This window comes from Tenacibaculum sp. M341, assembly GCF_004337695.1.
Classification (GTDB): Bacteria; Bacteroidota; Bacteroidia; order Flavobacteriales; family Flavobacteriaceae; genus Polaribacter.
The window spans coordinates 1-50,495 of the sequence record NZ_SJXJ01000027.1 but is presented as its reverse complement, the minus strand read 5'-3'; the positions used below and the strand labels follow the sequence as shown (position 1 = coordinate 50,495).

Below are 50,495 nucleotides of genomic sequence, written 5' to 3'. Positions count from 1 at the left end.
AACGCCTGTTTTTAGCTTATAAAGTATAGCATTAACTATCTCGTAAAGTGGTGCTTTAGGCTTAAATCCTCTTTTTGTTTCTGGTAAATATGGAACTATTTCTAATTCTATCATATCTTTGTTTAGTACTTGGTACATAGGGTTGTGTTTTTATGTTTCGCAACACAAATATCTACAACCCTTAATTTTTTCTCAAAAAAAGTCAAGATGACTTCAGTATCAAATTCAATACTTATTCGACATTTTTATAAAACTAGGTTAATAATTTATTAAAAAAAGATAAAAAATTTGTTTGTAATTGTAAAATAGTTATATATTTGCAGTAATTAAAATTGATAGGGAGTGTTTTTCATTCATTTGATTTTAATAGGAGGTTAATTAAGGACTCCGGCTCTCGCCGGAGTTTTTCGTGTTTTTGGACCTTTCTTATTTAAACTTTACTCCTACCTTTTCAGCAATTCCAACAATTACTTCAGTAGCTTTTATAATAGATTCCACAGGAACATATTCATATCTACCATGAAAATTATGTCCTCCAGCAAAAATATTCGGACAAGGCAATCCTTTAAATGATAATTGAGAACCATCTGTACCACCTCTAATAGGCTTTATTAAAGGTTTTATACCCATACCTTTCATTACTTCTTCAGCAATATCTACAATATGCATTACAGGCTCAACTTTTTCTTTCATATTAAAGTACTGATCTTTTATCTCTACTTCAATAGCTTCTTTACCTATTTCCTCATTTATATTTTTAGCAGTCTGCAACATTAATTCTTTTCTTTTTTGGAAAAGATCCATGTCATGATCTCTAATAATATATTTTAAAACAGTTTGTTCAACTTTTCCTTCCATAGTATGTAAATGAAAGAAACCTTCATAACCGGTAGTATGTTCAGGAACTTCTTTAGATGGTAATGCTTTAATAAACTCACTTGCAATTGTCATAGAATTCACCATTTTACCTTTAGCGTATCCAGGATGTACAATTTTACCGTTAATAGTAACTTCTGCTCCAGCTGCATTAAAGTTTTCATACTCTAACTCTCCAATTTGACTTCCATCCATAGTATAAGCCCATTCTGCACCAAATTTATCTACATCAAATAAATGTGCTCCTTTTCCAACCTCTTCATCAGGCGTAAAACAAATACGGATTTTACCATGCTTAATTTCTGGATGCTGAATTAAATACTCCATAGCAGAAACTATTTCAGTAACTCCGGCTTTGTCATCAGCTCCTAATAAAGTAGTTCCGTCTGTTGTAATAATTGTTTGCCCTTTGTACCGTAATAAATCTTCAAAATAAGAAGGAGATAAAACAATATTCTCTTCTGCATTTAATACTATATCTTCTCCATTGTAATTCTTATGAATTTGAGGTTTCACATTTGCTCCTGTAAAATCAGGACTCGTATCAATATGAGAAACAAAACCAATTGTTGGTACTTCATAATCTAAATTACTCGGTAAAGTAGCCATCAAATAACAATTTTCGTCTAGCTCTACCTCTTCCATTCCAATATCCTTTAACTCTTGCTCTAAAACTCTAGCTAAATCCCACTGTTTTTCTGTACTTGGAAACGCAGGATTATTTGGATCTGATTCAGTATCAATAGTTACATACTTTATAAATCGATCTATTATATGTTGTTTATTCATTGTTGTTATTTTAAAGTTCAAAAATAGCTATTTCAGCTGTATATTATTGACAAGTTTCACTGCTTTACAGATTCTATCTTCTACTAAAGAATCTCCATAAACTTCTGCCTTTACATGTAAAAAACCTGTTTCAGCTTTACTAAATATGTTTAAAACATGATATTGATACTTACCTTTTTTTCCTTTTGCTAAATTGTAATACGATTGATTGTTTAAAAAAGTAGTTCTACTAGACTTTACCTCCTCTAATGCTAAAGTTGTATTGTCATTCTTTACTTTTTGAATAAACTTATCATCTATTTCTGATGTATTAACAATAAAAGAAGCATCAATAACTGTTGTTTTTGTTAAGCTAATAGTGGTATCTGCTGTATAAATTGAAGAAACAGCGTCATCATAATATAAATTTGTTTTCCATTTTTTGGGAATATCAAAACTGAATAGCTTTTTGTAATCATCTACTTTTTCTAAGTTAGAATATGTAGCTGTTTTACAATTAAAGTCTTTAGCTATTTGATTAGAATTACAGCTATACATAGCTGCAACTAGTAAAATTAGTGTAAAATATCTCATTTTTTTTGTTGTTCGAAGTAAGCTATTAATAGATCAACTACATAGCTGTAAGATTTAATTCCTTTAGATTGATTATTTGCTTTTAAATAAGAATTATACCCTTTTTTGATGTAAGGTTCAATTGGATTTTCATATTTCTTCCAAAACAAATAATTATTCTTAAGCTCTTTTAAAATTCCTTTATTTGTTTTTTCTCTTAGCACACTGTAAAGTTCTTTATCCCTTTTCCTAATTTCTCGCATACAATATCTGTAAGCCATTCGATAACCAGAATATTGAAAATAAATATCATCACTATGAGTGGTAGCTAAAAAACCTACAAAATTAGCATCATTCTCTGCAGACCACCCAATTTGATGTGCTATTTCGTGGCATGCTGTAGCAGGAAAACCTGCTTTCGGTAACATTGAATTTACTTGCGCCTCTCCTGTTATTGGATTCAAATAACCTGCTGTACCATTATAAGATTGCAACAAACTAACTAAGGAATTTTTAATTGCTCTACTCTTATAGGCTAACTGCGGATATTCTTTTGCTAAACTTTCATAAGCATCAGAAGTTTTTCTAAAAATCTCTTTGTTTGAATATGGTACATCAATAACCAAAGTGTCATTTGATACTAGTTTAGTATGAATCTCATTAAATGCAAATGTAATTTTTTCTGTTACTTCAACTAACTGTTCTGTAGTGTATTCTTGTTGTTGCAAACCTAAATTCTCTGCTAATGGTTTTCTGAAATAATTAAATCCCCAAAACCAATAAAAACAACCATATATAACTGACAAAAAAGCAACAAATTGGACTGACTTAGGTATGATTTCTTTAAACCTTGTTTTGAAAAGTTTGGAAATTTCATAACAAAATAAACCTATCAAAATTAGCCCTAAAAAATCACCAAAAGAAAAAGGAATCCAACCTAAAAGAATTCTAAAAAAGCGCGATATAAATGGATACAATCCATTAGAGTAATACTCTTCAATAAAATCAGTTTTTTCACTTATAAACTTCACAAAAACAATCTGTAAAGGCAATAAAACTGCAATAATAACGTGTTTTTTATATGGCTTCATTTTTTCAAAAATAAAAACCTAATTTGTTATTAACAACTTAATAACAGTTTTGTTTACATTTTTTGTGAAAAAAGAAAAGTGAAAAGAATTAGAGATAATATCAACGTAAAAAATTACTTTTGTCACCATGGAAAAACCGCAAGGATTAAGAAGTGTTCGATCAGATAAATCTAGAGTTGTTAATTTAGAGAAAGGTAAGTTACCTCCTCAGGCAATTGATTTAGAAGAAGCTGTATTGGGTGCTATGATGATTGATAAAAAAGGAATTGATGAAGTAATTGATATCCTTCACCCAGATGCGTTTTATGATAAGCGACATCAAGAAATTTATGCAGCTATTTATGCTTTGTTTCAAAATTCTGAACCAATTGATTTATTATCAGTTTCAAATCAATTAAGAAAAGATGGTAAATTAGAAATAGCTGGTGGAGATTTCTACATTATAAATTTAACTCAAAAAGTAGCTTCTTCGGCACACATTGAGTTTCACTCTCGAATTATTCTACAAAAATATATTCAACGTAGATTAATTTCTATTTCTTCTGACATTATTGAAAATGCTTATGATGAAACAACAGATGTTTTTGATTTATTAGATGATGCCGAAGGAAAATTATTTGAAGTAACACAAGGAAACTTAAAGAAAGGAGCTGAAGTTGCTGAAAGTTTAGTACAACAAGCAATTAATAAAATTCAGGAAATTTCTAATAAAGAAGGGATGAGTGGTTTAGCCACTGGTTTTACAAAATTAGACGCATTGACTTCTGGTTGGCAGCCTTCCGATTTAATTATTATTGCAGCTCGTCCTGGTATGGGAAAAACGGCATTCGTAATCTCTATGGCTAAAAACATGGCCATTGAATTTGGCGAAGCTGTAGCTTTATTCTCGTTAGAGATGTCATCGGTACAGTTAATTACACGTATGATTTCTTCTGAAACCGGATTAACCTCTGAAAAACTTCGTAAGGGTAATTTAGAACCTCACGAATGGGAACAATTAAACGTAAAAGTAAAACGTTTATCTGATGCTCCTATTTTTATTGATGATACACCTGCATTATCTATTTTTGACCTTCGTGCAAAAGCACGTCGTTTAGTATCTCAACACAATGTGAAGATATTAATTATTGATTATTTACAGTTAATGACAGCTGGTGGTGCTGGAAATGGTAACCGTGAACAAGAAATATCTACTATTTCTCGTAACTTAAAAGCACTAGCAAAAGAATTGAATATTCCTGTAATTGCCTTATCTCAGTTATCACGTGCTGTTGAAACCCGTGGAGGAAGTAAAAGACCTTTACTATCTGACTTACGTGAATCTGGAGCAATTGAGCAGGATGCCGATATTGTATCGTTTATTTTCCGTCCTGAATATTATGGTATGACTGAATGGGATGATGATGATCATTCTCCGTGTGAGGGACAAGGTGAATTTATTGTAGCAAAACACCGTAATGGTGGTTTAGACAATATTCGTTTAAAGTTTACTGGGCACTTAGCTAAATTCTCCGATTTAGAAGAAGGTTTTAGTAGTGAATTCCAATCGAGTATGAATACTTTTGAATCTGGAGCATTACCATCTGCCGAAGATGCTTTTGGACCTGCTGAAACTAGTAGTAACAATAATTTTGATGATGACGTTCCGTTTTAAAATGTGAAACAAATTATAAAAAACTAATAAATACACAATTGCTAGTCAGTAATTGTGTATTTTAGTTTTTGAATATGAAGAAAATACTCTTAACCCTTAGTCTTATTTTAATATCAAACTCTATTTGGGCATCTTTTATATATGTTCCTATGAGTCATGATAATCAAAAAAATCATTTAAAAGCTTATGGTATTGTATACTATGCGCTTCAAAATGGTTTAAAAGCAAAATGGTTGTTAAATTACGATGGTGGCGCTTTTTTAATAGAAAATAATAGCGCCATTGAAAATGAGAGTAAAATTCGAGGAGTTTCTTATCAAATAATATCTGATGCGAAAGCTCAAATTATTTTAGAGGAAATTTCTTCTCCTAGTAAAAACCAAGAAGCAATTACACTTGAAAAAGCTCCCAAAATAGCAGTGTATTCTCCTAAAGATAAAATGCCTTGGGATGATGCGGTTACTATGGTACTTACCTATGCAGAAATTCCTTTTGATGTTGTGTATGATGAAGAAGTTTTAGGAGATAAATTACTATTATACGAATGGTTACACTTACACCATGAAGATTTTACAGGGCAATACGGTCGTTTTTACGGTGCTTTTAGATCTGCTCCTTGGTATGTGCAACAAAAGAAAAGAGCCGAAGCGTTGGCTGCTAAATTAGGTTACAGCAAGGTTTCTGAAGCCAAAAGAGCTGTATCTAAAAAAATTAGAGATTACGTAATTGGTGGTGGATTTATGTTTGCTATGTGTTCTGCTACAGATAGTTTTGATATTGCTTTGGCTGCTGATGGTGTTGATATTTGTGAACCAATGTTTGATGGTGATGCTTCTGAACCTAATTATCAATCGAAAATAGATTTTAATAAAACATTTGCTTTCAAAGATTTTGAGCTAATTAGAAATCCTACTACTTATGAGTTTTCTTCTATAGACATGACTAGAAAACGTAGAATAAAAAAAGAAACTGATTATTTTGTTTTAAAGGAGTTTTCTGCAAAATGGGATCAAGTTCCAACTATGTTATGTCAAAATCATACACAAATTGTAAAAGCTTTCATGGGGCAAACCACTTCGTTTGATAGAAGAAACGTAAAATCTACCGCATTAATTTTAGGTGAGAATACTACTAATGGAGAAGCTCGTTATATTCATGGTACGAAAGGAAAAGGGTTGTTTACATTTTATGGTGGTCATGATCCTGAAGATTATCAACATAGAGTTGGAGATCCTAAAACTGAATTAGACCTACACCCTACTTCTCCTGGATATCGTTTAATTTTAAACAACGTTTTATTTCCTGCTGCCAAAAAGAAAAAGCAAAAAACATAATAAGTTACTAAAAAATCGTATATCAACTTATTTCACCTTTCAAAAAGGGGTATAATCCTGTTTTACAGCTGTTAATGTTCTAGTAACATACAGTTAAGACTTCCGTAAAAAACCAATTGTAATTTTATAAATGTAACAATAAGACATTCGTTTTAATTATTAAAATTCAAATACTTAAAACGGTTTATTGTTCCTACTTAATTAAGTACTTCATTGTATTCAGTAGCCTGATCATCTATTGAATTCTTATCAAAGGCGATTACCGAAAAGCCTAAAAAGAGTAGGTATAGAAACTTTAAAATTACATTATGGCTACAACAACTTTAGAAGCACCTTCTAACGGAATTTTAGAAGCTCAAGGAGCACAATTAGAGGCACCAACTAACGGAATTTACAACACTCTTGTTCAATCTTTAAACTTAAGCGATCAGAGTTTCCAAATGATTCAAGGAGTTTTACCTGTGCAATCTAACGCAGAAGGTTTATACAACTACTTTGACGGAATTCCTCCACAGTCTGTAGGTGTTTTATATGAAGGAAATCCTTTAAACAACTTAAGTGGTAACTATGCTACAATGTTAAGTAAAACAGAAGATACTAACACTTTCTTATACAAGATTGCTTTTGGTAACTTTATGAACGTAAATAATTGGATTGGTGGTAGTGTTGGTGTAAATCCTAGATATACTCCTGAGTTTGCTGAACTTCAAAGAAGAGTAAACAATGGATCTACTGCTACTATACATTTTGATTCTCAAACTTGTAACTCTAATATTGAGCAATCTTGGGCAAAAAGTAATGGATCTTCTGGAGTTGGTTTTTGGGGTAAAAAATACAATAGTGTATCTGAACAATTAAACCAAGTAGCTTCTGCTAACAGAATTACTGTAGATATGCACTTTAACAAGTTTGCTTTCTTAGATGTAAGAGCTGGTGGATGGTTTTATTCAGGATATTTTACAGATATGTATAAAAATCCAGATCAATTTCAAGAAGCATCTGACTGGAATAACTTATTTGGTCCAGAAGGAAGCTTACAAAGAGTAACTAACCAATCTTTAATCGTTTCTGGTTATACAATTACTGTAAGATCTTGGGCTACTTATAGCGAATCTGAATTTAAAAAGATTCAAAAAAGTACAGAAACTAATGTATGGCCTTTCTACACTTCAGGTTCTTCTTCTTCTGCTACTTCTAGTTACAAGCATAATGAAGATAAATCTATCTCTGTAACAATTACTTCTCAACCAGGTGATTTACAAATTTTAGGAATGGGTGTAATTCCTACTGATAGAGCTGTAGTTGGTGGAAGTGCCAACCATTTAGCAAAAGCTCCTTCAAGATTAATCTAATCTTTCTTGAATAACAACATAAGAACACATGTAAACACATGTGTTCTTTATTTTTTAATGTTAACAAACTACATAATGACCTCATTTAATGAATTGGATAATCTAGTATTAGATAGTTTAGCCAACGTATTTAATTTTCAATTGAAAAATTTCACTTTTTACAACTCCCTCCCTACTTTAAATTTAAACAATAATGACTTAACTGAAATTTTAGATACCATACCCAATGGAAATCAATTTTTCAATACATCCAGTCAAAAAATACTATTTACTGAAATCTATCAAAAAATATTAGAAACTCAGAAAAAAACACCTGTTGCTGTATTTTTAGGTTTAGATAATTTTTATAATGAACAAAACAATAATACTTCATATACATATAAACCTTCAATTGAAGAAGTTCATAATAAAATTGAGAGTTCAGGAAATATTAAAATTTTAATTAGCTCTAAAAATGTTCATCTTCAAAACAACTCTTACGAATTATTAGATGACTTCATAAAAAAAGTAGCAACATCAAACTTTAAAATTAGTATTACTTTTAACAAATCAACTAGCTTAAACATTACTTATGGCAACTGGTTTTATTCAGGTGCATTTATTTACACTTTCCAATCTCCAAATAATTGGACCCCCTCTATTCTTTCTTGGGATGATATTTATAATGAAAATACTGGCATTTTACATTATTTAAATTCTAAGATAGTAGTTGTTTCAGGGATAAAAATTCATGTTTTAATTACTGGCAACTTTACAATTGAAACCGTAAATCTTTTAAATGACATTTCATATCCTCTCTTTTTCTCCTTTCATAAAAATGCTAAAGATTTAAACATTAGCTATTTTTTAGAATCGAATAAAAATATTTCTATTTTAATCTCTTCTAAAACTGATGATATTCGTTTATTAGGAACTCAATTTTCAGCTGTAAAAGATTGTATGAAATAGGGTGTTTTTCCTTAACATAATTTAATTTATTAATAATTTTTTGTCGAATTTTACTTCAAAAACCACCTATTTCATCAACAAAAAGACTCACAAAAACTAATAAATCATTTAATTTTTGAAAATGTCACTTTTTATTAAAACTTAATTTACAACAAGTTAGATGTTTTAGGACTCTTAATTCAAGAATTCGGACAATAAAATATTGTGTAAATAATAGAATAGTTTTTACTTTGGGGTCTATAAAGGGTTCGTAAAAACGATGAACATATATAAGGACGGGGAAATTCCATCGAAAAAGAAAAGTATAACTTAAATACGTAACGAACCCTTTTTTAATTTATTTATTGGCAATTGTTACATAAACTATTACTTTTGTTGCTACAAAAAATAACACAATGCCAACAACGAAACAACTTCAAGATTTTACACAACAGGTTCGTAGAGATATTTTAAGGATGGTACATGCCGTGAATTCTGGTCACCCAGGTGGTTCTTTAGGATGTGCTGAATTTATTTCTTGTTTATACCAAGAGGTAATGGAATATTCTACTGATTTTACTATGGATGGAATAAATGAAGATATGTTCTTCTTATCTAACGGACATATTTCTCCTGTTTTCTATAGTGTGTTATCTCGTAGTGGATTTTTCCCTGTATCAGAATTAGCTACTTTTAGAAAATTAGACTCTCGTTTACAAGGACATCCTACTACTCACGAACACTTACCTGGTATTAGAATTGCTTCTGGATCTTTAGGTCAAGGAATGAGTGTAGCAATTGGAGCTGCAGAAGCTAAGAAGTTAAATAATGATGATAAGATTGTATACTCTTTACATGGTGATGGAGAGTTACAAGAAGGACAAATTTGGGAATCTGTAATGTATGCATCTGCTAAAAAAGTAGACAACTTAATTTCTACTGTAGATGTAAATGAAAAACAAATTGATGGTACTACAGATGAAGTACTTGCAATGGGAAGTTTAAGAGCAAAATTTGAAGCTTTTGGATGGGACGTTTTAGAAGTAAAAGAAGGAAATGATATTGAAGCTATCTTAAAAGGAATTGAAGAAGCTAAATCTCGTACAGGAAAAGGAAAACCAGTTTGTATTCTTTTATATACAGAAATGGGGAATGGTGTAGATTTTATGATGCATACTCATGCTTGGCATGGTAAAGCGCCTAACGACGATCAGTTAGCTACTGCTTTAGAACAAAACCCAGTTACTTTAGGAGATTATTAATCAAGCCTTTATAAAACAGTAAACGCCACAATTTAAATTGTGGCGTTTCTTTTTTTATAATCTTAACAAATTGCCATAAACAAATACGTATTTTTACGCTTATAACTTTTAGAAAATTTAAACAATAATGAAAATAGGAATTGTGTGTTATCCTACGTTTGGAGGAAGTGGTGTGGTTGCTACAGAACTAGGAATGGCACTTGCTAATAAAGGACATGAAGTACATTTTATCACCTACAATCAGCCTGTTCGTTTAGATTTTATTTCACATGATTTACATTTTCATGAAGTAGCGCTTGAAGAGTATCCATTATTTCAATATCAGCCATATGAGCTTGCGCTATCTTCAAAAATGGTAGAAGTTGTAGAAAGATATCATTTAGAAGTTTTACATGTTCATTACGCTATACCACATGCCTATGCTGCATACATGGCTAAAAAAATGCTAAAAGATAAAGGTATCAAAGTAAAAGTAGTAACTACTTTGCACGGAACAGATATTACTTTAGTAGGAAGTCACCCATCTTATAAAACAGCTGTGGAGTTTAGCATCAATAAATCTGATGAAGTAACTACGGTTTCTAAAAGTTTAAAAGAGGATACATTACGTCTTTTTAATATTGAAAAAGATATTAAAGTCGTTTATAATTTTATTGACGGAACGAAATATGAAATAGCAAACCAAGAAGAATGCAAAAGAATTGCTGTTGCCGAACCTCATGAAAGAATTTTAACTCACATTAGTAATTTTAGACCTGTAAAACGAATTCTTGATGTGATTAAAGTTTTCTACAAAGTTCAAAAAGAAATTCCTTCTAAATTACTTATGGTTGGTGATGGCCCTGAAAGGTCTAAAGCTGAAGCTTTGGCAAGAGAATTAAAAATTAGTGATAAAATTCTTTTTCTTGGTAATAGTAACGAAGTAGCAAAACTTTTATGTTATTCCGATGTGTTTTTACTACCTTCTGAAGCGGAAAGTTTTGGTTTAGCTGCCTTAGAAGCTATGGCTGCCAATACTGTTGTTATTTCTTCTAATAGAGGTGGGTTACCTGAAGTTAATATTCATAATGAAACTGGTTTTTTAAGCGATTTAGGTGATGTTGATGATATGGCTAAAAACGCTATTGAGGTTTTAAAAGATGACAATAAATTATTAAAACTTAAGCAAAATGCTAAAAAACATACAAGCTTATTTTCTTTAGAAGAAATATTACCTCAGTATGAAAGCATTTATAAATCTTGTTTTTAATTAATACGCTCCTATATTAAACATTTTCTAAATAATTGCTCATTCTAATCCCTTAAACAAAATTACACTTGAAAATGAAGAAACATTACTATATTGTAGCTGTTATAGTACTATTAATTATTGTTTTTAATGTTTTTTTTGCTGAATACTTTTTGTATCAGAAAGTAAATAAAAACCCTACAGAGAAAAACTTCAGTACTTATTATGAATCATACCCTAATGGTTGGTTTAAAGAAGATGTTTTGTTTTTAGAAATTACAGAAAACAAACAAATAATTCCTATCAGAACTTTTCTAAATGATTTTCCAAATAGTGATAAATATGACAAAGTATTGGCTATAAACGAAAGCTTGTGGAATAAAGGAATTGCAAAATACAATGAGGCTATTACCTCTAAAACAGACTTAGATACAAAAGACACTAAGTTTTTTAATCATCTTCTCCAATACATGAAAAAGAAAAATCAGCATACAATTATGTTAGATTTTAACGGAGATATATCTGTTAAGAATTATGATAAGTATTCTGAAATAGTTAGATCAACACTTGACACTATTGTTTATAAAACTGATGGAAGAACAGTAACAAACAATGTAGAAGAAATTGAAGATAATTACGAAAAAAACAATTTGAGATCGTACGAAGAAAAATTTAGATATAGTTTTGAATATCGATTGAACAAATTATTTTCTAGAAACTTTATAGATGTAATTCATTTTGATGAATCATCTGAAAAAACTCCATTAAAATTATCTATTAACTATAACATTGCTAATGAAGAAGAAGTTTATACTGAAGGTGATGTTAGTTTTCCTGTTATGTGGACCTATAATAGTAAAGAAGAAGATCAAGATGATGATTTTGAAGTATATTTAATTGGTATTTCTATTGATTTTTCAATTGATATGAAGCTACCTGAAAGTAACGAAACTTTTTCTTTTAAGCAGCAAACTAGTGTTATGCAAGGAATTAATGATGTTACCACTATTAAAAATTGTTATGGAAGACTAACCAGAGGTAACTTTTACAATTTTAATGATGCTATCTTTAAAAAATTTGGAGTACCAGAAAAAGATTAAATATAACAAAGAGTTTTATTTAATTAACTTGGAGTGTATAACTTGCAACTATATCATTATTTACCTGTAAGTGAATATCATGAGTTCCTTTTCTATTAAAAGTTGCCTGAAATTTTAACTTCCCATTATTATTTTCGATGTTTTTAATCGGAATTTTATAAAGTGTATCATTTTTAAAATAGATTAATGAATACTTTTGTTTTTCAGTTACATTAAGTGTTTTGTATTCAAAATTAACTATCTCTTTCTTTTTTATTTCGGTATACAATGAAGATGGAAAAACAGGAAAAACACGATATTTAAAACTTTCTGGATACAATAGAGGTCCATTTACAAAAGAAATATCCGTTTGTTTTCCTGATAGTAACCATTCTTTGTTTAAAGGATAATGTGTTTTATTAAAAAAAACAGGATCCGTTAGAAAGTATCCATCGTTGTATGATTTAACAAAAAACTTATCACCATCCATGTATCCTGAAGACCATGTTGCATCACATAAATACCATTTATCATTCAATTTAATAGCATTCCACGAATGGTTTGCCAATTCTAAACTATTTACATTAGCAACTACAGATCTACCATAACCATCTATAATTTCACTCTCAATTCCTACTATAAAACAAAATTCCTTTATTAAATAAGCATAACCAGTACACATTGTTTTTTTTCGTTTTAACAACCTTTTATATACGGTTTTTCTATAACTCTTATTCCAAATTAAAAACTCCTTTTCACTTAATTTTCTCCTTTTTTTATTAATGGTATTAAAGGCGTTAAAATCGTAATGAATATTGTTGCAAACCCACTTATAAATAGCTCTAAATTTCTCAATATCTGTCGTTAATTTTGATGTTAATTTATGTGCTAAAAGAGGCAAATTGGTCAATTTCTGCCCCTTATTTAAACTTGCAATATTATCTGCTTTTGTAAAATCAACATGTTTAAAATCTTCTATTTGTGCATGTAAAGCAATGCTTACAAATAACCAAAGTAGGAATGCAACTTTTTTAATCATCTATGTTACTTTGTCTTTTTAGATGAATATACCTTCTTTACATCAACAGATCCCATTAAAATATGGGTATCGTTCTTCAGTTTTATATCTAATGAAATATTCGAAGCTGTTATATCATCTTTAATAACAATCTTTTTAGATTCGCATCCTATAAAACTAACTACCAACACATCTCCTTTTTTTAATAGTTTCGGAAATGTAAACTTACCATCAAAATCAGTTTCTACACCAATTGAAGTACCTTGTAATAAAACATTAGCACCAGGTAATGGATCATTTGAATCAGAAACCACTCCTTTTACTTTAATTTGTTGCTGCTGCTTAATTTGTTTTTCTGGTGATTTTACTTCTATAACAGGAGTTGGCTTACTTACTTGCGCTTGCAAGGTACTGGCACCAAATAAAGACAAACATGCAAACCCCATTTTAGCTACATAATTTCTTCTTTTAGGTTTTGTATTACCTCCATAAGTTGTTAATTGAATATTAGCAAGTCTACCACAAGTTTTTTCAGTATCATTTTGTTTAAAATAAGTAATAATCTCTTTTGTATTCATTCCTGTAAAATCAACAACTTCTTTCTCACATGAACCACAAAAACCTCCTTTATCTGTTTTTTCAAATTGATTGAAATTCTCTTTGCATGGTTCTTTAATCTCTAAATTAAATTGTTCTCTCATAGTATAATATTTATTTGATTGATATGAATCAAACTTATGATTTGATATACTATTTAAAAACAAACAATGAGTAAAAGAGCCTTTTTAACAAGGAAAAGATGGCTTTTAATTAGTAAAACAGAACTTTCTTTAATACTAAAAAGAAAATCACCTCTAAAAAAATCACATATTTAATAATTTTCACACACTAAAATTGTTAATTTATTAAATTTTAACTAAATTAGAAATCGAATTTATTATGCATGCATAATAAATATCATTTAATTAATTAACCTAAACCCTTCAAAATGAAAACTAAAAAATCGTTTTTTAGTAACAATCTTCTGTTGTTCACATTTTTTTTAACCACTAGTATTTTTAGTTACGCCCAACAAGTAATTAATACCACTATTCAACATGATGGAAGAACAAGAAGATATCGTCTTTACATTCCTCAAAGTTACGATGCAAGTAAACCAAGTCCATTAATTTTAAACTACCATGGTTTTACAAATAACATTGATGTTCAGTATAATCAAAGTGCTTTTCAGCAATTAGCAGAAGACAATCAATTTATTTTTGCAACACCACAAGGTCTTGGATTTTTAGCTGGCTGGGCAATTAATAATAGTTTTGGTGGTAATCAAGATGATGTTGGATTTACCAATGCTATGATTGATCAAATTGAAAGTCAATACAACATAAACCCGAAACGTATTTACGCCACAGGTTTCTCTAATGGTGGTTTTTTTAGTTATAGACTTGCATGTGAATTAAGTAACAGAATTGCTGCTGTTGCCTCTGTTGCTGGTAGTATGACTAGAGTTTGGATTGACAATAACCAATGTCAACCTCAACACCCTACAGCTGTATTACAAATTACAGGTAGTAATGATAATGTTATTTCTATTAATGGAAATGGATCCAATGAACCTATTAGAGATGTTATGGAATATTGGTCAGCTTTTAATAATGGAGATTCTTCTCCTGATGTTATTGATTTAGGCAGTGGTTCTACCCGTTCTATTTGGGATAATGGAAATAATGGAGTTACTGCAGAGTTTATTAGAGTACAAAGCAAAGGTCATAGCTGGAATGGTGGAAATGTAAACACATCTCAAGAAATCTGGAATTTCTTTTCTAGATTTGATATTGACGGTGCTATTGGTTCAACTCCTCCTCCACCTCCTCCAGGTGGATGCACAACTACAATTACATCTTTTCCTTATGCTGAAAGCTTTGAAGGGAATATTGGAAATTGGAAACAAGATAATTCTGACGATTTAAATTGGATTGTTAACTCAAATGGCACACCTTCTTCTGGAACTGGACCTAGTGCTGCAAACGATGGTAACTCATACATTTACATAGAGGTTTCTGGTAATGGTGATGGATACCCTAATAAAAGAGCAATATTAAATTCTCCTTGTATCGATTTAAGTAGTTTAGCTACTCCAACACTTTCATTCAACTATCATATGTTAGGTAACGCTGTTGGAAATTTATCTGTGGAAGCCAGAACTAACAATACTGGTAGCTGGACATCTATTTTTAATATCAGCGGTTCACAAGGCAATAATTGGAATCAAGCCAATGTTTCGTTAGCTTCTTATAGTGGTGAGGCAAGTGTGCAATTAAGAATAAATGCTGTTTCTGGTACTAGTTGGCAAGGTGATATTGCTATTGACAATCTTTCTATTAATAGCGGTACAGGTACTCCTCCAGATTCAGATTGTGATTCTTTAAACTTTAATAACTTTACTGTAAATGGTTTCTCTAATCAAGATAACGATGGTGATTTTTCTGTAAGTGCTGATGGATCTTCTATTGTTTTAACAAATAATACTTGGAAGTATGTTGACTTTGATTATGTTGTGACTCCTGATACTGTGATTGAATTTGAATTCAGTAGTACTTCTGAAGGTGAAATTCATAGTATTGGTTTTGAAGATAATAATACATTAACTTCTTCTCGCTATTTTAAAGTATTCGGAACTCAAAATTATGGAGTTACAAATTTTGATGATTATTCAGGTAGCGGAACTAAAACTTATGCAATTCCTGTTGGTGATTCTTACACCGGTTCAATGGACCGATTAGTGTTTATTAATGATAACGATGCTGGAAGTGGAAACAATTCTACATTTTCTAATGTTAGAATTTATGAAGGTTCATGTGGTAACTCTAACATTATTGCTAGCAGATCTGCCAAAAGAATTGATGTTTTTGGGAATGAAGATGAAAATGAAACTACCATCTCAATGCAACCAAATCCTACTGTAGATTTATTCTCTATTACTGTAAACTCAAAAAGTAATGAAAAAACTACTGCTTCAATTTTCAATCTTTTAGGTCAGAAAAAGTATGAAACTAGCTTAAATTCTGGAACAAATAATTTCTCTGCAACGAATTTATCTCTTTCTCCTGGAATTTATATCATTCAAATTCATTCAAATGGAAATAAAGGCATTATTAAAAAATTAGTAATTAAACAATAATATATCTTTCACATATAAAAAAAAGCTCTCTTTGTTTCTACAAAGAGAGCTTTTAAATTATAGATATAAAGAGAATTACTCTTTAATAAACTTTTTAACTCCTACTCTATTATTCTCAGATGTGATCTTCATTAAATACATTCCTTTTGGTAAATGAGAAACGTTAATAGAAGTCTCTTTTGTTTGTAATATTTCCTTACCTAATAGATCAACTATTTCTATTTCTTTAACTACAGTAAAATTGTTAGATTTAACTGTTAAGAAATCTTGGACTGGATTTGGAGAAACTATTAGATTATTACTTAACTCTTCGTCATTAATACTTGCTGTTGCAGAACAGTCTTCACTATAGTTTGCTGTACTATCTTTTCTCCATGACGAATTATTATCTGCAAAATCTTTATCATCAACTTGAATACAAGATAAACTAGTATTTCCGCTAGCATTCAATTCATTTAAAATAGTATTATTATCATTTTTAACGTTTAAACTTTCCAATAAGTTATCTCCACAATTAACATACAATAATTCCTTATTATTACTTAAATCTAACTCAGTAAGTTCATTACCTAACAAAAATAGATCCTTTAAATCGACATTTTGAGACACATCAATACTAGTAATATCATTTAATCCACAATAAAACCTAGTTAATTTAGTATTTCCTGTTATATCTATTTCTGATAACTTATTATTTGTTAAATCTATAAGATCAATTAATGTATTTGATAATAAATTTACATTTTCTATTAAGTTTTCACTAGCAAATAACTCAATTAAGTTAATATTATCAACTAGATCTAATGAAGTAAGTTTGTTGTTATAAACTTCTAGTTTTTTTAGATTTTGACAATTAGATAGGTTTATACTAGAGATTTCATTACTATGAACATATACTTCTTCTAATGAAGAATTAGTAGAGAAATCTAAAGTAGTTAAGCCAGAATTACCAAAAATAAATTGCTTTAATTTAGTTAAACCAGAAACATCTATAGAAGTTAAAAGAGTACTACCTAAACCTCTCAATCTTTCTAATTCAATGTTATTTGTTACATCTAAGTTTTGAATTTTAGTATTATCAAAATCTAAATCTCTCAATAATATATTATTAGACAAGTCTAAATTTTCTAATTCATTATCTCCACAACTTATCCATGTTAAATCTGGATTATTGCTAACATCTAAAGCTGTTAACTTATTATTTCTACAAACTAAGTTGTATAAACGAGGTAAATTAGATAAATCTATCGACGAAATATTATTATTTAAAATATGTAATCTTCCTAAATTGGTATTATTAGACAAGTCAATACTCGTTATATTATTATCTTCACAAAATAAATCATCTATATTATAAAATTCTTCAATACCTGTTAAATCGGAAATATCACTACCTGCTACCGATATTGCTCCTTGATAATTTCTTGCTTCATATAACTGAATTTCATCATCTGAATTTACATTTATATCAATTTCTGCGATTAACTTTTCTTTAAAATTACTATCAGGTATTATAAGAATATTATCTAAACTACAATTATCACTATACGCTGCTTTAGTATCTTTTTGCCAATAATAACTTTCAGGAGGTGTAAAATTATCATCAAGCTGAATGCAGAATAGATTTGGATTATTAGCCAAAAAAGCTGTCACAAAATTTACGTTATTACCATTTTTTAAATTTAATTGACTCAAATTATTGTCTTCAACACTTATATGAGTTAATTTTTTGTTGTTACTGATATCTACTGATGTAATTTCATTATAACCTACTTGAAAAGTCACTAAATCTTCAAGGCTTGAAACATCAACAGCTGTTAAGTTATTATCTCTAAGATCTATAGAACTTAACTTCGTATTATTGCTTACATCAATAGAGGTTAAATTATTATTACGTAATAAAATTTGAGTAAGATTTATATTTGAACTAATATCAATATTTGTTAATTGGTTATTATCTAAGTACAATTCAGGTAACAATGTACAATTTGAAATATCTATTCTAGTTAAATTATTATATCCAGCTCTTAAGGTTGTTATATCACTATTAGCTATCAAGTCTAAACTTTCTATCTGATTACTTGAACAATTCAAATAGTTTAATTTTGTACAGCTACTTACATTTAAGCTTGTTAAATTACCGTTTTGTAAAAACAGTTCTTCTAATAAAGTATTATTTGATAAATCTATACTGTTTAATGAAGTATTACCAGCACTTATGTCTTCTAATTGTGGACAATTGGTAATGTTTATTGTTGTTAAATTAGAATTATTCCCACAAAATAGTTTTACTAATTTTGTGTTTTTTTCCAAATTTAGTGATGTGATATTATTCTCTTCGCAAGATAGCTCTCTTATATTTACAAAATACTCTATTCCTGTTAAATCAGAGATATTTTTATTATTTAAACGAAGTGCATTCAATGCACTCTCAGCTTCAGAAACTTGAATTTCCCCATCACCACTAGTATCAAATGTAGGAGAATAATTTAATAAAGCATTTTTAAAATTAGCATCAGGAATATTTACTATTTCCTCAACTGGTTCAACTACCTTCACATCGTCAATTAAAACCGTAAAGCCTTCACTATCGAAAGTAGCTGTAGAAATACTAAGATCATAATCACCTGTTTGATCAGGTGTAAATGTAGTACTTACTTCAATCCAATTATTGTTAGAAGCAAATCGATTACTAGATATTGTAGTAGCACTACCTGATCTTATTATTCTTAAACTTACTGGATGGGTACCTCCGAAATTTGAATCTACATACTTAAACCGATACGATACATTGTACTCTACGTTCATTTCCATAGGTACTTTTGCAAGTATTTTAGGTCTAATATCATCAGCTCCAATTGTTAATGTTGCTGATGAACTTCCTTCTACTACATCTGTTGTGTTTTGAGAAACATTATTCTCTGTAATCCAATCGTCAAGAGTTGTTGCGTCTGTCCAATTTTCTACTCCTCCGTTAGGTACTAAGTTTGTTTGGGCTTTAACAAATAAGCTAACAAATAATAAAAAGGCAAAAGTGTAAATTTTTTTCATAGTTAAATGGGATTTTTAAGAAGTTGCGAATTTAACTAAAAATTTTAATTAATTAACATTCTTCCATTTACAAAGAAAACTCTCACATTATTTAACAAAAATAGGTTTACAAAGTACACTACGTAAACCTATTTTTTAATCAAGAATTCTTATTTACTCTATTGCTTAGAGAGCTTTCTTGAATTTCCTTTATCATCATTTAAAATATAAAATCCTGTAGGTAAAGATTCAATTAATTGTTTTTCTTCTAATGGATTTCTAACAGTCTCTTCTTTTAATTTTACTCCTTTTTGAGAATAAATTGACAATCTTTTTACTGAAAAATCTAAAAAATCATCGTACTCACAAATGAAGTTTTGTACAGTAAAATCTGATTTTGAAAAAGTATCTCTATCACTAAACTCTCCTACTCTTAATCTTACTATATACACATACTTAATAGTTCCTTCATCATTAAATCGATAAATTTTACCTGCTACTAATCGACTACTTCCTCTTGACTGACTTACATTTAAATCCATACGGCTTCCTGCTATACTTGGATTTTGATTACAATAAATGTTTTGAGCTGTAAAAAAGCTAGTTCCTAAATTTCTAGCATCGTATGAGTAGGTGTCTTCACAAATAATATTTTGAATACTAAAATCTGACTTAGAAAAAGTATCTCTATCACTAAACTCTCCAGTTCTTAATCTCACTATATATACATACTTAATAGTTCCTTCATCATTAAATTGATAAATTTTACCTGCTACTAATCGACTACTTCCTCTTGGCTGGCTTACATTTAAATCCATACGGCTTCCTGCTGTACTCGGATTTTGATTACAATAAATATTTCTTGCTGTTGAAAAACTAGTACCTAAATTTCTAGTATCATATGAATAAGTATCTTCACAAATAAAGTTTTGTATGCTGAAATCTGACTTTGAAAAAGTATCTCTATCGCTAAATTCTCCAGCTCTTAATCTTACTATGTACACATACTTAATAGTTCCTTCATCATCAAATCGATAAATTTTACCTGCCACCAATTGACTACCTCCTCTTGGTTGACTTACATTTAAATCCATACGGCTTCCTGCTATACTTGGATTTTGATTACAATAAATGTTTCTTGCTGTTGAAAAACTAGTTCCTAAATTTCTAGCATCATATGAATAAGTATCTTCACAAACAAAATTTTGAAGATTGAAACTAGAAAATAAATAAGAATCTCTATCTGTAAAAGAAGTACTGTTTTTTCTACTGATGTATATGTAAGTAGGATTGTCATCATTATTAAATAAATACATTTTTCCTACAACTAATTCTTCATGATTTCCATCTGAAATTAAATTAATTCTACTCTTTGGTAAAACACTCAAGTTTTGATTGCATAAAGTATTTTTTGCTGAACTGTAACTTGAACTTAAATACACAATTTCATAACCTAAGTCTATTCTGTGAGCAAAAGAAAGCAGCGAAAATAAAAGACTAAATAGTAAAAAAGTTTTTTTCATAATTATTGATTTTTAAGGTTGATAATCCATCCTAAATTATCTTTAATAATTAGCTTTCTTGTTAACTTCAAGTTACCTTAAAATCAAAGGAAGTTTATTTATAATCTTTTAAAGTTAACCTCCTGCTTACTCAAAAAGAAAAAGCTCTCTTTGTCATAAAAACAAAGAGAGCTTTTTATAATTGTATTAATAAATATAACTTACTTAATTAAGTTATAACTTCTTTTAATAAAGTTTGTTAACTCTTCACCATGTAATAAGTTTTGAGATAATTTAGCTAAATCAAAAGCTTGAGAAACTAATTCTTTTTGCTTTTCTTCATCAGCATTTAGGATATCAGAAACTAACTCATGATTAGTATTCACTACTAAGTTGTACATTTCTGGCATGTTACCCATTCCCATCATACCACCACCTCCAGTAGCACTCATCTCTTTCATACGACGCATAAATTCAGGAACCGTAATTAAAAATGGAGAAGACGAAGAATCCATAGCCTCTAACTGAACTGTGTAACTAGAATTGTTTACAGCCCCCTCAATAACTGGCTTTAATTTCTCTTTTTCTTCATCAGAAAGTTTAGAAATTACTGTATCATCTTTCTTAATTAAATTATCTACATGATCAGCATCTACACGCTTAAATTGAATTTTAACATCTCCTGAAGAAGTTTCTAACTTCTGCATTAAATGTGAAATGATAGGAGAATCTAATAATAATACTTCGTAACCTTTAGCTTTAGCATCTTCAATGTAACCATGTTGTGCATCTTTGTTAGCTGCATATAAAATTACATGGTTTCCATCTTTATCTGTTTGAGCATCTTTTGTTTTCTCTACTAATTCATCAAACGTAAAGAAAGTATCGTTTACAGTAGGATATAATGCGAACTTTTTAGCTTTATCGAAGAATTTTTCTTCAGATAACATTCCATACTCAATAATTACTTTAATATCGTTCCATTTTTGCTCAAAATCAGCACGATCTTTTTTGAATAAAGAACTTAATTTATCAGCTACCTTTTTAGTAATATACCCTGAAATCTTCTTAACCGCACCGTCTGCTTGTAGGTACGAACGTGATACATTTAAAGGAATATCTGGAGAATCAATAACACCTTTTAACATCTGTAAAAAGTCTGGTACAATTCCCTCTACATTATCAGTTACAAAAACTTGGTTTTGGTATAACTGAATTTTATCCTTCTGCATATCTAAATTCTGACTTAATTTAGGGAAGAATAAAATACCAGTTAAGTTGAATGGATAATCTACATTTAAATGAATGTGGAATAAAGACTCTTCAAACTGCATTGGATATAACTCTCTGTAAAAGTTAGCATAATCCTCAGCTTCTAAATCAGCAGGCTTTTTAGTCCAAGCTGGCTCAGTATTATTTATAATGTCATCAACTTCAATTTGCTTGTGTGGCTCAGTAGTTTCTTTACCTTCAGCATCAGTAGTAGTTTGAGGTGTAAAATCTGGATCGTTTATTTTTTTTGTTCCAAACTTAATTGGTACTTGGTTAAAGCGATTATACTTTGTTAATAAACCTCTAATTTTACCATCCTCTAAAAACTCTAATGAATCTTCAGCAACATGTAAAATAATTTCTGTACCTCTGTCAGTTTTATCATGTTCTACTAACGTATATTCTGGAGAACCATCACACGTCCAATGAGCAGCTTTTTCATCTTTAAATGATTTAGTAATAATTTCTACTTTATCAGCTACCATAAATGCTGAATAGAAACCTAAACCAAAATGACCAATTACACCAGTCTCATTTTTATCATCTTTATATTTTTCTAAAAACTCTTCAGCACCAGAAAAAGCAATTTGATTAATGTATTTTTCTACCTCATCAGCAGTCATACCTAATCCTTGATCTTTTATGCTAAGTGTTTTGTTTTCTTTATCTATACTAATTTCTATTTTAGCATCTCCTAATTCAACTTTAGCTTCGCCAATAGAAATTAAGTGTTTTAATTTAGTAGTAGCATCTGTTCCGTTAGAAATTAATTCACGTAAGAAAATTTCGTGATCAGAATACAAGAACTTTTTAATTAACGGGAAAATATTTTCAACCGATACATTAATATTTCCTTTACTCATTTTATTGTTGATTTTTTATTTTAGTATTTATGTAGAAATTGTAGTCAAAAAAAATACCAAAATAAAACTTATGACAAGATGACATAAATATTTAAAATGAACGAAAAATTTCTGATATTCTTACAGGAAATTCTAAACCAACTTCTTCGAATTTCCGACTATTTTGTAATTCTAAAACTCTTTTCTGATCTGGATCGTTGTTGGTTCTATAGTAGGTTCCTCTTAATTCAGTATTAACAAAATCTAGATCATAAGATAATTCTATATAATCTTTAAACAATATATCTTTATTAATTTCTAGTTCTATCTTAGAATGTAATCGAGTGGTTCTATTTTTTATTAACGATCTGGATATTTCATTTCTTAACTGAAAAAAATCTGTTACTTTATTATTAACTAAACAAGAGTCTCTACCATACACTTTATAAGTAAATACAGTATCTATTTTATTGTCTGGGTATTTTTCACAATATTCACAGGATACAATTTTGTATGCAGCATCTTTAAATTCATCAAAATTTACTATTGACTTTTTTAAGTAAGCTACCTGTTCATTATTTTCTCTTGTTAACTTAGACATAAATTGAACATTATAGCCCAGCTTCTTAAATTTATGTAAAATCGGTAACACTTGATTTATTACTATACGTTCATCAACATAAACTGAAAGTAATTCTTCTTGTACGTGTTTAATTTTTGTTTGTTGTTTTATTACTTCATCGTTAAAAAGAAAAAAAATTGAATCTTTTCTTTTACCTATAATCAATTCATTCTTTACTTTTAAAGGAGATACAGCGAAATCTGACATTTTGTTTTCTACCAATCTAAAATCTTCTGTAATTTGCTTCAACTTTTGTTTAAAGTATTCGTCACTTGTAATACAATTTTTTTGAGGTATCAATTTTAATGTATCTATAGTACCATCATGCATTTCATTAGTCATATAAATAATCCCTTTTTCATCAATACTATATTGTGCTGAATAATGAAAATCTACCCATGGAGAAACATGAATTAAACCTCTAGAAAAATAAATTCTTGAATAAAAACAATTGGTATCTGATTTGACACAAACAGGCTCATTTATTTTCATTCTATTTCCGTCAATATTCCATATTTGAAATTTATTGTATTTATCAGACCATTCTAAATGATAATGATTTTCTAATTTTGGAGTATTACATCCAATAAAAAATGATACAAAAACAATAAAGATAAAAATAGGGTGTAAATACTTTCTCATAATTTTTTAAGTTTCTTTTTTAATAACCATAAAAGTAGTAATTTCGTGGGTCTAAATTACGCAAACAACTAATTTATAACTAAATAATATGTATAGTTCAAAGATTACAGGTTTGGGATATTACGTTCCTGAAAATGTGGTTACTAATAACGACTTAACACAGTGGATGGAGACCAGTGATGAATGGATACAAGAGAGAACTGGTATTAAGGAACGTCGTTGGATTGACCCAAAAACTGAAGACACAACGGCTGTTATGGGAGCTAAAGCTGCTAAAATAGCTATTGAACGAGCTGGATTAACTAAAGATGATATTGATTTTATCATTTTTGCCACGCTAAGCCCTGATATGTATTTCCCAGGTGGTGGAGTGCAAATTCAAGATTTATTAGAAATGCCTACTATTGGAGCATTAGATGTTAGAAATCAATGTTCTGGTTTTATATATTCTTTATCTGTAGCTGATCAGTTTATTAAAACTGGAATGTATAAAAACATTTTAGTTATTGGTTCTGAAAATCACTCAGGTGGTTTAGAAAGATCTACAAGAGGTAGAGGCGTTACTGTTATTTTTGGTGATGGTGCTGGTGCAGCTGTTTTATCTAGAAATGAAGAAGAGGGTAAAGGAATTTTATCTTCTCACTTACACTCAGAAGGTAAACATGCTAAAGAATTAGCTTTAATTGGTCCTTCTACTAATCGTTGGGTTCCTGAAATTATAGCAGACAATGATCCTGATGATGTTTCATATTTCCCTCACATGAATGGTCAGTTTGTTTTTAAACATGCGGTTGTTCGTTTTTCTGAGGCAATTATTGAAGGTTTACAAGCAAATGGATTGCAAAAAGATGATATTGACATGTTAATTCCTCATCAGGCAAACCTTAGAATAGCTCAATTTATTCAAAAGAAATTTGCTTTATCTGATGACAAAGTATACAACAATATTATGCGTTATGGTAATACTACAGCAGCGTCAATTATTATTGCTTTAACTGAAGCTTGGGAAGAAGGCAAAATAAAAGATAACGATCTAGTTGTATTAGCAGCATTTGGTAGTGGATTCACTTGGGGATCTGTAGTTATTCGTTGGTAACAAATAAAAACTAAATAGAAATAATAAAAAGGCTTACAAAATTTTGTAAGCCTTTTTTATTTTATGTCTTTGTCTTATTATTAAAGTAATCCTTTCTGCTTTTCATTACTTTCTCTATGCTTTCTATCTCTAGCTTTATTTTTGCCACTTCCAAAATTATATGAAAACCCTATGTAGATAACATCAACTTCTAAATCGTAATTTATATTTTGATTAAATGGATTGTTTGCTATTAAATCGTAATTATAAGCATCAAAAATATCGGTACCTCTTATGGTTAAGCTACCATTATCATTAAATAAAGAAAGTCTTGCTGAAGCATTAAAATATGTAAAAGGTTCAACTGTTTGCTGAACACTCACTCTTCTTCCATTATGAACAGCATCAAACTGTAAACTTAATTTTTTATTTATTTTAAATGAATTCCCTAAACGACCTTTAGTATTTGAATTGGTAATTTCTTCAAACCTATTATTAATAAAACCTTGCGACTTCTGCACATACGTCTCAACAGAAGGTCTAATAGTCCACCAATTAGAAAGCTTATAACTAGCAGACACGTCAATTCCATAATTATCTGCAAAATCATAATTTGTAAATGTACGTATTTGGCTCTGTGGATTTAAAGGGTCTGTCTCTATTAGTATACCTATAACATCGCTCGATCTTCTATAAAAAGTACCTAGAATTAAGTATCCTTTATTAAAGTTCTTTGTATAATTAAACTCAATTGAGTTGGTAAACTGTTGTAATAAATTAGGATTTCCTATTGATGATACTAATGGTGAATAAAATTCAAAAATAGAATAGACGTGATAAACTGAAGGTCTATTTACTCTTCTACTATAATTTAACTGAAAAGAATCATTATCTGTTACATTATAAGTTAAAAAAGCGGATGGATATAATGAAAATATATCATCTTTAATTTCTGAATTCCCTTGAGTTGTATTATTGAAATTAGCTTCTAAATTTAACTGCTCAGCTCTTAAACCTGCTTGGAAAGAGAATTTACCTAGCGTTTTACTAAAATTAGCATATCCTGAAAATATACTTCTTTCATATGTCAAATCGGTATTCCCTACAGCTTGAGTAGTAGTAGAATTTACCATAACTTGCTGGTTTGTTGCTATTTTATTATCAATATTTTGATTTCTAAACTCTAAACCTAATTCTAACTTTCCTTCTTTAATTGGCTTGGTATAATCTAAGTTAGCAAGTAAAATTTTTCTCGTATGCGATATATCAGAATCAAAATTTAATATAGAGTTAGTATCTAAAAAATCAGTGTTATTAGCTTTCTCAGGCTCTCCATAAATACTATAATTTAATTCTACTTCTAACTCCTCTCCTTTATCATTAAACTTGTGTAAATAATCAATATTATATGCTTGATCTCTGTAATTATATTCAGAAAAATATGCTGTACTCGAAGCTAACATATTATTTTCTAAAATAAACGTTTCAGTAGTAAAATTAACATCACTAAAACGCTGTGTTCTATAAAATGATAATACATCACTTTTACCTAAATCGATATCGGCTCCAAACCTAAAAGTATGATTATTTGGAGTTTTTGATAAGAAATCTAAATTTTGAAAGAAATCAATATCTTTTCTATCGTAAGAAAAAACAGTCGCATAATCTCCAAAGTAAAAATTATAATCTCCATAAAAATTTATGTTTCCTGTTTTGTAATTTGCTTCAATTAAAAAATCGGGTCTCGTATGTTTACCTCTTTCTACCCCTAAAGTTACACTACCATTAAACCCTATTTGAGTATTCTTTTTCAATACTAAATTTATAAGTCCGCTCATTCCTTCTGGGCTATATTTAGCTGACGGATTTGTAATTAACTCAACTTGTTTTACATTATTAGAACGTATTTGTCTTAGCAATTGAGCATTGTCTAAATTAGAGGGTTTACCATCTATTAACACAGTAACATTACTATCTCCACGCATACTGACAATCCCAGCAGCAGGATCAACATCTAAAGTAGGAATATTTTGAAGCATCTGTAAAGCATTGGTACCAGAGGCTGATAAATCATTTCCTATATTAATTATTTTTCTATCTATTTTTTGAGTTACTGTTGTGGTAGTCTCTGCGTTAACTTCTACTTCATCTAACTTGGTATCACTTTCTTTTAAAAATAAAACTCCAAATGCAAGCTTTGGCTCTTCTTCAGAAAGAGTTATTGTTTTGTTGATAGTTTCGTAACCTATAAACTTAAAACTAACATGTAATTTTGCTAATGGTAATTTAGATATTAAAAACTTACCCTTTTTATCAGTTATAATTCCTGTAATAACTTTATTACTTGTGTCTTTACAAGTAATAGTTACATAAGAGATTGGTTCTTTAGTAGTTGCATCTATAATAGTACCAGACAAAGTTCCTTCTTGAGAAAAAACTTTAAAAAACATAAAGAATACAAGAAATGTGATAAATTTCTTCATGATTCATTTTGAACATTCGGTTAATTATGTCAAATGTAAAGAAATGAAATCAAATAGAAATATGTTTACTAACTAACTTTTTTCTAATTTATAGTATTTTTTTTAGTTACCCAACACTACCCGCTGATTAACAACAACATAAACTAAAACAAAAAATAAAAAAAAATTACTCAAACTCTATTTTTTTTCAAGAATTGTCATCAAATATGATCCTATTCATAAAAAATTAACAGACTCAAAGTAATTTCCAAAGTTTTTAACAAAAAAGAATGAATTATTGTTATAATTCAATCTTCACATTATAGTTTTGTAAATCATTTAAATAATTATCAGGCATAAAGTCATCACTATCAAACTCATCTTGCCTATTTTTCTTCATTTCAATACGTTTAACAGCTTTTAAAAATCTCCTTACTTCTAAATCGCTGTTAACAATTAAACCAGGAACAGGCATACTTTTTCCTTCTTCATTTTTAGCTACCATTGTAAAATATGAAGAATTACAATGATTTACTTTTCCTGTTTGAATATTCTGTGATTCCACTCTGATTCCCACTACCATTGAAGTGCGCCCAACATAATTGATAGAAGATTTTAGCGTAACCAACTCCCCTACTTCAATAGGATTCAAAAAATCTACAGTATCTACTGATGCTGTTACACAATAAGTTCCGGAGTGTTTAGATGCACAAGCAAATGCTATTTGATCCATTAAATTTAAAATATATCCTCCGTGAATTTTTCCACTAAAGTTTGCATGCGAAGGCAACATTAATTCCGAAATAGTTAACCTTGTATCTTCTACGTGTTTAAATGTATTATTCATCTTTCTTCTGTCTTAATCCACTAAAATGAGGAGAACTATCTTCCTCTACCTTTAATATAAAATATTTTGTATCTCCTAACCAAAAGAACTTTCCAAAACGCTCTGTATAAGTTAACTTAACATAACGACCTTGAAAGTCTTGTAAATTTTTAATAGCTTCCTTTTGACCGTCTTCTACAGAAAACTTAAAAATTTGAGCTCCTGAAATACCTTGACTTATTTCTCCTTCCCATGTTTTAAACATAATTCCTTTTCTACTAAATTTTATCAGTTCTCCAGAACGAACTCCTTCACTATAAGGCACATAATAAATTACAGCATAATATATGCTTGCCAATAGAAAAATTCCTAATAAAATTAAAGCTAACGTTTTTTTCATTTAGTAATTGTTTTACAATTAAATCAAAAATACATCAAATTATAAAAGTAAAAAAGCAACACCTAAACTCAATAAGTTTAAATGTTGCTTCTTGTATTTATTATGGTCGGTTCAACTACATCTTTGTAGTTTCAACATCTATTTTAGTAGACATTTTCATACCACTCACTTCCATATTCATTGTTAAGTTAGAAGTTATAGGCATTCCGTTGCTCACATCTAACTTCATTTTACCACTAATATCACCTTTACCAAGTCCTGCTAAAGTTCCATTAACATCTAAATCTACATTTGTAGCTGAGATTGCTACCACTTTGTATGTAAAGTTAAACTCTAGTCCATTTTCATTTTTAGTAGCATTCCAAGTATCTCCTACCTTTACTGCCTCTTTTGGATAAACTATGTTTGTTTGATTACCAATGCCGTTTGTTGTTGGTGAACTTGGTGTTATTTTAGTTTCTAATACATTACCTAATTCATCTGCTTTAATAAAAATAACCGTTTTTAAAGCTTCGTCCATTTGTGGCTTCATCATCTTTTCCATTTGACCAAGCTCTTCTTCTTTTTTACTTGAATCGTAATTAATTACCATTCCAGATTGTTTCATATCTGCTACAATTTTTTGAATGGTTGCTTCTGCTGAATACACCCCGCCAACTTCATCTTTAATTTCTTGCTTCATTACAAAATTCATAGCAATAGAATTTGAGTTCCCCATATCATTAAACATCTTCATTTTAATTTGATAGGTCTCTCCTTTGTTATACTTATAACGTAATAAAACTTTTTCTTGAGAAAAGCTTATTGTTGTAACTAACAACAATAAAGCAACTAGTATTTTTTTCATTTTTATATTTACTTTAAACTGATGCAAATGTATATAAAAAAAGTGGAGCTAAAATTAACTCCACTTTTAATATTATATTGATTTTATTAGAAATCTTGATTTGCATCCCAAGCTTCAACAATATCTTTAAATGTTTTTATAAACATACCTCCTAAAGCTCCATTTACCACTCTGTGATCGTATGAATGAGAGATCATCATTTTATGACGAATTCCGATTAAATCACCATCAGGAGTTTCAATTACTGCTGGTTTTTTAACAATTGCTCCTAAAGCTAAAATTGCTACTTGAGGTTGGTTTATTATAGGTGTACCAGTAATACTTCCGAAACTACCAACATTTGTTACTGTATATGTACCTCCTTGAATTTCGTCTGGTTTTAATTTATTAGCTCTAGAACGAGTTGCTAAATCATTTACTTTTTTAGTCATACCAACTAAACTTAATTCATCTGCATTTTTAATTACAGGAACAATTAAGTTACCATCTGGTAAAGCTGCTGCCATACCTAGGTTAATATTTCCTCTCTTAATGATTTTATCACCACTAACAGAAATATTAATCATTGGATGCTTTTTTATAGTTTGCGCAACTGCCTGCATAAAAATAGGCGTAAACGTTAACTTTTCTCCTTCTCTTTGTAAGAAAGCATTCTTAACTTTATTTCTCCACTTTACTATATTAGTAACATCTACTTCTATAAAAGATTGAACATGTGCAGATGTTTGCACAGAATCAACCATGTGCTTAGAAATAAGTTTCCCCATTCTACTCATTTCAATAATTTCATCCTCTCCACTCATAGAAACTGGTGGCGTTTCTACAACTTTCTTAGGCTTTTCTATATCAAACTGAATTGCTGGTGTAGCTTGTTTTGGTTGGCTTGTTCTGTTTTCTAAATAAGCTAAAATATCTTTCTTTGTTACTCTACCTTCTTTACCTGTACCAGAAATAGCATCTAATTCAGCTACTGAAATGTTTTCTTTTTGAGCAATGCTCTTTACTAATGGCGAATAAAAACGATCGCTATTTGAAGTATCAATAGGACTTGCTACAACTTCTTCTGCTTTGTTAATAACAGTTTCTACTTCTTTTACTACTTCTTCAGAAACAACTGCTGTTTCGCTAGTTGCACTAGCAGCTGCTACTTCTTCTCCTTCTGTTTCTATAATGGCGATTGTTTGACCAACCTGAACCACTGCATCTTTTTCGAATAAAATTTCTACAAGCTTTCCTTCTACTTCACTTGGTACTTCACTATCTACTTTATCTGTTGCTACTTCTACAACAGTATCATCCATCTCTACTGTATCTCCTACCTCTTTTAACCATGAAGTAATTGTTGCTTCTGCAACACTCTCTCCCATTTTCGGAAGTTTTAACTCAAATCTTGCCATAGTGATATTTGATTTAATTCGATTGCAAAAGTAATAAATTCAGGCGACTTTATTTTAGTAAATTCAATCTAAATCTAGAATTAATTTAAAAATAACATAAAAAAACACAAAAAACGAACCTGTTTTTTGTGTTTTTAATAAAAGTATATTTTTTAAAGAATTTATTAAAATACAACGGGTTAAGTAAACATCCTTATTCTTTAAAACGTTGCTATACCTTTATTTATATAGCAAAAAAAATCCAGAATTAAATTCTGGATTTTTCATTTTTATTTTTTGAATAATTGCGTAATATCTTCTTTTGTTAATAAGCGTGATACTTTTACAGCATTTTCAGAACTTCCGTCTCCTTCTGTTTGTTGGATTTGTAAAAACGCTTCTCCATCTTCTCTACTATACTTTAACCATACAATTTCTCCATTTGCTTTCATTTTTAATGGATCTCTAGGAACATCTTCAAAACCTTTCATTAAAATTTGGTAAAGCTTATCCAAATCATTGTCTAAGTTTTTAAAACTAAAGTTTACATATTCATGCCCAATAGCATTGATATTTTTATAAAAGAAATTGTATTCATTATCTCCAATTTTCTCAAGATAAACATAACTTATCTTACCTACAACTTCACTTTGTTCTGTTTCTACTAATTCAATTTGTGCAGATACAGATACCGATGCTAATAACACCAAACCTAAAACCAGTTTTCTCATAAATATTTTGTTTTTGGGAATTTAATATTTGTAAATATATTCATAATTCACACATCTCAAACGAATTGATTCAGAAAAAATTGTTTAGGCTAAATATTTTAAATTACGAAATATGATTTTTTCACAACATTTCACGTTTTAAAAATCATATTCACAAAGAAAACGTTATAGTTTTAAGATTTGTTCTTTTTTTAAATAATTACAATAAATAAAACCTAAAAAATATTTTTTGTTATAAAATAAATAGTACATTTACCTCAGTGGAAAACAATAACACAAATATCAACACTTACACAAACGTAGCAACTACGTTCACTTTTGTGTACACCACTATTTCTACAATTATTACAACCCTTTAGGGGTTGTGCATTTACATATAATTAAACTACTATTTTCAAAAATTTGAAAAGTCTAACTTTTCGAATCAATTATCTCATTTCAATTATCAATTATTTATAACAATGAAAGTCTTAAAATTCGGAGGCACATCTGTTCAAGATCATCAGAACATACAAAGAGTTTTACAAATTGTAAAAGAAAACTCTCAAGAAGATAAAGTAGCAGTAGTGGTATCAGCTTTTGGAAAAACAACTGATCAACTAATTAAAAGTGCTCAATTAGCTAAAAAGAAAGATGAAAGCTATTTACAAATATTAGAATCAGTAGAAAAGCATCATTTTGACACTATTGAACAATTAATTAATAAAAACTCTGATAGTGTTAAAGAAAAAACAACTACTCTTTTTAAACAACTAAAAACATTATATAAAGGTTGTTATTTATTAGAAGAGTTAACTCCTAAAGCAAAAGCTATTATTAGTAGTTTTGGAGAACGTTTATCTTCTTACATTATTTCTGAAGCTGCCAAAGAGCATTTTGATGCTACTTTTAAAGATAGTCAAGAACTAATTATTACCGATAATAATTATTTAAAGGCACAAGTAGATTTTGTAAATACTTATACAAATTGTATCAATTATTTTAACGACAATGAACATCAAGTAGTAGTTTTACCTGGGTTTATTGCTAAATGTTATAACGGACAAACAACTACTTTAGGTAGAGGCGGTTCTGATTACAGTGCTTCTATTTATGCTGCTGCTGTTGATGCTGATGAACTACAAATTTGGACAGACGTTAGTGGTATGTATACTGCCAATCCTTCGGTTGTAAAACAGGCTAAACCAATCTATCAGATTTCATATCAGGAAGCAATGGAAATGTCGCATTTTGGTGCCAAAGTGATTTATCCGCCTACCATTCAACCTGTGCGAGAAAAAAAGATTCCTATTGTTATTAAAAATACTTTTAATCCGAATGATGAAGGTACTTTTATTACTTCTCAAACCGATATTGCAACCCCAGTAAAAGGAATTAGTTACGTTGAACATATTTCTTTACTTACCATTGAAGGTAGCGGTATGGTTGGTATTTCTGGAGTTTCTAAGCGTTTATTTAAAGCCTTAGCCGATGACGATATTAATATTATTTTAATTACGCAGGCTTCGTCAGAACATACTATCTGTGTAGGAGTTTTAGAAGAAGATGCAGAAAAAGCAGTGGCTTGTATTTCTAAAAAGTTTGCTGATGAAATTCAACAAAAGAAAATAGATCCGATTACTGTTGAAAACGAGTTAAGTATTATTGCTTTAGTTGGTGATAACATGAAAAATCATCAAGGTTTAAGTGGTAAAATGTTTAGTACTTTAGGTAGTAACAACGTAAATATTAGAGCTATTGCACAAGGTGCTTCAGAAAAAAATATTTCAGCAGTTATTAAAAATTCTGATGCTAAAAAAGCATTAAACACCTTGCATGAACAGTTTTTTGGAGATAACAACAAGCAACTTAATTTATTTGTTACAGGAGTTGGTAATGTAGGTAATCGTTTTTTAGCTCAGTTGTTACAACAGCAAGAATATTTGCAGAATCACTTAAAATTAAATATTAGAGTAGTTGGACTTTCTAATTCTACAAAAATGTACTTTGATGAAAGTGGAATTGATCTGACAAACTGGAAAGAATTATTATTAAACCAAGGAACTGAAACATCTCTAGATAAATTCTTAAACAAAACAAAAGAACTAAACTTAAGAAACAGTGTTTTTGTTGATAATACTGCCAATGAAGCTGTTTCTGAAATGTACGCGCATTATTTAGAAAATAATATTGCAGTAGTTACTTGTAATAAAATAGCCTGCGCTTCTAAACTTGAAAATTATAGGTTATTGAAAAGTATTTCTAAAAAGTACAATGCTCCGTTTTTATTTGAAACCAATGTGGGTGCTGGATTGCCAATTATTGACACTTTGAAAAACTTAATCACTTCTGGTGACAGAGTACAAAAAATACAAGCTGTTTTATCAGGAAGTTTAAACTTTGTTTTCAATAATTTTAATGAATCAACTTCTTTTCACGATGTGGTTTTACAAGCTCAAAAAGAAGGATATACTGAGCCTGATCCTAAAATTGATTTGAGTGGTGTAGATGTAGCTCGAAAAATTCTGATTTTAGCTCGTGAAAGTGGTTACGAACTAGAATTATCTGATATTGAAAACAATTCATTTTTACCTGAAGAGAGTTTAAAAACGACTAATAATGATGATTTTTATGCTAGCTTAACAAAATTTGAATCGCATTTTCAAAAAATATATTCCGAAGCAAATAGCAGTAATTGTAAACTAAAATATGTAGCTGAATTTTCTGATGGAAAAGCCAAGGTAGGTTTGCAACATATTCCGCAAGATCATCCTTTTTATAATTTAGAAGGAAGTGACAATATTGTATTATTTTTTACTGATAGATATCCTGTGCAACCACTTCAAATTAAAGGGGCTGGTGCTGGTGCAGATGTTACTGCCTCTGGTATTTTTGCTGATGTAATTAGGGTTGGAAATAATTAAAGTTAGAAGTTAGAAGTTAGAAGTTAGAAGTTAGAAGAATTTAATTGATTTCTTGAATACTTCAAAAGAAATGAACAAAATGAACGAAATAAAAATATTTTCTCCTGCTACTGTAGCAAATATCTCTTGTGGATTTGATGTATTGGGATTGTGTTTAGATACTGTTGGTGATGAAATGGTGGTTAGAAAAACCAAAGACAAAAAAATTACCATTACCAAAATTACTGGGCATGATTTACCTTATGAACCCGAAAACAATGTTGCTGGTGTGGCTGCTCTTAGCTTGTTTGAACACTTACAACCTGACTGTGGTTTTGAAATTGAAATTCATAAAAAAATTAAACCTGGTAGCGGTATTGGTAGTAGTGCTGCCAGTGCTTCTGGAACTGTTTTTGCTATGAATGAATTACTTGGTAAACCTCTTTCAAACGAAGAATTAGTTCCGTTTGCCATGAAAGGTGAAGAATTGGCTAGTAAAGCTTGGCATGCTGATAATGTAGCGCCTGTTTTATTAGGAAATTTTACGTTAATTAGAAGTTATGAACCTTTAGATATTATTTCTATTAATGCACCAGATAATTTATACGCAACAGTTATTCATCCGCAGGTAGCAATAAAAACATCAGAAGCTCGTGGTGTAATGCCCAAAAGTATTGAACTTAAAAAGGCTATCAAACAAACCGGAAATATGGGCGGACTTATTAGTGGTTTGTTTACTTCTGATTATGAGTTAATTGGACGATCATTACATGATGAATTTGCAGAACCTTACAGAGCGAGTCTTATTCCTAATTTTAATGAAACCAAAGAAGCTAGCCTACAAGCAGGTGCTTTAGGTTGTGGAATTTCAGGTTCTGGTCCTTCAATTTACGCCTTATCAAAAGGAAAGGAAATAGCCGAAAAAGTAGGCAAAGCCATGGAAAACTGTTTTAAAAACACCACTATTAACTACGAGATACACGTATCAAAAATCAACACACAAGGAATAAAAACATTAGAAAGCAATTAACTATGAATTATTATAGTCTTAACCATAACGCCCCAAACGTTTCTTTTAAAGGAGCAGTAATAAACGGATTGGCTCCTGATAGAGGTTTATATTTTCCAGAGAATATTACTCCTTTATCAAAAGATTTTATTGAGAATATTGATCAGTATTCTAATGAAGAAATTGCTTTTAAAGCCATTGAACAATTTGTAGGTGATGAAATTCCGAAAGATGTTTTACAAAAAATTGTAGCTGAAACTATTTCTTTTGAATTTCCTGTGGTAAGTGTTGAAGATAACATCGGAACCTTAGAATTATTTCATGGTCCTACCCTAGCCTTTAAAGATGTTGGTGCTCGTTTTATGGCACGTTGTCTTGGGTATTTTAATCAAAATAACACAAATAAAGTAACTGTTTTAGTAGCAACTTCAGGTGATACTGGTGGTGCAGTTGCCAATGGTTTTTTAGGTGTGAATGGTGTTGATGTGGTGATTTTATATCCGAGTGGAAAAGTGAGTGACATTCAAGAAAAACAATTGACTACTTTAGGTAAAAATATTACTGCTTTAGAAGTTAATGGTGTTTTTGATGATTGCCAAGACATGGTAAAAACTGCTTTTTTAGATGCTGGGATAGAACGTCAACTAACCTCTGCCAATTCTATTAATGTTGCTCGTTGGTTGCCACAAATGTTTTATTACTTTTTTGCTTACAAACAATTATACAAGCAACACAAAGACATTGTTTTTTCGGTACCTAGCGGAAACTTCGGAAATATTTGTGCAGGTATGATGGCTCAAAAACTTGGATTACCTATTAAACACTTTGTAGCTGCTACAAATGTGAATGATACGGTTCCGCAATTTATGAAAGATGGTAAGTATGAACCAAAATCATCTCAACCTACAATTTCTAACGCCATGGATGTAGGAAATCCGAGTAACTTTATTCGTATTCAACAATTATTTAATAATGATTTTGCAAATTTAAAAACTGGTTTTTCTTCTTTTTCTTTTTCTGACACTGATACTAAAGAAGCCATGACTAGAATTTATAAAAACTCAACATATATAGCAGATCCACATGGAGCTGTTGGGTATTTAGGTTTGGAAAAGTATGAGTTACAAGCTGATGAATATGGTGTATTTTTAGAAACAGCACATCCTGTAAAGTTTTTAGATGTAGTAGAAAATACTTTGAATCAAAAAATTGATATTCCTGCCGATATTCAAGAATTGATTAAAAAGGAGAAAAAATCGTTATTAATCAGTTCTTATAATGATTTAAAGGAGTTTTTGATTAATTAGTTTCTTTGTTTCATAGTTTTTTAATTTTTCATATAAATACATATTATTGGTGCTAAGTATTAATTTAGCACCAAAACGAGCATGAGACAAAAAATAGATACTATAGATAAAACTGAATATAAAGAAGTAGTTAATGTTTGGGAAGCTTCTGTTAGAGCAACTCATCACTTTTTAAAAGAGGAAGACATTGAATATTTTAAACCACTGATTTTAAATACTTATTTAGATGTTGCTGAATTGAGATGTATAAGGAATAACGATAATAAAATAGTAGGATTTATTGGTGTTGCTGAACAGAATTTAGAAATGTTGTTTATTGCTCCTGAATACAGAGGTAAAAAAATAGGTAAGGAACTTTTAACTTACTCTATTAATAATTTAAATGTTACTAAAGTTGATGTTAATAAACAAAATGAGCAAGCTGTAGGTTTTTATGAGCATTGTGGTTTTACAATTGTAGGGCGCTCTGAATTAGATTCTTCAGGAAAACCTTATCCTATTTTACATATGGAACTGAAAAATGACTAATGAGATTATTAAAAATATTTAAGAAAAAGAATAAAACAAGTTTAAAGTGTGATGATTGTAAAACAACATACAAAGGAATTCCTTTATGTTTTAGTTCTGATTTTCCACACTATTATTATTCTATTCCTCCAAATGAAATAGATGAACGTGTAGAACTTGAAAAAAATTTGTGTGTAATAGATAAAACTCACTTTTTTCACAAAGGTCGTGTAACAATACCAATACTTGATTTTGATGAGGACTTATATTTTTGACATTTGGACTTCTATAAGTCCTGAAAACTTCAAAATTAGAATCGATTCTTGGAATAATGAAAATCGTAAAGATTTCGGACCATATTTTGGTTGGATTCAAAATTAAATTACAACTTATGAAAACACTATAAACATAAAGTCTATTGCAATTTAACAAGAACCAAGAATTATTCCTGAAATACAAATTATGGAAGAAAATCATCAATTAACAATTGATCAAAAAAACGGAATAACCTATCAAAAAGCAAAAACGATTGTTGAATCTATTATTGAATAAAAAAATGATTAAAACTATTAACTGTATAATTTTCAGTTTAGCTCTTTTAAACTCTCACGCTCAAATAAATCATAAAAAAGAGTTAATCAAGAAATATCAAGCTGAACTAAAACAAGACTTCAATTATTTCTTTTCTGATTGTTTAATTAATAAAGATTCTGACGATTGTGTAAATAACTTAATTTCTAAAGCTAATAATGAATATCACCAATATCTAATAGGCGATGTATTGTATAATATAGATCCCATTAAATCTTATGAATTACATAAAAAAGCTATTCAAAAACAACCAAATGAATTGAGTTTTAATTTAGAATTTGCTATTGAAAGTCATAGAATTAAAGACTATAAAAATGCAATTAAGCATTACAAAATTTATAAAAAAATTAAAGAATCTGATTACAGAATTGATGTTTGGTTAAGTGAATGTTATTTAAATTTAGGGAATTATAAAAAAGCTATCGAACACTGGAAAAAAGCAAATCACTCTGAAAATCATACAGGAATTGATAAAGCTATTTATATCATTCATGGACGAACCGATCAAATTAAAAAACGTTCTGACTTAATTTCTAAAGTAAAATTAAAAGATTCTAAAAGTGCATATGAATTAATATTCTTAGATATGAACTGGGAATGGGACTGGTGGAATAGTAACATTCAAAAATATTTTTTAGCTAAAGATTTGAAAACTATTAAAAATATTTTTGGTTCAGAAAGCTTAGAATATCTTCAATTATCTACTTATAAGAAAGTAAAAGAACTGGATTCCAAGGATTCAATCAAAAAAGTATTAATAGACTCAAAATTAATTTTAAATAACAACCAAATACCTTTTAATGGAAAAATAGCATCTGATTTATTAAGAATTTCATTCTTAAATAAATTATTAACAGAAGAAGAATTCTTTAAAAAACGAGGAAAAGAAATTATTGAATTAGCAGACAAGCATAAAGATGAAGAGCTTTTAAATATATACGCTTACCTTGAATCTGTTTCAACCGGACATGTTTCTGAACAAACTGATAAAAAAGGATGGAATGAATATAAAAGTGAAAAATTCGCTATTAGTTACTTTATAGGATTAGCCGATAAGAATAGATATGATGATCCAAATTTAGCTAAAGCAATTGAAGATTTCCCTAATTCTTCTAAGATTCATTGGGTAAAACTAAACTGTGCTAAAATAGAAGGAAAAGATATTAAACAAGATTTAATAGAAATATTAAAAAAGGAATTCAAAACTTTAGGTTCTTATCCTGGTAAATTCTCTTATGGACTTAAAAATTATTTTTATTTGCTTGAAAACGAAATGTAACTAATTATAAAACACAAACAACTTAACAAACTGATTATTTAGTATAAAACTTTAAGTGTAAACGCATATTTCTGTTACTACTTTTTTTATAAATTTAAGTCTGAAAAAAGATGAAGAAATAGTCTTTAATCCTCCTATTGCTTTTATTTTTTATTAAAACATAATAAAATCATACATCAAAACTAAATACAACTGTATTTGGTTATATGTTTTTGAAAAGTAATTCAAATGAAAAAAGGAATATCATCTATAGTACTATCGCTCATAGGAATTTTATTTGTGATTTGGTTTAATTATCGAACCTCTGAATTAATTCATTCATATTTAATCGAAACACACGATATTGCTGATTTAGATGTTACAATATTTACTAGCCTAATTACAAAAAAGTTAATTGCTGTAGGTATTGGTTTTATCAGCTTAATTAAAAGTATCAAATCTTTTAAAAGGAGTTTTATAATGAGTATTGTAGGAATCTCTCTTTCTATAACTTTATTTATTTTAGCATTACTACCTCTCTGGCAATATTTTCTTTCAGATACATCTCTTGATATCAATTTTATAGATTAAAAGATGTTTTATTAAATTTACAATTACATCGGAATTCTTAATACAGAAAAAGGAACAACAAATTAAAACTCTATGAGCATACTAAAAAAATTATTTTCAAATACCAGTAAATCTTCAGAAAACAAAAGAGATCTTTTAGAAGGTGACATTTTTTATTGTAAAATTAATGGTAAATATTTTGTATACAAATTATTAGTTCATGAAACTAATAATAATTGTTATCATGTATTAACCTACGCTCCACTAAATAAAACTCCGAGTATAACAGAAATTGACTCTTTAAAAGTTTTCAACTACCACGCTCCAATTGATCAAAACGGATTTGAGAACCCAATATTTATAACTAACAAACCTGTTAAATCATCTGATTTAATTGGCTATCATGAATATTTAAAACAAACTCAATCACCTGAATTCTATATTTCGATCGCTAATAATTATTATAAAACCGCATATGAGTTAACCAACGAGAAAAAGCATTTAGAAGCTATCGATGAATACTCAAAAGCAATTGATTTATTCCCTCAATTCTTTGAAGCAATTGACAATAGAGCTTTCTGTAAAATGGATTTAGGTCTTTTTAAAGAAGCCATTGTAGATTTTGAATTCTCATTAAAACAAAATCCAAACAGTATGCTTGCAGAGTTCTCTATTGGTGAATGCTATTTAAAAATGAATGATTTTGAAAAAGCCAAAAAAAAATTTGAAATCGCTCACAAAATTAGCCCTAATAATCAAACTGTTAATCTATTCTTAGATAAAGTAAATCATCTTTAAAAAAAAGAATAAAAACTGAATCATGAGAGAAAAAAATAAGCATTGATTATTTTTTAAGAAAAATTTAAACATGCAAAGCAAAAAGATTTTCTACATTTGAGATATCATAACACAAACGGTGTTATACAACAAAAACAACAATAAAAAAGAATATTAATTGCTAATAAAAACACCATGAAAAAGAAAAATTATTAAAAATTGAAAACACCCTTTTAAATTTACAAATCTTAAACCAATTAAAAGAATAGTTAACCATTTGCTTTTAACCACATGTGTAACTTTTCTAAATAAACAAAGTGATTTAGATTAATATTTACTTATTTAACAGATAAGTAAATATCAAATTTGATAATTCACATAATGCAATTATTTCTAATTGTGAAAATGAATAATCTAGTTATCTAAATTACGTAAACAGTTAAATAAGAAAACTATAATAGTTTCTTAACTCAACAAATAAAAACCAAAGCCTTAGTAGGCAATAAATATTTAAAAAACAAAAAATTAATTTTAATTTTATTTATTATGAAAACAATCAAAAATTTAGGAAAAGTTCTAAAAAAAGAACAACAATTATCTATTAATGGTGGATCATATTATAGATGTAAAGATGACAGAGAATGCCATCTTAAAATTGGAGATACTTTAGTTCCGATTCATTGTGATAGAATAACTGGTCAATGTGTGGTATCGTAGACTAATGAACTTAGTAGATAGTTACCTATTATTTTTATAAAATGAAACTATCTACTGAGTTTCCTAAAAACAAATGATAAAAGCTTTTACACTAAAATTCAATAACTATAAAAATGGGAGCTAGAATCGTTTTTTTTACTGCTAAAAATGATAAATCACTAAAAGAAAATTTTTTAGCAGATTATTCTAATTTTAGAAATTGGGTTTTATCAGATTGGAATACTTCTGAATTAAAAGAAGTAGGTTTACTTTCTATGGGACAAGAAATTAATACCGAAGCCATTAAACACCTTTCTAAAAATCAAAACTTTAACAAAAACATCAATCAAGCACTTTTTGATGAACTTTTAGCTATTTATTTAGGTTCTTATTGTGATCATGGTGATGGTAAAAAATTATACGAATTACGTGGACCAATGATGAATAAATGGAAGTATGAAAACAGTACAAAACTAGTGAATCAAAAATGTAATCAAGAAACAGCTTCTTTGTGGAATCGATTACATGTTGAATCCGCTGTAAATAATGAAACACTGCCTTCCCAATCTTTATCTAACGACCTTGTAGTTGGTTGGTGGTCTGTAGAGGAACTAAAAAAATTAGATTATGGTTTAATTAATATTTTCAAAAGTCCTTCGTTTTTTAATGATTGGAAAGACTCTAGAAAAAATGGCAATTTCACTCATAAAGAAGAACTAAAAGGAATTGAATATGTATATGATATTTTAGATATTGGAATATCTGAAAATAAAGCAATCTTTTTTTATAATGAAACAGAATCATAAAGTTTTAACATTACTGTTTCTTAATTTTTACTTTTTGCAGAAAATAAACTTTATGAAAAACTTCAATATCCTATTTAAAACTGATGTACTACAGATTGTTTACGAGCAAGAAGAAGCATATTTAATAGATCAATTTGGAAATCAATTAATAAATGATGATTTTTATGGAACTCCGAATTGTGGTTTTATTAGTAGTAATAATGATTGGGCTATAATTGGAGGTGATCACATAACAGTTTGGAAAAAAGAGGTTGATCATAAACTCAGAAACAACAATATTAATTGGATTTATGACATCAGATTAAAAGATGAAAATTTAGTTGAGTTTGTAACAGATCCTTGGAGTGATATTTCGGCAATATGGGAATTAAATATTACAACTATGAAGTACACTAAAATTCGAGCTTTTAATAAGTATCAACATAAAAAATATACTGATTTTGTTGAGTGGCAATAAATAACCTTTAAAATCAAATTAAAATGCAAGAATTGCTAACCTATATTCAAAAAATCAGCCCTCTTGAGGATAAAACTATCAAAGAATTACAACAACTTTTTAGACCTGTACAATTACATAAAAAAGACTTTTTTGTTAAAGAAGGAGAATATGCTAAACAAATAGGATTCTTAAAAAAAGGAATTATCAGAGCTTTTTTCTTAAATGAAAAAGGTAAAGAGTACACCAAACAATTTTTTACAGACTCTTCTATTATTGGAGCTTACTCTTCTTTAGTTACCAAACAACCAAATAAAATAGCGCAACAAGCATTAACTGACTGTGAAATTTTAGTTGCTAATTTTAGTGATATTGAAAAACTTTACAGTAAATATCACGATTTAGAACGATTGGGAAGAAAAATTGCAGAACATTACTTTTTAGAAAAAGAACAGAAAGAAATTGAAATGGCTTTATTAGATGCTAACAAAAGGTACTTAATTATGCAAGAAAAGTTTCCAACTATAGAAACAATTGTTCCGCAATACCATATTGCTTCTTATTTAGGCATCTCTCCTACTCAATTGAGTAGAATACGAAGAAAAATGAGTAATCCTTAATTTTTTTGACATATGTAAATGCATATGAACATGTCTATGATGAATTTTGAATATTAAATTTTAATTCAAAATGAATCGAATCTTATATTTTACTTTAATTGCTGTTTTTTCTATTTTTTTAGGTAGCCAAATTACCGAAGGCTTTTTATTGGTTCCGTATTGGCAAACGTTATCAAATACAGAGTTTCATGAATATTACACTAAATTCGGACCCACAATAGGCAAATTTTATACTGTTTTAACCATTATTGCTGTAATTGTTCCTATAACTGTTACCATTTACTGCTTTTATAAAAAATCTAAAGCTTTAAAATATGCTACAGCTTCTACTCTATTTGCTATTTTAATTATTGTAATGTTTTATGGATATTTTAAAAATATAAATCATCAGTTTTACAATACCATTTTAGAAACTCCTCAATTAACTTCTGAATTAAAAAAATGGGCTTTCTGGCATTGCTTACGTGTATTTTTTGAAGTTATTTCTTTGTTTTTCTTAATGCTTACTTTTAATCGTTTACAAAAGAAAAATTAGAAATTAACTCCTTCATTTTTATAATTTAAAACTTAGTTATCAAGTAAACAATTCGTTTTTTTTTTATCTGAATAACTTATTTTTACAACTATTGTAAGCTATAATTAACAAATGAATAAAACAATATTTGAAATTACAAAAATGGATTGTCCTTCTGAAGAAAATTTAATTAGAATGAAATTAGATGAAATTTCCAGTATTGCTAATTTACATTTTGACATACCTAATAGAAAACTAACTGTTTTTCATACAGATGAAATTGATCTTATTGAAAAATATATTACTGAATTGAATTTGGGAGGTAAAAAAATTACTACTGAGCATACGAATCAAACTGAATTTAATGACGATCAAAATCAAAGAAAATTACTATGGACTGTATTAATAATTAATTTTACTTTTTTTATTGTAGAAATAACAACAGGAATCATATCCAAATCAATGGGATTGATTGCTGATGGATTAGATATGCTTGCTGACACTTTTGTATACGGGATTAGCTTGTTTGCTGTTGGAGGATCCTTAATAAAAAAGAAGAGAATAGCTGAAATTGCTGGATATTTTCAAATTACTCTAGCAATTTTAGGGTTTATTGAAGTAATAAGAAGGTTTTTAAATGCTGAAAAATTCCCCGATTTCACAACTATGATAGTGGTTTCTATTCTTGCCCTAATAGCTAATGGAATTTGTCTTTTTATTTTGCAAAAATCAAAAAATAATGAAGAAGCTCATATGAAAGCTAGCATGATTTTTACTTCTAATGATGTTATTATAAATTTAGGAGTGATTGTTGCTGCTATATTAGTTAACGGGTTTGATTCAAATAAACCAGATTTAATTATAGGCAGCATTGTATTTATATTAGTTATTCAAGGTGCTATTAGAATACTTCAAATAAGTAAATAAACTATATTGATAACTTTACTAACTCTTCTCTTCCTCCCCTATTTATAAATTGTTTTTTTAAATAAAAAAATAATATATTTAACACCTATTAAAAACCAAAATAATTCTATGAAAAAACTACTACTTATTTGTATGTCAGTATTGTTTGTTTCGTGCAAACAACAAGAACAAAAAGAAGATAAATTTCAATCTCTTACTAATGAATTAAATGAAATTTCTAAAAAAGGAATAATTCATGGTTTTTCTGTTGCTATAGCTAATGAAGAAAAAATAGTGTATGAAAAAGGGTTTGGATTTTCAGATATTACCAATAAAAAAGTATACAGTTCAAATACACTTCAAAAAGTTGGGTCGGTATCAAAAATGTTTATTGGATTATCGTTATTAAAAGCACAAGAATTGGGTAAACTAAATTTAGACGATCCTATTAATCAATATCTAGATTTCGATGTAACGAATCCTAATTTCCCTGAAGAAAAAATCACTATTCGTCAATTAGCAAATCATACCTCTTCTATTGCTGACACGGATTTTTATGATGAAAACACTTATGTACTTAAAGAAGATAATGGATTTAATGGTATAGATATAATGAAAGAAGTTTTTAAACCTTCTAACACTCATACTTCTATGTCTGATTTTCTAAAAAAGATACTTTTAAAAGAGAGTCAATCCTATTCAGAAAAAGTATTTACGAATGAAAAACCAGGAACTAAATTCAATTATACAAACGTTGGTGCTGCATTGGCTGCTTATGTATTAGAAAGAGCAACTGGTGAAACATTTCCTAACTTTACTAAAAAATATATTTTTGATCCTCTAAAAATGACCTCTTCAGGTTGGTCGTATGAAACTGTAGATACTACCAAAACTTCAAACCTTTATTATGGTAATACTGAAGTTCCTGTGTACAGACTTCAGGCATATCCTGACGGTGGTCTTTATACTTCTTCTCACGATTTAGGATTACTTTTAAATGAATTGATAAAAGGTCAATTTGGAAAAGGTGAATTATTAAAGAAAGAGAATTATCTACAGCTATTTGGAAGCACAGATTTTATAGCATCTGTTGATCAATTTAAAAAAGAAAATCCGGCTTTATCTGTTCATTATGATGAAGGTTTATTTATGGGAAAAACCGAAGCTGGCAATTTTGGTCATACTGGAGGTGATTTTGGCTTAATTTCTCTATTCTTTTTTAATGCTCATAACAAACAAGGAAGAGTTTTAATAGTTAATACTCATGTTGAACCTAGCAATGAAGAATTACTAAATACACTTTGGAGTATATGGGACAAACTTGATGGCTACAAATTAGATTAAGAGATTCATAAAATAAAAACTGACTATAATTTCCCTTATCAATTATATCATGCAATAATTAATTAACCTAAATAAAATAATTATGAAAAAAGTTCTTATACCTATCTTAGGTGTAATGTTTACACTCCTTTTAGGTAACTGTAGTGAAAATGAAATTATTGATGATACGTTAAAACAATACACAGGACATTACACTACAGTTTCATTCAAATCAAACATCGCTATTGATATAAATAATAATGGTATTCTAACAAATGAATTAGTCGATCAAATACCTGCTTTTGGTTTTAATGATTTAGAAATAAGACCTCATGAATATCAAACTAATAAAAGTAAACTTATTTCTTTTGGATTTCCTAAAACCAATATAACATTCGACTATGATCACAATCCTGAAGGTTTTGTTACTGGCTTTGTTAAATATGGGTATGGAACCTTTTTCAAATTTGAGAATAATTCATTTTTACTCGAAAAGAAAAACTACACAGAAAAACTGTATATAGATAATGTAAGAAGTGATAAAGAAGTTTTTATTATGAGTGATTTAGAAATTATTGATAAAAACCATCTAAAAATATCGATCTCTAAAGAATATTATGATTTTAGTACTACTAGCTGGAAACGTTTAGAAATTGATGTTATTTATGAAAGGTTTATTATAGGAGAATAAATCTTAACTTTAAAATTTCTCTGAACCTACTCTTTATGAACTTTGAAAGACCTGTAAAAATTGATCAAATAGATTTATTTATAAAAGATAGATTTTCATCTTCTTTTATGAATAATGCCAAATGGGAAAAACTGATTGATACTATAACTTACAGTATTGAAAAAACATACATCCGTTATAAGTTGATTTATTCTGATAAAATTTATGACACATATTTATATGGAACATCAGACTATAAACCATTTTTTGAAGAACCTATTTTTTACAAAGAAGTAGAATGGATTGAATTCCCTAAAGAATATAAAATTCAAGATAAGAAATACATTCATGGGAATCTTATCAAAGGAGCTCAAAAAACAATCTTTCAAAACATAAATGATATTGAGAAAATAATTAATGAAATGGGTCAATTTTTAATAGAAAACAATAATAGTTGTTTAAAGTTAATCGCTTATAGATAATTTTTTAAGAAAGGCTTTCCTTTATAAAAATGAAGTATACAGATAAAATAAAAAAAGATTTTGAAAAATCATGGATAGATGTAAAGTCTTATTTTACAGGAATCACAAACCCTCAATTTAAATTAATGTTAGACCTTATTGATGAATTTATCAAGGAAGGATATAACTCTAAATTAAGGGCTGGTCAATCTCTTTATTTTCTTAAACTAACCAGAGCTCGTTTACATGATGGTAATTATAATATTAGCATTGATATGACTATAAATGAGGAGCAAAAATTTGAAATATACTTATATGATAGTAAAGTTTCTAATGAAAAAATCGACTCAATCATTGTAGACTCAGTTTTAGATAATGACATCTTTAATTCTTGGTTAACTGAACTTATAAATCAAGATATCTCATAATTTGTAACTCAAAAATAACAATTCAACACCTCCAAACGACGCTTCAATAGAATAGGCTAAGAAACGGGTTAAAATAATGTGAAATTGCATCAACATTAATTTAACTCATCAATAAAAATGAAAAACAATATTCTTAAAAAAGCGCTTTTCTTAGTTACTCTATTAACTTTAATGATATTTTCAAACGGACAATATTCCTCTTTTTTTGTCATATGGATATCAACTTCAATGCTTCTTTTTGGAGTTAGAAAATTAAACCGATGGCAAGGATATATATTTGCCTTAGTAGCTATTGCTATTAGTTACTACATCGGTTTTGATGTTGTTCCTTTTTTACCTGTTACAATATCAGTAGTTATAGCACTAATTTATAGTTCACTTGCTGCAATTCCATATTTAGTAGATTCATTTTTTTCTAAAAAACGAAACTCTTTTTTAAGCACACTTATATTCCCTACAACTGCTGTTATTGTAGAATATGCATACTGTCAATTTAATTTGTATGGTACTTGGGGTCACATGGCTTACACTCAGCAATCACAGCTTTCATTAATACAATCTGTTTCAGTATTTGGATTAGGATATATTACTTTTTTAATCACATGGTTTGCTGCTGTTTGTAATTGGGTACATGAACAAAAAAACGAATGGTCAAATGTAAAAAGAGGAGTTATTGCTTATGTACTTGTGTTAGCGACTACCTTAATTTTCGGAGTACAAAGAATTCATTTTAAGAAATCAAATACTTCAACCGTTAAAATAGCTTCTATCTCATCATTAGATAGTTTAAATTTTATGATTGATATTCAAGGCTTAAACAATAATGAAGTTAAAAACGATATAAAAGCAGTTACTCAAAAAAACACGAATCGATTAAATCAGTATCTTTTTGACAGAAGCATCGCAGAAGCACAAGCTGGAGCAAAAATTGTTTTTTGGGCAGAGGGCAATAGTATTATTTTAAAAGAAGATGAAAACAAACTCTATGAAAAAGCTAGTAAAATAGCCATTGATCAGCAAATATATTTAGGGCTAGGTTTAGCAATTATAGATCCTAGCAATGCTAAGTTTTTAGAAAACAAATTTGTAATGTTTAATAAAAAAGGCAAAATGGTTATTGATTATTGGAAAGGTATTTCTGTTCCTGGGGCAGAAGAACCTATTAGCAACAACAAATCTACTCCAATTCCAAAAATAGCTACTGAATACGGAACTATTTCTAGTGCTATTTGTTTTGATTTAGATTTTCCTAATTTTTTAAAACAAACCAAAGGTGCTGATATTTTATTGTCTCCAAGTAACGATTATAAAGAAATTGATCCTTTACATACTGATATGACTAAATACAGAGCTATAGAACAAGGTTTTAACTTTATCAGACAAACAAGTCATGGTTTATCAATAGGTACAGACTACACTGGTAAAGTAATTAGTGAAATGGATCATTTTGATGAAAACAACAAAACTATGATTACACAATTACCTACTAAAGGTACAAAAACCATTTATGCTACGATTGGCGACAGTTTTATTGTTATTTGCTTACTTATATTCATCTTTGTATCAATTGTATTAAATAGTAAAAAAAACGCTCAATAATTAGTGTAATTTCTCTATCATTTATAAGTAATTTTATTTGAAATGAATCAATTAATAAAAAAGTTTAGCTCCAAATTTTCAAATTGTATCAATAACACTATTGATTTTTCTAAAGAGGAAGAAATAAAAATCACATCCTTTATTGAGGAATTTCCTTTTTTAACAAAAAATAAAATTTATATAGAATTTCTTAAAACGTATTCGGGTTTATCATATTTTAATGACCAAACTGATGAAGATTTTACATTGTTTGGTTTTAATAATAGTGGAATAGTATTTGGAGATCAAGAGGTTTTTGATGAACCTATTTTGGATAATAAAGGCTATTTATTATTCGGGCACCTATCAATTCCGCAGAACAAAAAGTTTATTGATTTTGTATTTGATCAAAAGAATCCAAATAAAATTTATTTAAAACAAAAAACAAAAGAAGAAACATTCGATTATCATTTTGTAACTGATAGTTTTGAAGAATTCTTATTAAAAATTTATAATCAAGAAATAAGATAAAAAGTAACTTCATAAATATTTAATTTGTTGCTATTTTGAAAAAGAAAAAATTAACATGATCAAAAAAGACATTTCTCAATATTCTAACGTAGAGTTATTTAATGTTATAAAAAATAGTCTAGATAAATCTAAAATTAGGAAAGCTAAAGCGGAATTTGAATCTAGAAACATTACTAATGATGAAAAAAAAATAATTGAAAATGAATACTTTAAGTTTATAGAGTTTCAACAAAAAAGAAAAGAAACTCCACTTACAAATGAAGAATGGTTTTCTTTTTTCTTTCTTCCTTTCTTTACACCATATCATCAATGGAGAGACGATCATTTTACTGAATCTGAAATGGAACGATTCAAAAAACATGGCTTTGACAAAAAACTAAAACAAGCAGAAAAGGCTAAAATTCTAGGAATTATATTTTGGTTAAGTATTGTTTTTGTATCTGTTGTAAGTTATAGTATTATTACACATTCAAAATAAAAATTATACTCATGTCTTTTTAATTAAATCTGAGCTTTTAAAGGAATAAAACTATTATTACCCGTTGTGCATTTAGATAAAAGTTGTGCTTACAGCTAATAAGCCTTAAATTAATGTCACCACAACAATTAATTTATGCACAACTTTCGAGCAAATTACGACAAAATATTAGAAGTTTTT

46 protein-coding genes and 1 pseudogene are annotated in these 50,495 nt (G+C 28.8%); 31 read left to right on the top strand and 16 right to left on the bottom strand.

Annotation, left to right across the window (positions count from 1 at the left end; genetic code table 11):
* The 4 genes and pseudogenes from EYW44_RS22820 to EYW44_RS20100 all read right to left on the bottom strand — a co-directional run.
* A pseudogene (locus EYW44_RS22820) lies at positions 1-138 on the bottom strand (IS5/IS1182 family transposase); the annotation flags it as partial.
* Positions 139-426: 288 nt separating this feature from the next.
* Entirely contained in the window at positions 427-1,665 is a 1,239-nt protein-coding gene (pepT, locus tag EYW44_RS20110) for a peptidase T (protein ID WP_132727047.1), read from the bottom strand.
* A 27-nt stretch (positions 1,666-1,692) separates the two neighbouring features.
* A complete protein-coding gene (locus EYW44_RS20105) occupies positions 1,693-2,238 on the bottom strand; it encodes a hypothetical protein (RefSeq protein WP_132727045.1) in 546 nt (181 codons plus the stop codon).
* Complete coding sequence (locus EYW44_RS20100; protein ID WP_132727042.1) at positions 2,235-3,308, bottom strand: DUF3810 domain-containing protein; 1,074 nt, start codon at positions 3,306-3,308, stop codon at positions 2,235-2,237. Before EYW44_RS20100 ends, EYW44_RS20105 begins: the two co-directional genes overlap by 4 nt.
* A 127-nt stretch (positions 3,309-3,435) precedes the next feature.
* Here EYW44_RS20100 and dnaB point away from each other — a divergent pair, with 127 nt between their 5' ends.
* The 7 genes from dnaB to EYW44_RS20065 all read left to right on the top strand — a co-directional run bounded on the left by dnaB (position 3,436) and on the right by EYW44_RS20065 (position 12,165).
* Positions 3,436-4,962 carry a replicative DNA helicase gene (gene dnaB / locus EYW44_RS20095; RefSeq protein ID WP_132727039.1) on the top strand — a complete coding sequence of 509 codons (1,527 nt, stop codon included), beginning with the start codon at positions 3,436-3,438 and terminating at the stop codon, positions 4,960-4,962.
* Between the two features lie 74 nt (positions 4,963-5,036).
* On the top strand, positions 5,037-6,296 hold the full coding sequence (locus tag EYW44_RS20090; RefSeq protein ID WP_207893821.1) for an asparagine synthetase B: 1,260 nt from the start codon (positions 5,037-5,039) through the stop codon (positions 6,294-6,296).
* A 308-nt stretch (positions 6,297-6,604) separates the two neighbouring features.
* Complete coding sequence (locus tag EYW44_RS20085; RefSeq protein ID WP_132727036.1) at positions 6,605-7,648, top strand: hypothetical protein; 1,044 nt, start codon at positions 6,605-6,607, stop codon at positions 7,646-7,648.
* Between the two features lie 75 nt (positions 7,649-7,723).
* Complete coding sequence (locus tag EYW44_RS20080) at positions 7,724-8,596, top strand: hypothetical protein (protein WP_132727033.1); 873 nt, start codon at positions 7,724-7,726, stop codon at positions 8,594-8,596.
* Positions 8,597-8,991: 395 nt separating this feature from the next.
* Positions 8,992-9,837 (top strand): transketolase, encoded by an 846-nt coding sequence (locus tag EYW44_RS20075; protein ID WP_132727030.1) that lies wholly within the window; start codon positions 8,992-8,994, stop codon positions 9,835-9,837.
* A 127-nt stretch (positions 9,838-9,964) separates the two neighbouring features.
* Positions 9,965-11,086, top strand: a complete 1,122-nt coding sequence (gene bshA, locus EYW44_RS20070; RefSeq protein WP_132727027.1) for an N-acetyl-alpha-D-glucosaminyl L-malate synthase BshA — start codon at positions 9,965-9,967, stop codon at positions 11,084-11,086.
* A 74-nt stretch (positions 11,087-11,160) separates the two neighbouring features.
* Positions 11,161-12,165 (top strand): hypothetical protein, encoded by a 1,005-nt coding sequence (locus EYW44_RS20065; RefSeq protein ID WP_132727024.1) that lies wholly within the window; start codon positions 11,161-11,163, stop codon positions 12,163-12,165.
* A gap of 19 nt (positions 12,166-12,184) precedes the next feature.
* Here EYW44_RS20065 and EYW44_RS20060 read toward each other — a convergent pair whose 3' ends face one another.
* Both EYW44_RS20060 and EYW44_RS20055 read right to left on the bottom strand, forming a co-directional pair.
* Entirely contained in the window at positions 12,185-13,183 is a 999-nt protein-coding gene (locus tag EYW44_RS20060; protein WP_132727021.1) for a transglutaminase domain-containing protein, read from the bottom strand.
* A 5-nt stretch (positions 13,184-13,188) separates the two neighbouring features.
* The gene (locus EYW44_RS20055; protein ID WP_132727018.1) at positions 13,189-13,863 is read right to left on the bottom strand and encodes a carboxypeptidase-like regulatory domain-containing protein; all 675 of its coding nucleotides are present in this window, start codon (positions 13,861-13,863) and stop codon (positions 13,189-13,191) included.
* 287 nt (positions 13,864-14,150) lie between these two features.
* Here EYW44_RS20055 and EYW44_RS20050 point away from each other — a divergent pair, with 287 nt between their 5' ends.
* Positions 14,151-16,340 (top strand): T9SS type A sorting domain-containing protein, encoded by a 2,190-nt coding sequence (locus EYW44_RS20050; protein WP_132727015.1) that lies wholly within the window; start codon positions 14,151-14,153, stop codon positions 16,338-16,340.
* A 75-nt stretch (positions 16,341-16,415) separates the two neighbouring features.
* Here the strand turns inward: EYW44_RS20050 and EYW44_RS20045 are convergent, their stop codons facing one another.
* The 4 genes from EYW44_RS20045 to EYW44_RS20030 form a co-directional block, all read right to left on the bottom strand.
* The gene (locus EYW44_RS20045) at positions 16,416-19,391 is read right to left on the bottom strand and encodes a T9SS type A sorting domain-containing protein (RefSeq protein WP_132727012.1); all 2,976 of its coding nucleotides are present in this window, start codon (positions 19,389-19,391) and stop codon (positions 16,416-16,418) included.
* A 158-nt stretch (positions 19,392-19,549) separates the two neighbouring features.
* A complete protein-coding gene (locus tag EYW44_RS20040; RefSeq protein ID WP_132727009.1) occupies positions 19,550-20,893 on the bottom strand; it encodes a hypothetical protein in 1,344 nt (447 codons plus the stop codon).
* Between the two features lie 200 nt (positions 20,894-21,093).
* The gene (htpG, locus tag EYW44_RS20035; protein WP_132727006.1) at positions 21,094-23,007 is read right to left on the bottom strand and encodes a molecular chaperone HtpG; all 1,914 of its coding nucleotides are present in this window, start codon (positions 23,005-23,007) and stop codon (positions 21,094-21,096) included.
* A gap of 91 nt (positions 23,008-23,098) precedes the next feature.
* A complete protein-coding gene (locus EYW44_RS20030; protein ID WP_132727003.1) occupies positions 23,099-24,250 on the bottom strand; it encodes a hypothetical protein in 1,152 nt (383 codons plus the stop codon).
* An 88-nt stretch (positions 24,251-24,338) separates the two neighbouring features.
* Here EYW44_RS20030 and EYW44_RS20025 point away from each other — a divergent pair, with 88 nt between their 5' ends.
* Positions 24,339-25,346: a 3-oxoacyl-ACP synthase III family protein gene (locus tag EYW44_RS20025; protein ID WP_132727000.1), complete on the top strand. Its 1,008-nt coding sequence runs from the start codon at positions 24,339-24,341 to the stop codon at positions 25,344-25,346.
* A gap of 80 nt (positions 25,347-25,426) precedes the next feature.
* Here the strand turns inward: EYW44_RS20025 and EYW44_RS20020 are convergent, their stop codons facing one another.
* The 6 genes from EYW44_RS20020 to EYW44_RS19995 form a co-directional block, all read right to left on the bottom strand.
* Entirely contained in the window at positions 25,427-27,808 is a 2,382-nt protein-coding gene (locus EYW44_RS20020; RefSeq protein ID WP_132726997.1) for an outer membrane beta-barrel family protein, read from the bottom strand.
* 280 nt (positions 27,809-28,088) lie between these two features.
* The gene (locus EYW44_RS20015; RefSeq protein WP_132726994.1) at positions 28,089-28,634 is read right to left on the bottom strand and encodes an acyl-CoA thioesterase; all 546 of its coding nucleotides are present in this window, start codon (positions 28,632-28,634) and stop codon (positions 28,089-28,091) included.
* Complete coding sequence (locus EYW44_RS20010) at positions 28,627-29,013, bottom strand: 6-phosphogluconate dehydrogenase (protein ID WP_132726991.1); 387 nt, start codon at positions 29,011-29,013, stop codon at positions 28,627-28,629. The genes EYW44_RS20015 and EYW44_RS20010 overlap by 8 nt, the downstream gene beginning before the upstream one ends.
* A 115-nt stretch (positions 29,014-29,128) precedes the next feature.
* Complete coding sequence (locus EYW44_RS20005; protein WP_132726988.1) at positions 29,129-29,860, bottom strand: DUF6263 family protein; 732 nt, start codon at positions 29,858-29,860, stop codon at positions 29,129-29,131.
* Positions 29,861-29,946: 86 nt separating this feature from the next.
* A complete protein-coding gene (locus EYW44_RS20000; RefSeq protein WP_132726985.1) occupies positions 29,947-31,257 on the bottom strand; it encodes a dihydrolipoamide acetyltransferase family protein in 1,311 nt (436 codons plus the stop codon).
* A 269-nt stretch (positions 31,258-31,526) separates the two neighbouring features.
* Positions 31,527-31,967: a hypothetical protein gene (locus EYW44_RS19995; protein ID WP_132726982.1), complete on the bottom strand. Its 441-nt coding sequence runs from the start codon at positions 31,965-31,967 to the stop codon at positions 31,527-31,529.
* Between the two features lie 461 nt (positions 31,968-32,428).
* On the opposite strand from EYW44_RS19995, the gene thrA reads away from it, so the two are divergent.
* From thrA to EYW44_RS19890, 22 genes are all read left to right on the top strand, one after another.
* Entirely contained in the window at positions 32,429-34,870 is a 2,442-nt protein-coding gene (gene thrA / locus EYW44_RS19990) for a bifunctional aspartate kinase/homoserine dehydrogenase I (protein ID WP_132726979.1), read from the top strand.
* Positions 34,871-34,949: 79 nt separating this feature from the next.
* Positions 34,950-35,879 (top strand): homoserine kinase, encoded by a 930-nt coding sequence (locus tag EYW44_RS19985; protein ID WP_132726977.1) that lies wholly within the window; start codon positions 34,950-34,952, stop codon positions 35,877-35,879.
* A 2-nt stretch (positions 35,880-35,881) separates the two neighbouring features.
* Complete coding sequence (gene thrC, locus EYW44_RS19980) at positions 35,882-37,165, top strand: threonine synthase (protein ID WP_132726974.1); 1,284 nt, start codon at positions 35,882-35,884, stop codon at positions 37,163-37,165.
* Between the two features lie 81 nt (positions 37,166-37,246).
* Positions 37,247-37,693 (top strand): GNAT family N-acetyltransferase, encoded by a 447-nt coding sequence (locus EYW44_RS19975; protein ID WP_132726971.1) that lies wholly within the window; start codon positions 37,247-37,249, stop codon positions 37,691-37,693.
* Positions 37,693-37,947 carry a DUF2199 domain-containing protein gene (locus EYW44_RS19970; RefSeq protein ID WP_132726969.1) on the top strand — a complete coding sequence of 85 codons (255 nt, stop codon included), beginning with the start codon at positions 37,693-37,695 and terminating at the stop codon, positions 37,945-37,947. Before EYW44_RS19975 ends, EYW44_RS19970 begins: the two co-directional genes overlap by 1 nt.
* On the top strand, positions 37,928-38,053 hold the full coding sequence (locus EYW44_RS19965; protein ID WP_132726966.1) for a DUF2199 domain-containing protein: 126 nt from the start codon (positions 37,928-37,930) through the stop codon (positions 38,051-38,053). The genes EYW44_RS19970 and EYW44_RS19965 overlap by 20 nt, the downstream gene beginning before the upstream one ends.
* Before the next feature lie 175 nt (positions 38,054-38,228).
* Positions 38,229-39,542 carry a tetratricopeptide repeat protein gene (locus EYW44_RS19960; RefSeq protein ID WP_132726964.1) on the top strand — a complete coding sequence of 438 codons (1,314 nt, stop codon included), beginning with the start codon at positions 38,229-38,231 and terminating at the stop codon, positions 39,540-39,542.
* 228 nt (positions 39,543-39,770) lie between these two features.
* Positions 39,771-40,112, top strand: coding sequence for a hypothetical protein (locus EYW44_RS19955; RefSeq protein WP_132726961.1), 342 nt, complete (start codon positions 39,771-39,773; stop codon positions 40,110-40,112).
* Between the two features lie 72 nt (positions 40,113-40,184).
* Entirely contained in the window at positions 40,185-40,889 is a 705-nt protein-coding gene (locus EYW44_RS19950; RefSeq protein ID WP_132726958.1) for a tetratricopeptide repeat protein, read from the top strand.
* 525 nt (positions 40,890-41,414) lie between these two features.
* Positions 41,415-41,585, top strand: coding sequence for a hypothetical protein (locus EYW44_RS22355; protein WP_165872282.1), 171 nt, complete (start codon positions 41,415-41,417; stop codon positions 41,583-41,585).
* Between the two features lie 113 nt (positions 41,586-41,698).
* A complete protein-coding gene (locus tag EYW44_RS19945) occupies positions 41,699-42,370 on the top strand; it encodes a hypothetical protein (protein ID WP_132726956.1) in 672 nt (223 codons plus the stop codon).
* Between the two features lie 52 nt (positions 42,371-42,422).
* Positions 42,423-42,827 carry a hypothetical protein gene (locus EYW44_RS19940; protein ID WP_132726953.1) on the top strand — a complete coding sequence of 135 codons (405 nt, stop codon included), beginning with the start codon at positions 42,423-42,425 and terminating at the stop codon, positions 42,825-42,827.
* A 23-nt stretch (positions 42,828-42,850) separates the two neighbouring features.
* On the top strand, positions 42,851-43,426 hold the full coding sequence (locus EYW44_RS19935; RefSeq protein ID WP_132726951.1) for a Crp/Fnr family transcriptional regulator: 576 nt from the start codon (positions 42,851-42,853) through the stop codon (positions 43,424-43,426).
* Positions 43,427-43,496: 70 nt separating this feature from the next.
* Entirely contained in the window at positions 43,497-43,961 is a 465-nt protein-coding gene (locus EYW44_RS19930) for a DUF1772 domain-containing protein (RefSeq protein ID WP_132726948.1), read from the top strand.
* Between the two features lie 111 nt (positions 43,962-44,072).
* The gene (locus tag EYW44_RS19925) at positions 44,073-44,867 is read left to right on the top strand and encodes a cation transporter (RefSeq protein ID WP_132726946.1); all 795 of its coding nucleotides are present in this window, start codon (positions 44,073-44,075) and stop codon (positions 44,865-44,867) included.
* A 108-nt stretch (positions 44,868-44,975) separates the two neighbouring features.
* Positions 44,976-46,190: a serine hydrolase domain-containing protein gene (locus EYW44_RS19920; protein WP_132726943.1), complete on the top strand. Its 1,215-nt coding sequence runs from the start codon at positions 44,976-44,978 to the stop codon at positions 46,188-46,190.
* Between the two features lie 82 nt (positions 46,191-46,272).
* Positions 46,273-46,860 carry a hypothetical protein gene (locus EYW44_RS19915; RefSeq protein WP_132726941.1) on the top strand — a complete coding sequence of 196 codons (588 nt, stop codon included), beginning with the start codon at positions 46,273-46,275 and terminating at the stop codon, positions 46,858-46,860.
* 35 nt (positions 46,861-46,895) lie between these two features.
* Positions 46,896-47,321, top strand: a complete 426-nt coding sequence (locus tag EYW44_RS19910) for a DUF6678 family protein (protein WP_132726938.1) — start codon at positions 46,896-46,898, stop codon at positions 47,319-47,321.
* Positions 47,322-47,350: 29 nt separating this feature from the next.
* Entirely contained in the window at positions 47,351-47,728 is a 378-nt protein-coding gene (locus EYW44_RS19905; RefSeq protein WP_132726936.1) for a hypothetical protein, read from the top strand.
* A gap of 117 nt (positions 47,729-47,845) precedes the next feature.
* A complete protein-coding gene (locus EYW44_RS19900; protein ID WP_132726933.1) occupies positions 47,846-49,327 on the top strand; it encodes a nitrilase-related carbon-nitrogen hydrolase in 1,482 nt (493 codons plus the stop codon).
* Between the two features lie 42 nt (positions 49,328-49,369).
* The gene (locus tag EYW44_RS19895; RefSeq protein WP_132726931.1) at positions 49,370-49,837 is read left to right on the top strand and encodes a hypothetical protein; all 468 of its coding nucleotides are present in this window, start codon (positions 49,370-49,372) and stop codon (positions 49,835-49,837) included.
* A gap of 55 nt (positions 49,838-49,892) precedes the next feature.
* Positions 49,893-50,315: a hypothetical protein gene (locus EYW44_RS19890; protein ID WP_132726928.1), complete on the top strand. Its 423-nt coding sequence runs from the start codon at positions 49,893-49,895 to the stop codon at positions 50,313-50,315.
* The last annotated feature ends 180 nt before the right edge of the window (positions 50,316-50,495 follow it).

What these genes read in the sequence shown, in the direction of transcription:
- pepT (WP_132727047.1), bottom strand. Translation starts at nt 1,665, where the DNA reads ATGAATAAACAACATATAATAGATCGATTTATAAAGTATGTAACTATT.
- EYW44_RS20105 (WP_132727045.1), bottom strand. Translation starts at nt 2,238, where the DNA reads ATGAGATATTTTACACTAATTTTACTAGTTGCAGCTATGTATAGCTGT.
- EYW44_RS20100 (WP_132727042.1), bottom strand. Translation starts at nt 3,308, where the DNA reads ATGAAGCCATATAAAAAACACGTTATTATTGCAGTTTTATTGCCTTTA.
- dnaB (WP_132727039.1), top strand. Translation starts at nt 3,436, where the DNA reads ATGGAAAAACCGCAAGGATTAAGAAGTGTTCGATCAGATAAATCTAGA.
- EYW44_RS20090 (WP_207893821.1), top strand. Translation starts at nt 5,037, where the DNA reads ATGAAGAAAATACTCTTAACCCTTAGTCTTATTTTAATATCAAACTCT.
- EYW44_RS20085 (WP_132727036.1), top strand. Translation starts at nt 6,605, where the DNA reads ATGGCTACAACAACTTTAGAAGCACCTTCTAACGGAATTTTAGAAGCT.
- EYW44_RS20080 (WP_132727033.1), top strand. Translation starts at nt 7,724, where the DNA reads ATGACCTCATTTAATGAATTGGATAATCTAGTATTAGATAGTTTAGCC.
- EYW44_RS20075 (WP_132727030.1), top strand. Translation starts at nt 8,992, where the DNA reads ATGCCAACAACGAAACAACTTCAAGATTTTACACAACAGGTTCGTAGA.
- bshA (WP_132727027.1), top strand. Translation starts at nt 9,965, where the DNA reads ATGAAAATAGGAATTGTGTGTTATCCTACGTTTGGAGGAAGTGGTGTG.
- EYW44_RS20065 (WP_132727024.1), top strand. Translation starts at nt 11,161, where the DNA reads ATGAAGAAACATTACTATATTGTAGCTGTTATAGTACTATTAATTATT.
- EYW44_RS20060 (WP_132727021.1), bottom strand. Translation starts at nt 13,183, where the DNA reads ATGATTAAAAAAGTTGCATTCCTACTTTGGTTATTTGTAAGCATTGCT.
- EYW44_RS20055 (WP_132727018.1), bottom strand. Translation starts at nt 13,863, where the DNA reads ATGAGAGAACAATTTAATTTAGAGATTAAAGAACCATGCAAAGAGAAT.
- EYW44_RS20050 (WP_132727015.1), top strand. Translation starts at nt 14,151, where the DNA reads ATGAAAACTAAAAAATCGTTTTTTAGTAACAATCTTCTGTTGTTCACA.
- EYW44_RS20045 (WP_132727012.1), bottom strand. Translation starts at nt 19,391, where the DNA reads ATGAAAAAAATTTACACTTTTGCCTTTTTATTATTTGTTAGCTTATTT.
- EYW44_RS20040 (WP_132727009.1), bottom strand. Translation starts at nt 20,893, where the DNA reads ATGAAAAAAACTTTTTTACTATTTAGTCTTTTATTTTCGCTGCTTTCT.
- htpG (WP_132727006.1), bottom strand. Translation starts at nt 23,007, where the DNA reads ATGAGTAAAGGAAATATTAATGTATCGGTTGAAAATATTTTCCCGTTA.
- EYW44_RS20030 (WP_132727003.1), bottom strand. Translation starts at nt 24,250, where the DNA reads ATGAGAAAGTATTTACACCCTATTTTTATCTTTATTGTTTTTGTATCA.
- EYW44_RS20025 (WP_132727000.1), top strand. Translation starts at nt 24,339, where the DNA reads ATGTATAGTTCAAAGATTACAGGTTTGGGATATTACGTTCCTGAAAAT.
- EYW44_RS20020 (WP_132726997.1), bottom strand. Translation starts at nt 27,808, where the DNA reads ATGAAGAAATTTATCACATTTCTTGTATTCTTTATGTTTTTTAAAGTT.
- EYW44_RS20015 (WP_132726994.1), bottom strand. Translation starts at nt 28,634, where the DNA reads ATGAATAATACATTTAAACACGTAGAAGATACAAGGTTAACTATTTCG.
- EYW44_RS20010 (WP_132726991.1), bottom strand. Translation starts at nt 29,013, where the DNA reads ATGAAAAAAACGTTAGCTTTAATTTTATTAGGAATTTTTCTATTGGCA.
- EYW44_RS20005 (WP_132726988.1), bottom strand. Translation starts at nt 29,860, where the DNA reads ATGAAAAAAATACTAGTTGCTTTATTGTTGTTAGTTACAACAATAAGC.
- EYW44_RS20000 (WP_132726985.1), bottom strand. Translation starts at nt 31,257, where the DNA reads ATGGCAAGATTTGAGTTAAAACTTCCGAAAATGGGAGAGAGTGTTGCA.
- EYW44_RS19995 (WP_132726982.1), bottom strand. Translation starts at nt 31,967, where the DNA reads ATGAGAAAACTGGTTTTAGGTTTGGTGTTATTAGCATCGGTATCTGTA.
- thrA (WP_132726979.1), top strand. Translation starts at nt 32,429, where the DNA reads ATGAAAGTCTTAAAATTCGGAGGCACATCTGTTCAAGATCATCAGAAC.
- EYW44_RS19985 (WP_132726977.1), top strand. Translation starts at nt 34,950, where the DNA reads ATGAACGAAATAAAAATATTTTCTCCTGCTACTGTAGCAAATATCTCT.
- thrC (WP_132726974.1), top strand. Translation starts at nt 35,882, where the DNA reads ATGAATTATTATAGTCTTAACCATAACGCCCCAAACGTTTCTTTTAAA.
- EYW44_RS19975 (WP_132726971.1), top strand. Translation starts at nt 37,247, where the DNA reads ATGAGACAAAAAATAGATACTATAGATAAAACTGAATATAAAGAAGTA.
- EYW44_RS19970 (WP_132726969.1), top strand. Translation starts at nt 37,693, where the DNA reads ATGAGATTATTAAAAATATTTAAGAAAAAGAATAAAACAAGTTTAAAG.
- EYW44_RS19965 (WP_132726966.1), top strand. Translation starts at nt 37,928, where the DNA reads ATGAGGACTTATATTTTTGACATTTGGACTTCTATAAGTCCTGAAAAC.
- EYW44_RS19960 (WP_132726964.1), top strand. Translation starts at nt 38,229, where the DNA reads ATGATTAAAACTATTAACTGTATAATTTTCAGTTTAGCTCTTTTAAAC.
- EYW44_RS19955 (WP_132726961.1), top strand. Translation starts at nt 39,771, where the DNA reads ATGAAAAAAGGAATATCATCTATAGTACTATCGCTCATAGGAATTTTA.
- EYW44_RS19950 (WP_132726958.1), top strand. Translation starts at nt 40,185, where the DNA reads ATGAGCATACTAAAAAAATTATTTTCAAATACCAGTAAATCTTCAGAA.
- EYW44_RS22355 (WP_165872282.1), top strand. Translation starts at nt 41,415, where the DNA reads ATGAAAACAATCAAAAATTTAGGAAAAGTTCTAAAAAAAGAACAACAA.
- EYW44_RS19945 (WP_132726956.1), top strand. Translation starts at nt 41,699, where the DNA reads ATGGGAGCTAGAATCGTTTTTTTTACTGCTAAAAATGATAAATCACTA.
- EYW44_RS19940 (WP_132726953.1), top strand. Translation starts at nt 42,423, where the DNA reads ATGAAAAACTTCAATATCCTATTTAAAACTGATGTACTACAGATTGTT.
- EYW44_RS19935 (WP_132726951.1), top strand. Translation starts at nt 42,851, where the DNA reads ATGCAAGAATTGCTAACCTATATTCAAAAAATCAGCCCTCTTGAGGAT.
- EYW44_RS19930 (WP_132726948.1), top strand. Translation starts at nt 43,497, where the DNA reads ATGAATCGAATCTTATATTTTACTTTAATTGCTGTTTTTTCTATTTTT.
- EYW44_RS19925 (WP_132726946.1), top strand. Translation starts at nt 44,073, where the DNA reads ATGAATAAAACAATATTTGAAATTACAAAAATGGATTGTCCTTCTGAA.
- EYW44_RS19920 (WP_132726943.1), top strand. Translation starts at nt 44,976, where the DNA reads ATGAAAAAACTACTACTTATTTGTATGTCAGTATTGTTTGTTTCGTGC.
- EYW44_RS19915 (WP_132726941.1), top strand. Translation starts at nt 46,273, where the DNA reads ATGAAAAAAGTTCTTATACCTATCTTAGGTGTAATGTTTACACTCCTT.
- EYW44_RS19910 (WP_132726938.1), top strand. Translation starts at nt 46,896, where the DNA reads ATGAACTTTGAAAGACCTGTAAAAATTGATCAAATAGATTTATTTATA.
- EYW44_RS19905 (WP_132726936.1), top strand. Translation starts at nt 47,351, where the DNA reads ATGAAGTATACAGATAAAATAAAAAAAGATTTTGAAAAATCATGGATA.
- EYW44_RS19900 (WP_132726933.1), top strand. Translation starts at nt 47,846, where the DNA reads ATGAAAAACAATATTCTTAAAAAAGCGCTTTTCTTAGTTACTCTATTA.
- EYW44_RS19895 (WP_132726931.1), top strand. Translation starts at nt 49,370, where the DNA reads ATGAATCAATTAATAAAAAAGTTTAGCTCCAAATTTTCAAATTGTATC.
- EYW44_RS19890 (WP_132726928.1), top strand. Translation starts at nt 49,893, where the DNA reads ATGATCAAAAAAGACATTTCTCAATATTCTAACGTAGAGTTATTTAAT.